This window comes from Paenisporosarcina macmurdoensis (assembly GCF_042658845.1).
GTDB classification, from domain to species: Bacteria; Bacillota; Bacilli; order Bacillales_A; family Planococcaceae; genus Paenisporosarcina; species Paenisporosarcina macmurdoensis.
On sequence record NZ_JBHSRI010000023.1, the window covers coordinates 1 to 49,875 of the forward strand.

The following is a 49,875-nucleotide window of genomic DNA, read 5'->3' on the forward strand; positions in this document are numbered from 1 at the left end:
GTTCCCATACCGAACACGGAAGTTAAGCTCTTTAGCGCCAATGGTAGTTGGGGGTCTCCCCCTGCAAGAGTAGGACGTCGCTAGGCAAATAGAAAACCGATACCTGTTAAAGGGTATCGGTTTTTTAGTGTTTGTTTTTAAATTGTACAAAAAGAAACAGGTACTGATTATATTGCGTATAATTTTCTATTGATTTGAAGGTGTGCGAGAAAGAGGAGGAACAAAGAGTTCGAGGAAACAAAGGGAAGAGACTCGGAGCGTATCATATACGCGAGACTCGAAGAACTGCGGTTGACGAAGAAATCTGCCGTTCATCGTCTTTCGCAGCCCGAACACGGAAGTTGAGCTCGTGCGCCAATGGTAGTTGGGGGTCTCCCCCTGCAAGAGTAAGACGTCGCTAGGCAAATAGAGAACCGATACCTGTTAAAGGGTGTCGGTTTTTTTGTGTCTTTTTTTATTGAATTGAAGGTATGGGAAAAAAATAAGGAACAAAGTTCGAGGAAACAATGGAATCTTTTTGATCGTTAAATCACTCATTTCTACTAATAAATCTTTAATTTGAAAGATAAATCTATCAAAATCAGTCAAATTACTTTTCTAATGTGTCGCTCACCCAACAGCAGCGTAGCGAAAACAAAACCAATCAAAATGCCCCTCCTCGAATAGACCCTCGAGGAGGTTTTTTGTGGGAAAATATGGGCGAATCCGAATAAATCACGGTTCAAGCCGATTAAACGAGTCACGAAGCCGATTAAATCTTACTTCAAGCCGAATAAACCATTAATGAAACCGAATAAATCAACCATCAAGCGGAATAAAAACTAAATTTCATTATACTTTTCATCAAAAAAGATTATGTTAGGAAAAACATGATACAATTTAATAGTCTAAAAATTATAAATTTAATTTAATAGACAATTTTTTCTGAGGAGGTAGATATTATGAAAAACAATAGCGTGAAAAAATTTAAGAGGACACCGTCTAACTAATTAAGCTGTTTAGCGATTTCCTGATTTCCTACATTTTGAAAGGGGAAATTTATTTGAATCAAACATTAGTAATCATTGATGCTCAACAAGAACTAATTGATGGGAATCAAAAAGAAAGTCCAGTTATTAATAAAGGTCAACTTATTAGGAATATCAATAAAGTGATTAAAAAAGCAAGTGAAGCAGATACTCCGGTGGTATTTGTTAGAGATTTGGATGTTGCTGAGGGAAAAGGTAAAGGTTTTCAAGTTCACAATGAAATCAATGTACCAATGGATGCAAAGATTTTTGATAAGTCAGCGACGAATTCCTTTCACGGGACAGGTCTTCTAAGTCATTTAAAAACTAAACAGATTAAACATGTTGTTATTATGGGATGTAAAACACAACATTGCATAGATAGTGCAGTCAGAACAGCTACTATCAGTGGCTTGGATGTAACATTAGTCGGTGATGGGCATTCAACAAATGACAATGATGCTTTAAGTGCAGAACAAATCATTAAACATCATAATAGTACACTGCATGGTCATTATAATGTCGAACACTTTGCAGTTGTCAGAAATTCAGAGGAAGACTTGTTTAATCCGACACATGACTCTTATAGGTAATATTTAAACCGTAAGCGGCACATTTTCAGTACGGCTTTTTTTCTAGCATGAAACGTCGGTCGTCACTAACGCAATTTCACTATTAGGTTCATAAGGGAATAGCCACTGTTACTAAATCTAGGCTAAAAGAAACCAATACCTGTTCGAGGGTATCGGTTTTTTGCAATATCTGGTTAAATAAATGAACGTGCAATCTTAAAAGATAGTCGTTTAATATCACGTGACTTCAAAAATAATTCGAATTTGAGTGAGCGTTTTTAGATAATGAAGTGGACAATCCTTAATTATAATAAAAGCCACTGTAGCGATTTTTTCGCTACAGTGGTTTATTTGATTCAATCCCTTGTATTCTAACAGATTCTCTAATAAGATTAGGGCTTGATGTTTGAGAATGAAGGGAAGAATGTAATGAGTACAGATGCACTATTGATGGTGTTAATTATATTTAGTATTAATATTGTGTACGTTTCGTTTTTTACAGTGCGTATGATTATGACGCTAAAGGGGTACCGCTATCTTGCGGCTTTGTTAAGCACAGTTGAAGTCGTTATTTATGTAGTTGGGCTTGGTTTGGTTTTAGATAACCTGAATGAGATTCAAAATCTAGTGGCTTATGCAGTGGGTTATGGAACAGGAGTCATTATCGGAACGAAAATAGAAGAGAAGATGGCACTTGGTTATATTACGGTAAATGTTATTACGACTGAAGAGAATAGATCATTGCCACGTATTTTGCGCGAAAAAGGATATGGTGTGACAGATTGGGATGCTAACGGGCTTGATGGTCTTCGAAAGGCGATGCAAATTCTGACGCCTCGTAAGTATGAATTGAAACTGTACGCAACAATCAAAGAGTTAGATCCAAAGGCTTTCATTATTGCTTATGAGCCGAAGACGATTCATGGTGGATTCTGGGTTAAAACTGTTAGGAAAGGAAAACTCTTTAAATGAAGAAAAAGACAGTGTGGTTTGAAGTGGAAGAGAATGAAACGATTGATGATTGTTTAAAACGGATGCAGAAGGAAGGCTATATGCCGACTGGGCGAAGAGAAGAACCTGTGTTTCAAGAAATAGATGGTGAAATACTTCCGATTCGTCAAATCATCCAATTTAAAGGTACGTACATCTCTGAATAACCAAAAAATGGTCTAAAAACCGAACATTAATGTTTACTTGAAAATTATTGTTCGCATTTTTCGTTGACTCTCGACATTGTTCTTGTTAAAATATGAATATAGAAACATTAAATATCCCCATATATGCTGAAGAATTGGCTTCAGCGTCTCTACCAGGTCACCGTAAATGACCGGACTATGCGGGAAAGCAACTTTTGGATGAAGCAAAGGATGTGAGTCTGTATATGTTTATATCAGTCAATCATGCCCAAGTTTCTTTAGAGTCCTCAAGTAAACTGCTTTTCATGCATAGTGAGCAGTTTATTTGGGGATTTTTATATTGTAAATGTCTAGCTGCAAGTGCTTGCAAGCACACATAGTTTTTAGCTACTCAATAGGAAACAAATTTCGATTGAGTATGTGTCTTGATGAATGAGCGCTTACGCTTTTCTAAAAAGGAGAGATTTTCAATGAATCCAAAAATTGGCGTTATCATGGGAAGCTCAAGTGATTGGGAAACAATGAAACATACATGCGACATATTAGATGAATTGCAAGTACCTTATGAGAAAAAAGTGGTGTCAGCACATAGAACACCTGACTTAATGTTTGAATATGCCGCTACTGCACGTACTAGAGGAATTCAAGTGATTGTAGCTGGTGCAGGTGGAGCAGCTCATTTACCAGGAATGGTTGCATCAAAAACGACGTTACCCGTAATAGGCGTTCCTATTCAGACGAAAGCTTTAAATGGTTTAGATTCGTTGCTATCTATCGTTCAAATGCCTGGTGGAGTTCCAGTTGCTACAGTAGCTATTGGAAAAGCAGGTGCTACGAATGCAGGGTTACTTGCTGCTCAAATGCTAGCGATGTCGGATCAAACACTCGCGCACAACCTAGATTTACGACGTGAAGCGACAAAAGTTAAGGTTTTAGAAAGCAATGGTGATTTAATATGACAAAAACCATTTATCCAGGTCAAACAATCGGGATTATTGGTGGCGGTCAATTAGGTCGAATGATGGCTTTAGCTGCTAAAGAAGCAGGATTTAAAATTGCTGTACTCGACCCAAATATGGAATCTCCATGTGGTCAAGTATCAGATATCCAAATTGTGGCCTCATATAATGATGAAACAGCGTTAGAAGAATTGGCTGAAGTAAGCGATGTGATCACGTATGAATTTGAAAACATCGACTATGAAGGTCTCAGACGTCTTACTGAAATTGCTTATGTCCCTCAAGGTGCAGAACTTGTTCGGATTACGCAAAACCGAATTACTGAAAAAGCAGAAATTCGTAAAGCAGGCGTTCCTGTTGCGAACTATGTGGTCGCTACAAGCCACATTGAACTGAATGCATCGATTAGTGAAGTTGGTTTCCCTTGTATCGTCAAGACGGCATTTGGTGGTTACGATGGCAAAGGACAAGTAAAGCTACATTCGAAAGCAGATTTGAAGCTAGCAGAACCGTTATTTGAACACGGTGCCTGCATTGCAGAAGCGTTTGTTCCGTTTACCAAAGAAATTTCAGTGATTGTCCAGCGTAATGGCAATGGCGAAACGTATTGCCTTCCTGTTGGTGAGAATATTCATAAGGACCATATTTTGCATGAAACAATCGTTCCTGCTCGAGTATCTGAAGCCGTTCTGACACAAGCTACTAAGGCAGCAGAGCAAATCGCAGATCATTTACAACTAGTTGGAACTTTGGCAGTTGAGATGTTCGTTTTACAAGATGACACGCTCGTGATTAATGAGTTAGCTCCGCGTCCTCATAATTCAGGACACTATTCAATAGAAGGAAGTACAATTTCTCAGTTTCATCAACATGTCCGTGCAATCTGTGGATGGCCACTTCGCAAACCAGCTTTGCACCAACCGACCGTGATGGTCAATGTACTTGGCGAGCATGTGGTTCCTTTATCAAACGCGATTTCAAAATACCCGGATTGGTCGATTCACTTATACGGGAAAGAAGAAGCGAAAACGAAACGTAAAATGGGACATGTAACCATTTTGACGAATGACGTAAATAAAACATTAGAAGAAATCGAGCATTCTGGCATTTGGTCAGAATAGAAGGAGAACTTTATGATAGAACGTTATACACGCCCAGAAATGGGAGCAATTTGGACAGAACAAAACAAATACCAAGCATGGTTAGAAGTTGAAATTTTAGCTTGTGAAGCTTGGGCAGAACTTGGTGATATTCCTAAAGAAGACGTAGCGAAGATTCGCGCGAATGCTTCATTTGATGTCAGTCGTATTTTAGAAATTGAAGAAGAGACACGTCACGATGTAGTTGCTTTCACACGTGCAGTATCTGAAACACTTGGCGAAGAACGCAAATGGGTTCATTACGGACTTACTTCTACTGATGTCGTTGATACGGCTCTTTCATATATCATCAAGCAAGCAAATGAAATTCTTCGCAATGACCTAAATAATTTTGTTGAGATTTTAGCAACGAAAGCAAAAGAACATAAATTCACAGTCATGATGGGTCGTACACATGGTGTGCATGCAGAGCCAACAACATTTGGTTTGAAGCTAGCATTATGGCATGAAGAAATGAAACGTAACGTAGAGCGTTTCGAAGCGGCTGCGAAATCAATTGAAACAGGCAAAATGTCTGGAGCAGTTGGAACGTATGCAAATATCGATCCTTTCGTTGAAAAATATGTATGTGATAACTTAGGAATCGCAGCATCACCGATTTCAACTCAAACACTACAACGTGATCGTCATGCGCAATATATGAGTACCCTTGCGTTAATCGCTACGTCTGTTGAGAAATTTGCAACGGAAGTTCGTGGATTACAAAAGTCAGAAACGCGTGAAGTTGAAGAATCTTTTGGAAAAGGTCAAAAAGGATCTTCAGCCATGCCTCATAAACGTAATCCGATTGGTTCGGAAAATATGGTAGGTCTTGCACGATTAATTCGTGGCTACATGTTAACAGCTTATGAAAATGTGCCATTATGGCATGAACGTGATATTTCACATTCATCTGCAGAACGTGTGATTTTACCAGACGCGACAATCGCTTTAAATTATATGTTGAACCGTTTTGGGAATATTATTAAAAACTTAACGGTGTTCCCAGAAAACATGAAACGCAACATGGATAGCACGCTTGGCTTGATTTACTCACAACGCGTTCTTCTTGGCTTAATTGACAAAGGGTTAGCTCGAGAAGAGGCGTACGATACGGTACAACCTTGCGCAATGGAAGCATGGGAAAACCAAATCGCCTTCCGAGGTGTTGTTGATAAGAACGAAAAAATTACATCTTACTTAAATAAAGAAGAATTAGATGATTGCTTTGATTATAACTATCACATCCAACATGTAGACATGATTTTTGAACGTCTCGGACTAAATTAATCGGGGGAATACACGTGGAAAAAGGTCAACTTTTGTATGAAGGTAAGGCGAAACGATTATACGCAACAGACAAAGAGGATATTCTTTTTGTGGAATATAAAGATAGTGCAACTGCGTTTAACGGTGAAAAGAAAGCTGAAATTGCTGGAAAAGGTACGTTAAATAACCGAATCACCTCTTTACTTTTCGAAAAACTGAAAGAGTCCGGCATTGAGTCACATTTCGTTGAACAATTATCGGATCATGAGCAGTTAGTGAAAAAAGTCGACATCATTCCGATCGAAGTTGTTGTTCGTCAAGTTGCAGCAGGTAGTTTGGCGAAGCGTCTCGGACTAGTTGAAGGAGTAGAGCTTGCACGTCCTATCGTTGAGTTTTACTACAAAGACGACGACCTAGGCGATCCACTAATTAATGAAGAGCATATTGAGTTGTTGAATATTGCATCAAAAGATGAAGTAAAAGCTCTTTATGAAAAAAGCCTTCATGTAAACGAAGTATTGACGAAATTCTTCAAAGAAATTGGCGTGATTTTAGTTGATTTCAAATTAGAATACGGCCGAGATGAAGCAGGAAATGTCTTGCTTGCGGATGAAATTTCACCAGATACGTGCCGCTTATGGGACGAAAAAACAAAACAAAAGTTAGACAAAGATGTGTTCCGCAGAGATTTAGGCCAATTAACAGATGCATACGAAATCATACTATCCCGTCTAGGAGGACTTACACAATGAAAAAAGTAAAAATCTATGTAACACTTCGCGAAAGCGTATTAGACCCACAAGGTTCAGCAGTCATGGGGGCTCTTCACACGATGGGCTATAACGAAGTCGCAGATGTGCGCATTGGGAAATACTTGGAACTTCAAGTGGATGACTCTGAACGAGCGTTAGACGTGATTGTTAAAGAAATGTGTGAAAAATTATTAACCAACACAGTGATTGAAGACTATCGATACGATGTCGAGGAGGCTGTCAGCAAATGAAGTTTGCAGTCCTCGTATTCCCAGGGTCGAACTGTGATTTAGATATGTATCACGCGATCAAAGACGAGCTGGGTGAAGAAGCAGAGTATGTTTGGCATGATACGAAAGATTTAAGTAGCTATGACGGTATTCTTTTACCAGGTGGATTCTCTTACGGAGATTACTTGCGTTGTGGCGCTATTGCTCAATTCTCAAATGTAATGAGTGAAGTGAAAAAAGCAGCAGATGCTGGTAAACCAGTTCTAGGCATTTGTAATGGATTCCAAATTTTAACCGAAGCGGGACTACTTCCTGGTGCTTTACTTCGCAATAAAAACTTGAAGTTTATGTGTCGTACGTCTGAATTAACTGTTGTAAATAACAACACCATGTTTACTAGTGACTATGCAAAAGATCAAGTAATTAAGGTTCCTATCGCACATGGCGAAGGAAACTATACATGTGATGAAGAAACGCTTGCTTCATTAAAAGCGAATAATCAAATTGTGTTTACTTATACGAATGATAATCCAAATGGCAGTGTGGAAGATATTGCTGGGATTGTCAACGAACGAGGGAATGTCTTAGGCATGATGCCTCATCCAGAGCGTGCCGTTCATGAATTAATTGGTGGCACGGATGGTTTAGCACTATTCAAATCTATGGTTAAACAGTGGAGGGAATCTCATGTCAGTCATGCTTGAACCAAATCCTCAGCAAATTAAAGAACAAAAACTATACGCTCAAATGGGCATGTCCGATTCAGAATTTGAAATGGTTGAAAAGATTCTGGGTCGTCAACCGAACTATACAGAGACTGGTTTGTTTTCGGTCATGTGGTCAGAACATTGTTCATATAAAAACTCGAAACCTATTTTACGTAAGTTCCCAACGACTGGTCCACGCGTATTACAAGGTCCTGGTGAAGGTGCAGGAATTGTTGATATTGGAGATGGACAAGCTGTTGTGTTCAAAATGGAATCGCATAATCATCCATCTGCTATCGAACCTTATCAAGGGGCGGCAACAGGTGTGGGTGGGATCATTCGTGACGTTTTCTCAATGGGAGCGCGTCCGATTGCTATGTTAAACTCACTTCGTTTCGGTGAATTAACGAGCCCTCGTGTTCGTTATTTATTTGAAGAAGTCGTAGCAGGAATCGCAGGATACGGTAACTGTATCGGTATTCCAACTGTAGGTGGAGAAGTTCAGTTTGATGATTGTTATGCTGGAAATCCATTAGTAAACGCTATGTGTGTGGGATTAATCAATCATGAAGATATTCAAAAAGGAATCGCTTCAGGTGTTGGCAATACAGTGATGTACGTTGGCGCAAAAACAGGACGCGATGGTATTCATGGGGCAACCTTTGCATCTGAAGAACTAAGCGAAGCATCTGAAGAAAAACGCCCAGCTGTTCAAGTTGGAGATCCATTTATGGAGAAATTGTTACTTGAAGCGTGTTTGGAACTTGTTAAATCAGACGCACTAGTTGGTATTCAAGATATGGGTGCAGCAGGATTAACTTCTTCTGCAGCTGAAATGGCTTCTAAAGCAGGCTTCGGAATTGAAATGAATTTAGATGCAGTACCACAACGCGAAACTGGTATGACAGCTTATGAAATGATGTTATCTGAATCTCAAGAACGTATGTTAATTGTGGTAACAAAAGGACGCGAAGCTGAAATCGAAGTGTTATTCGAGAAGTATGATTTAGATGCAGTGGCTGTTGGTGTTGTAACTGACGATAAAATGCTTCGTTTACTTCATAAAGGTGAAGTTGTGGCAAACGTTCCTGCAGATGCTTTGGCAGAAGAAGCTCCTGTTTATTACAAAACTTCTAGTGTTCCTGCTTATTACACACAATATCAAGCGATGGAAAACGTTGAACCACAAGTTGCTGACTATAAAGAAACATTAATTAGATTACTAAAACAACCAACCATTGCTTCAAAAGAATGGGTGTATGATCAATACGATTATCAAGTGCGTACAAGCACAGTCGTAACGCCTGGATCAGATGCGGCAGTCGTTCGTGTTCGTGGGACGAATAAAGGCTTAGCGATGACGACAGACTGTAATTCTCGCTATATCTACTTGGATCCAGAAACTGGCGGTAAAATCGCGGTGGCAGAAGCTGCACGTAATGTTGTTTGTTCAGGAGCTAAACCATTAGCAATTACAGATTGTTTAAACTTCGGGAATCCGGAAAACCCAGAGATTTTCTGGCAATTAGAAAAGTCAGCTGATGGTATGGCTGCAGCATGTCTTGCTCTTGAATCACCAGTTATTGGTGGCAACGTGTCACTTTACAATGAACGTAGCGGAGTGGCTGTATACCCAACACCAACTATTGGTTTAGTTGGATTAGTTGAAGACTTGTCACACGTAACAACACAAGATGTAAAAGAAGCCGGCGACTTTGTTTATCTTATCGGAGAAACAATGACTGAATTTGGTGGTAGTGAGTTGCAAAAAATGGTTGAAGGTCGCATTTTCGGTAAAGCACCTTCGATTAATTTAGATGTAGAAGTTAGTCGTCAAGACGCGCTTTTACTAGCTATCCAATCAGGAAAAGTTGCATCTGCGCATGATATTGCAGAAGGCGGATTTGCGGTTGCATTAGCAGAGAAAACATTTGGCGTACAAAATCTTGGTGTAGACGTGACGATTTCTGGTTCAGCGATTACCGCTTTGTTCAGTGAATCACAATCACGTTTCATCGTTACTGTAAAAGAACAACATGCAGCAGCATTTGAAGAAATCGTCAAAGACGCTGTAAAAATTGGAACGGTCACATCAGATACGTCCGTCATCATTCGTAACGAACATGGCGAAGAGTGGGTGTCAGGTTCTGTTGAGGAATTCCGATCTGCTTGGAAAGGAGCAATTCCATGCTTGCTGAACTCAGAGGGTTAAACGAAGAGTGTGGCGTTTTTGGAATTTGGGGTGACCCGAATGCAGCACAGATCACCTATTATGGATTGCATGCTTTACAACATCGCGGACAAGAAGGCGCAGGTATCGTCGTAACTGACGGTAACTCGCTTCAAGCGGTGAAAGGTGAAGGTCTTGTAAGTGAAGTATTTAGTACGGGTAAGCTTGATCATTTAAAAGGTAGTGGCGCAATTGGTCATGTGCGTTATGCGACAGCAGGCGGTAGCGGAATTGAAAATGTACAACCACTTTTGTTCCGTTCGTCTACTGGTAGTTTAGCGATTGCACATAATGGTAATTTGGTGAATGCTACTCACTTGAAAAAACATTTAGAGCGCCAAGGAAGCATATTCCAGACGTCTTCAGATACGGAAGTATTAGCTCATTTAATTAAAAAAAGTGGCTATGCCACGTTTGAACAACGCGCTAAAAATGCCTTGTCACTTTTAAAAGGTGCTTTTGCAGTCGTGATGATGACGGAAGATGAAATGACCGTTGCACTTGATCCAAACGGCTTACGACCACTGTCACTTGGGAAATTAGGAGATGCATGGGTTGTTGCATCTGAAACATGTGCATTCGATATTATTGGTGCTGAATACATTCGTTCAATTGAACCTGGAGAATTCCTTGTGATTAACGATGAAGGATTGAAAGTTGACCGTTTTGCTTTTCCTGCGAAACGTGCGATTTGTACGATGGAATATGTCTATTTCTCACGTCCCGATTCTGATATAGATGGTATTAATATTCATACGGCTCGTAAACGTTTAGGAAAAGAACTTGCGAAAGAAGTACAAATTGAAGCAGATGTGGTGACGGGTGTTCCGGACTCCAGTATTTCTGCTGCTATTGGTTTCTCTGAAGCTACAGGTATTCCATATGAATTAGGATTAATTAAGAACCGTTACGTTGGACGAACGTTTATCCAACCTTCTCAAGACTTACGTGAACGTGGAGTGAAGATGAAATTGTCTCCAGTACGTCAAGTAGTGAATGGCAAACGTGTCGTGATGGTTGATGATTCCATCGTTCGTGGGACTACGTCTAGACGTATTGTGACTTTGTTAAAAGAAGCGGGAGCGACAGAAGTACATGTCGTTATCAGTTCACCGCCTATTAAAAATCCTTGTTTTTACGGCATCGATATCAGTTCGAGTGAAGAGCTGATTGCTTCAAATAAGAGCGTCGAAGAAATGTGTGAATTAATTGGTGCTGATTCTTTAACCTTCCTATCAGTAGAAGGTATGGTCCGTGCAATCGGACGAACTGATGAAGGACCTGAAGCTGGACATTGTTTGGCTTGCTTTACAAATAATTATCCAACAGAGATTTTCACGGATACGATTTTACCGCACAAAAAAGAATTGTCACGATAGGGGGCGACATGGATGTCAAAAGCATACGAACAAGCTGGTGTAAATATTGAAGCGGGCTATGAGGCTGTAAAGAGAATGAAATCTCATGTGGATCGCACAGCACGCAAAGGCATAATGGGAGCATTCGGCGGTTTTGGTGGCATGTTTGACTTGTCGTCGCTCAATTATAAAGAACCAGTCTTAATTTCTGGTACAGACGGCGTTGGAACTAAATTAAAATTAGCATTTATGACTGATCAACACGATACAATCGGCATCGATTGCGTTGCTATGTGTGTCAATGACATCGTAGCTCAAGGAGCAGAACCACTATTTTTCCTTGACTATTTAGCAGTTGGGCAAGCTCAACCTGAAAAGATTGAGCAAATCGTTAAAGGTGTTGCAGATGGTTGTGTTCAAGCAGGTGCTGCCCTTATTGGTGGAGAAACAGCTGAAATGCCAGGTCTTTACGAAGTGGATGAATATGATGTGGCTGGTTTTGCAGTCGGTGTTGCAGAGAAGTCGAATATCGTAACAGGTGAACATATTCAAACAGGTGATGTACTAGTTGGACTTGCTTCAAGCGGTATTCACTCCAACGGTTTTTCTCTTGTGCGTAAAATCGTCTTTGCTGATCAAGGCTACGAAATTGACTCGTATGTTGCAGGCTATGAACATTTGGGTCGCATTGGAAAAGCGTTACTAGAACCAACCAAAATTTATGCGAAACCAGTATTAGCAATTCATGAAGAGCTTGACGTTCATGGCATGGCTCACGTAACTGGTGGCGGTTTTTATGAAAACTTACCTCGTATGATGCCTGCTGACTTGGGTGTCGAAATCGATCTAGGCTCATGGCCTGTGTTACCGGTGTTCTCAATGTTGAAAGAAAAAGGCTCATTAGCTGACCGTGATTTATATAGTGTCTTTAATATGGGGATTGGTTTTGTCATAGCGCTTCCTGAAGCACAAGCTAAGCAAGCAATTCAAATTGCCGTTCAAAACGGTGAAAATGCGTACGTTATTGGTCGAGTTGTGCAGGGTGAAGGTGTTCAATTCACTGGCTCTCACGACGGGAGTTTAGTCGATGAGCAATAAACCAAAGGTGGCGATTTTTGCTTCCGGCAGCGGAAGTAATTTTCAAGTCATCGCGGATGCAGCGAGAGCAGGCAATCTAGATGCCGACATCGTAGCTGTTGTAACAGATAAACCACAAGCATATGTGGTGGAACGAGCAACAGCATTAGATGTGTCGGTTATAGCGTATCGTCCGAACGACTTTGATTCCAAAGTCGCTTATGAGACAGCGATTTTGCAAGAGCTGCAAAAGCTTGAAGTGGAATGGTTAGTTTTAGCTGGATACATGAGGTTAATCGGCGATACACTACTGGCTGAATTTCCAAACAAAATCGTCAACATCCATCCTTCGCTTTTACCATCATTCCCAGGTAAAGATGCTATTGGCCAAGCGTTGGCTCATAACGTAAAAGTAACAGGTGTTACCGTACATTACGTAGACGCTGGTATGGACACTGGGAAAATTTTATCGCAACAAGCCGTTGAAGTTGTTGACGGTGACCGCGAAAAAACAGAACAACGTATTCACGCAGTTGAACATGAACTCTATACAAAAACGTTACAGCAATTATTTAGCCGGTAGAGTTACCGGCTTTTGATTTCTAAAGGAGGATTTTCCATGGAAAAACGCGCGCTTATTAGTGTGTCAGACAAATCAGGTATTCTTGAATTCGCAAAACAGTTAGAGATATTAGGATACGAAATTTTATCAACAGGTGGAACGAAAGCATATTTACAAGAAAGTGGTGTAGCAATTACCCCGGTCGATGAAGTAACAGGATTCCCAGAAATATTAGGTGGACGTGTCAAAACGTTGAACCCGATGATTCACGGTGGACTTCTAGCTAAACCCGATGATGAAAACCATCAAGCACAAATGTACGAATATGGCATCAAGCCAATTGACGTTGTTTGTGTCAACTTATATCCTTTCCGCGAAACGATTTCAAAACCAAATGTTACGGCTGAAGATGCGATTGAAAATATTGATATTGGTGGACCAGCTATGTTGCGTGCGTCTGCGAAAAACCATGCCTACGTGACGGTCATTACAGATGCTGCAGACTACCCAGCTGTTTCAGCAGAATTGCAAGCAGATGGTAAAACAACAATGGAAACTAGACGTCGTTTAGCGGCAAAAGTTTTCCGTCATACTGCTTCTTACGATGCGTATATTTCAGGTTACTTAACAGAACTAGCTGGAGAAGAATTCCCCGAGCAAGTTACATTTACATACGAATTAAAACAAGAGCTTCGCTACGGAGAAAATCCACATCAAAAAGCAGCTTTCTACAAACGTGCGCTTGGCTCTGATTTCTCCATTGCTTCTGCACAACAACTGCACGGCAAAGAACTTTCATACAACAACATACAAGATGCTAATGCAGCGATTCAAATCGTCAAAGAGTTTGAACTTCCAGCTGCGGTCGCGGTTAAACACATGAACCCATGTGGCGTTGGAATTGGTGAAACAATTGCAGAAGCATTTGCAAAAGCGTATGAAGCAGACAGCATGTCCATTTTTGGAGGCATCGTCGCTCTAAATCGTGAAGTTGATGCTCAAACAGCTGAACAACTTTCAGGCATTTTCTTGGAAATTATTTTAGCACCTTCTTTCTCAGAAGAAGCATTAGCTATTTTAACGAAGAAGAAAAACATTCGATTATTGACGATTCCATTTGAACAAAGCAAAAAAGACAAATGGAACACTGTGTCAATTGAAGGCGGCTTGTTGCTGCAACAACCGGATCAATATGGTTTTGCAGAAGCAGATGTACGCGTAGTTACTGAACGCCAACCAACCGAAGAAGAATGGGCTGCACTTAAACTTGGTTGGAGCGTTGTCAAACACGTGAAATCCAATGCAATAGTTGTTACAGATGCTCAGATGACACTAGGTGTTGGTGCTGGTCAAATGAATCGCGTAGGCGCAGCGAAGATTGCATTAGAACAAGCTGCTGAAAAAGCACAAGGAGCTTCACTTGCTTCAGACGCCTTTTTCCCAATGAATGATACGGTAGAAACGGCTGCGAAAGCGGGCATTACGGCGATTATTCAACCTGGTGGGTCAGTAAAAGATGAAGATTCAATTCAAAAAGCGAATGAATATGGAATTGCGATGGTGTTTACAGGCGTACGTCACTTTAAACACTAAGAGGTTACACTTATTATGAGGAGGTTTTCTAGGTGAAAGTACTTGTGATTGGTAGTGGCGGGCGTGAACATGCCATTGTACGTCAATTTAAAAACTCTCCATCTGTAACTGAAGTATTTGTGGCGCCTGGTAATGATGGAATGAAAAGCGATGCAACATGCGTAGCTATAGATGCGTTGGAATTTGACATGTTGGTTGCGTTTGTTCAAGAAAATGCGATCGATTTAACGTTTGTCGGACCCGAACAACCTCTAGCTGCAGGAATTGTAGATCATTTCGAAGCGGAAGGGTTACGCATTTTCGGACCTACAAAAGCGGCTGCTCAAATCGAAGGTAGTAAATCATTCGCCAAAGAGCTAATGAAAAAATACAATATCCCAACAGCTGCATATGAAACATTTACAGATGTAAATGAAGCGAAAGCCTATATTCAAAAAATGGGTGCACCCATAGTGGTTAAAGCAGACGGTCTTGCTGCGGGTAAAGGCGTTGTAGTTGCCATGACTTTGCAAGAAGCGTTCAATTCTGTGGAAGACATGATTGGCAATCAAAAGTTCGGAGATTCATCTTCACGAGTTGTCATTGAAGCTTTCCTAGATGGCGAAGAATTTTCCTATATGTCATTTGTACATAACGGACAAATTTACCCAATGGTCATTGCCCAAGATCACAAACGTGCATATGATGGGGACCGTGGCCCGAATACAGGTGGCATGGGAGCTTATTCACCAGTCCCACATATTTCAGACGAAGTCGTTCAACAAGCGTACGATACAATTGTCGTACCAACTGTTGCAGCGATGACAACTGAAGGAACACCGTTTACTGGAATCTTATATGCAGGATTGATTTTGACGAATGAAGGACCTCAAGTAATCGAATTTAATGCACGATTCGGCGATCCTGAAACCCAAGTCGTGTTGCCACGAATGACTTCTGATTTCGGTGACTTAATGAATGCAATTCTCGATGAAAAGCCATTTGAATTGGAATGGTCAAATGATGAAATTCTAGGCGTCGTAATCGCCGCAGATGGTTATCCAGAGTCAGTTGAAAAAGGCTTTAAATTGCCTGATTTTTCGAAGCTTACTGGAGACTTGCAAGTATTCCATGCAGGAACAAAAGAAGTTGATGGTCAATTTGTTGGTAATGGTGGTCGCGTGATTTTAGTAACTGCCAAATCATCTACGTTACAACAAGCACAAGACCAAGTGTATAAGGCATTATCTGGATTGAAGTGGGATGGATTCTTCTATCGCCATGACATCGGATGGCGTGCGTTGAAATAACAAAATAGACAGCCCATTACATAAGTGATGGGCTGTCTATTTTTTTGTAGTGTTTTATGTCTGAACCCGAATAAACATCATGAAAGTGGGAATAAATCAAAATGAACGGGAATAACCACAACAGATCTACTATGATTATTCCACCACCATAGCAGCGAAGCGAAAACCAAACTAATTAGCCCCCACGCACTTCGTTTGGGGGTGTTTTTGTGGAAAAAAATGGGTGAAGGGGAATAAACAATAGTTGAAAGGGAATAAAGGGAGTGTGAAGGGGAATAAAGCTATTGTGAAAGGGAATAAACATCGTGCGAAGGGGAGTAAATCCAAATGAGAGGGAATAACCACAACAGATCTACTATGATTATTTCATCACCATAGCAGCGAAGCGAAAACCAAACTAATTTGCCCCTACGCACTTCGTTTTGGGGTATTTTTGTGGGAAAAAATGGGTGAAGGGGAATAAACAATAGTTGAAAGGGAATAAAGGGAGTGTGAAGGGGAATAAAGCTATTGTGAAAGGGAATAAACATCGTGCGAAGGGGAGTAAATCAAAATGAGAGGGAATAAAAGTTTCTTAGAGCATTCAATGAATAGTCCAACAGTTATCCACTCTTTTTAAAAGATTCCCCAGAATCCGGATTGAACATCAAGATATATTCAGAGCCTTTCGATTCTATTACTCGAAATGTATAAAACAATTTGGGGGAGAGTGGATCAAAACCATCCCTCTCCATCGGTGTATTGTCTAATTGGAAGAGTGTCACATCTTCCTGGAGTGACTGGTGTATGGCAACTTCCGCTTCTGAAATAGTGTACGTTGGTATGACGAAATATATAGCTCCACCGATAATAGCAAGTGCAAGTAATCTACGATACCAAGTGACTGATTCCGTGTGTCTCAATGCAACGACAGTCCCAAAAATTAGGCTAACTGGGATGATGGTGTTCATAATGCTGTTATACACAAAGTAATCCACAACCCATATCGGAATGATCAGCATCAATGAGACTGTTATGCCAAACAAGATACTTTTGTTCTTCAAAAATCCCCACCTCCCATTTATGTTTTTTCACAAGAGAAACATCTGAATTACCAATAGGATTCCTGATTGATTAAGTAGCAGTATTAAAAAAGCCCAAAATGTTGTTACACATTTCGGGCTTGTCTATTAATGCAATTTTTTACTCGGTGTTGCACCAAATTGTTTGTATAAAGGTAATACGTCTTTTCGACCCTCATAATGATAGAAGTAATCTAATGTCGCTAGGAATAGGGCTTTCCCCATTTTCTCGCGTTCTACTTCAGATTTTAAGTAAGCCATGTCGATTGGGCTATCAATGAAACCCATCTCAACTAAAGTACTTGGCATCGTATTTTCACGATTAACATACAAGCTTTTCGTCTTCACGCCTCTGTTTCTTAAGTTCCAAGCTTCTTGCATACGATTTTGCATATACATGGATAATCCACGAGACTCCATTACATATGGATTCGTTGCTGCAGTTCTTGCATAATAGAATGTTTCTTGTCCATGTGCACCAGTACCAGAAGCATTTGTATGTAAACTAACAAATACATCCCCTTTGTTTTTTGCAGCGAAAATAGGACGAGCTTGCAATGTAATAAAGTAATCATCTGTACGTGTCATGTAAGTCTTAATAGGTGTTTTCGCAAAATATGAGTTCATATGTCTTGAAATGTTCAAGGCAAGATTTTTTTCTACATAGCCTGAACTTGAACCGCCTGGATCATGTCCACCGTGACCTGGGTCGATGATAACAACTAAATCCGACAGGGTATTTGGTGATGGTGATACCACTGGTGGTTTTGGTGTTGGAACCGGTACAGGAATTGGTGTAGGTGCAGGTGTTGGTGTAACAGGTGGTTGTGTTGCTGATGGTTTATCTAATTGAAGATACGTGTTATGTACATATCCAACTTCTTCTCCCACCTTGATGGCAGACCAATTTCCTACAGAATATGAATATTGAACTTCTTGTCCCATTTGAAGTTTTAGCATCCAAGGGTAAGTAGTATTAGGACCAGTTCGGAAATATAATTCATTTGTGTTCACGTACATGGTTTGATCAAATGTTTCCGTTTGAGTTGTACGGAACTTCGTGTTAATCCCACGTGCTAAAAATATGGCAAAATCTCCGCGTTTAATGGTAAGTTCTTGTCCGAATGTACCATCAGTCATGCCTTGAGCGATGCCTTTGTTAATTAAATTTGAACTTGCCACACTTACTGTATTTGCTCCATAATTAAATGCACGATTCATGAGAACTGCCATTTGTCCTCTTGTTAGAGTTTGATATGGACGAAAAGTTCCATTTGGAAATCCTGAAATAATTCCTTTTTCAACCATTTCTTTAATGTAACCGGATGCGAAGTTGCTTGATGAAACATCAGAGAATTTCGTATTTAAACGCTCTCCATTCATGCCTAATGCACGACCGATCATAGCAGCAGCTTCACCGCGTGTTACTTGTTTGTCTGGTACAAATTGAGAAGAAGATACTCCCCCAGCAATTCCACCTTGTACAAGATAATAAATTTCTGCCTGTGCCCTATGCGTCGTTCCAACATCTGAAAATGATGTGTTTGCTGATGCTGAGTTAATAGGTACAAAATTCGACACTAATAATATCAATGCCACCAAACTAATCCATTTTTTCACTTATTCGTCCTCCAATATCATTATTTACCAATTCCTTTATATTACTTCATAAATTTGTAAATTAATATGTTTCATTTGGGCTATATTTTGTAATATTTGCACGTTTTTTAATAGATTCACTGTTTTTATGTAAGAAAACTATCATTCTTACAAATTGTACATAAAGAACTTTTTGGAAAACATAAACTTTCTGATAGTTTAGGTTAATAATGTGTTTATGAGATAATATGGAATAAATATATATCATGTAGTTGATCTTACAAAAAGGTGGTTAATATGAAAAATAAGTTGGGAACAGATGATGCAATAAAAAGATGGGATCGGAACGCAGAAATCATAACAGAAAACTATAATGAACACGGAGATTTACATAGAGAAGTCTTACTCAACCCATCTATATTTAGCTTAGTTGGAGACGTAAAGCAAAAGGATATTTTAGATGCGGGATGTGGCGAAGGATATTTAAGTAGGATCTTTGCTAAGTCGGGAGCAACTGTAGTAGCTGTAGACTACTCTCAAAACATGCTGGAAATAGCTCGAAAGAAGACACCTAAAGAGTTAAATATTGAGTATCGATATGGAAATTGCGAGAATTTAGATTTTCTTGAAGATGAGAGTTTCGACATAATTGTTTCCAATATGGTGATTCAAGACCTTGAAAATTATAAAGCAGCAATAAATGAGATGTATCGATTGTTAGTGAATGGAGGGAGCTTTGTATTTTCAATATTACATCCTTGCTTCGTGACACCGGTTAGTGGATGGGAGAAAAAAGATGGGGAGAAGTTACATTGGAATGTAGACAATTATTTTTATGAAGGTGTCTATGAACAATCGTACCCTCAAGGACAAACAGATAAAGTGTTATTTTTCCATAGAACATTAACGAGCTATTTTAATGCCATAACAGAAGCAGGGTTTATTTTAGAAGGGTTGATTGAACCAAAACCATCGGCAGAAATGCTAGAAAAACACCCTTCGTTCGAGGAAGATTTAAGATGCAGTGATTTTATCGTGTTTAAATTGAGGAAGTAACTTAACGAGAACGACAAAAGACTGTCACCAAGTAATTTCGGGACAGTCTTTTTTGTCATTAATTGGGTGAAATCGATTAAAACGCTTGCGAAGCTGAATAAACATCAATCGAAGCGGAATAAACTACGCTTGAAGCCGAATAAACCGTAAGCGAAGCCGAATAAATTGTTTTTCGCAACCATATCCTAGCTGAATGTACCTGCCAATAGGAAGTTAAGTCGTTACCGACATGCCTTGGCCAGCGAAATCCTTCATCAACTTGGATACTTCGGGACCAGCTGTGTGGCCCATCATGCCTTGTTGTTGCATCATGGCTTTTAGTGGGCAATATTTGACGGTTCCTTCGGCTGCTTTCATGGCACCCAGTGCGACCATCATGCGGCCTTTGTTGCAGTTGGGATTGCGGGAGAGTTTAGCTGTACCGTATGCGAGCATACTAAGTCCAAGTGAAAGTCGTGCGAGTGCATTGCGTGTGCTAATGTTTTGAGTTTGTGACATTTCGGTGTTTCCTCCTATCTGAATTTTCTAAAAAGTGTTTAGGTAGTCTGTATTTTCCATGGTGTCTATGCTAATATTAGGAAAACACAGCTTGTCGCCACGATGGGGCAGGCTGATGTCTTTTCTTATACTGATTTCTGGAATTCGCATTAGAAATCAGCTAAAAAAACGTAACATTGTTCGTGAAAGGAGAATGGATGACATGCAACACCCTTTGTGGAAAATCGGGGAAATCCGCCATCAAATCAGTATGATTGATGGGAAATCGAGTCCCGACAAAATTATTGTGAATGCTACATATTTACATAGTGTTTTAAAAAAATGGGTAGAAGGCAATATTTGGATTTCTAAAGATCGCATTGTATATGCAGGTCCAGAGATGCCAACAAATATGACCGAAGCAGAAATAATTGATGCAAGTGGACAGGTAATTGTGCCAGGCTATATTGAACCTCATGTTCATCCATTTCAACTTTATCATCCCCAATCATTTGCTGATTATGCAGCTCAATTAGGTACCACTACTTTTCTATCAGATAATCTCATTCTCTTTTTATTACTAGAAAACGAGAAAGCGTTTACAATTTTAGACCAACTCAATAAATTACCATTTTCATTTTATTGGTGGGCTCGATTTGATTCTCAAACAGAGCTTGAAAATGAAGATCAATTGTTTACGACTAAGTCTATTAGTGAATGGTTGGATCGACCTGAAGTATTAATGGGCGGTGAATTAACTGGATGGCCAAGATTATTGGCAGGCGATGATCAACTGTTGTATTGGTTGCAATCGGCTAAATTGAAAGGCAAAAAAGTGGAAGGTCATTTTCCGGGTGCCTCTGAAAAAACGTTGGCACGTATGAGATTGCTTGGAACTGATGGTGATCATGAAGCGATGACCGTTGAGGAAGTGGAACGTCGTTTGTTGCATGGTTATGCCGTAACACTCAGACATTCTTCTATTCGCCCAGATTTACCACATTTATTAAAAGGCATTGTCGAAAAAGGTTTGGATGTTTTTGATCACTTAATGATGACCACAGATGGCTCTACGCCTTCGTTTCATATCGATGGAGTGATGGATAAATGTATTCAAGTAGCACTTGATGCGGGAGTAAGACCAATCGATGCATATCAAATGGCTTCCTATAATATAGCTCGATATTACAACATGACAAGTTTGCATGGTTTTATTGCTACAGGGCGAATTGCTTCTTTAAACTTCTTAGAAAATGAACGTAATCCTGTACCAGTAAGCGTCTTGTCAAAAGGTGTATGGATGAGAAGAGATGGCAAAAAGGTTCAGCAATTGCCAACCATTGATTGGTCTGTATTAGGTCAGTTAGAGTTACCATTTGATTTACATGATGGCGATTTTGAATTCTCCATGCCGTTTGGAATTGAAATGGTCAATGATGTCATTACTAAACCGTATAGTGTTTCAATTCATACGGGTGAAGCGAGTTTAAGTACAGAGCATGATGAGAGCTATTTGATGCTAGTAGACCGCAAAGGGAAGTGGCGAGTCAATACGATGATCAAAGGTTTTGCAACATCTGTGCAGGGTTTCGCCTCTTCTTACTCGAATACAGGAGATATTATCCTCATCGGTAAAAACCGTCATGATATGTTAATAGCTTTTAATGAAATGAAACGATTAAAAGGCGGCATTGTACTCGTTGAGGAAAATGAAGTTGTTGCTCATATTCCACTTAGTATTGGTGGAGGCTTGTCGGATGAAAAAGTAGAGGATTTAATAGAACAAGAACTTGCATTGAAAAAAGCTTTACACGATAGAGGGTACACACACGGTGATGCAATTTATACGTTACTGTTTTTGCAGTCAACACATTTACCGTATGTTCGTATTACACAACGAGGCATTTTCGATGTGATGAAAAAGTCTGTGTTGTTCCCTTCATTTATGAGGTCTTAGGGGGATTCTAGAAATGAAGAAATGGCTGTTTTTAATAGTCTTGCTTCTGATAGTTACCGGCTGTTCAAAAGATAAAGAGAACGCAGCTGATTCAGAAGATCCAATAATCGATGGCACACAAGATGAGAATTCACCTGATGAAGTGGTGACACTTCCTTATGCTGCACCATTTTCGGGAGAGCGTTCGGAAGAAGAATTTACCACTCGCCCAGTACTTGTTACCATTAATAACCATCCGAAAGCAAGACCTCAATCGGGCCTTGCAAGTGCGGATATTGTCTATGAAATGGTAGCTGAAGGAAATATCACGAGACTGTTAGCTTTATATCAAAGTGAATTACCAGAAAAAATCGGTCCCGTTAGAAGTGCGCGTGATTACTTTATTGATATTTCAGTAGGGCTTGACGCATTCTATGTAGCACATGGTTATAGTCCTGATGCTCAGATGATGCTAAGAACTGGTGTTGTTGATCACATCAACGGCATGCAATATGATGGGACTCTTCTTAATCGCTCAAATGACCGTGTGGCACCACACAATTCGTATACTACTGGTGAACATGTACTTGAAGGTATGAAAAAAGAGAATGCACGAACGACTATTGAGAAGATTCCAAGTCTAGCCTTTTATAACTCTGCAGATGATGTACCTCTTAGTGCTTTAGCGAGTATTATCGATGTCCGCTATGGTAGTAGTGAAGACTTTCACCATATGTATTCGTATGATACACTTACTCAACAATACAATCGTACGTCCGGCGGGACTAAAACTATAGATCACGAGTCATTAGAAGAAATTAGTTTGGCTAATGTTTTGTTTTTTGAAGTGGTTCATCAAACGATCGATAAAGCAGGACGTCAACAACTCGATTTAACATCGGGTGGAAAAGGCTACTTATTCCAAGCTGGTGTCATGAAAGAAATTGAATGGCAACAACTTGATGGTGTGCTTGTCCCCATGGAGAATGGTCAACCTGCTAAACTCGTTCCAGGGAAGTCTTGGATACATTTAGTGAAAACCAATCCTGGCCTCGACCAGATGGTTACTTTCACGCCTTAAAAACGAAGCAGGCTTGAAAAGGAGGTCAACAATTATGCAAGTAGATAAAATACGAGGTCATCAAACAGATCAATTGTTTAAAGCCTTTTTAGAATTAAAAGATATAGAAGAGGTCTATCGATTTATTGATGATCTGTGTACCATTAGCGAAATTCAATCGTTATCTCAACGATTTGAAGTTGCGCATATGTTACGTTTAAAGAAAACGTATGAAACGATAAAAAATGAGACAGGTGCTAGTACAGCAACCATCTCCCGTGTACGTCGATGTTTTGATTATGGGAACGACACATATGATGAAATGCTCGGCCGCTTATATCCCGATGAAAAACCATTTCAATTTCCAAAGTACTGAACAGAGACCAACTCTGTTCAGTTTTTTTGTTATACTAGATAGATGTAAAAGTATTACGATAGGTGGGAGCCCATGGAGTATTTACAGTGGCGTCACGTTTTTAAACTAGATCCTGCAAAAGTCATGTCTGATGAAGCGCTAAAGCGCGTGTGTGAATCTGGAACGGATGCCATTTTAGTCGGCGGAACAGATGGCGTGACACTCGATTTAGTGGTCGACTTATTAATAAGAGTAAGACAATATACAGTGCCGGTAGCCCTGGAGATTTCAACAATAGAAAGTGTGACACCTGGTTTTGATTTTTACTTCATTCCTTCTGTCTTGAATAGTACAAAAACGACGTTCGTTAAAGATTTACAAGTCGAAGCAATAAAAGAATTCGGCGATTTCATGGACTGGACGGAACTTGTACCCGAGGGTTACTGCATATTGAACCCAGATTGTAAGGCTGCACAGGTAACGGAAGCACACACCGAATTATCCGTGGATGACGTAATTGCCCATGCGAGATTAGCTGAACACTTTTTTAACATGCCCATTTTTTATTTAGAATATAGCGGTATGTATGGTGATCCTACTATGGTTCGAGCAGCAAAAAAGGTGTTAACAAAGACAAGATTGTTTTATGGTGGAGGGATTACTTCTGCACAACAAGCAGCCGAAATGGCTAAAATAGCCGACACGATTGTCGTGGGAAATCATCTTTATGACAACTTAACCGAAGCCCTTGAAACAGTGAAAGCTGTGCACGACCTGTCTCTTTGACAATTAGCTGTAGCAGTTTATAATTAAAGAACTAATGTTCGTAAAAAAGGACGGTGCACTATGGAAGTAATCGTAAAGAATTTATTAAGCGGGATGAATCCCGAACAAGAAAGAGCGGTAAAGGCCACTGAAGGACCTTTACTTATCATGGCTGGAGCGGGTTCTGGTAAAACACGCGTATTGACGCACAGAATCGCTTATTTAGTCGTTGAAAAAGAAGTTTATCCATCTAAAATTTTAGCCATTACCTTTACCAATAAAGCGGCCAAAGAAATGCGTAACCGTGTTGATGGGTTATTAGGAAACGGAACAAGCCAAAGCATGTGGGTTTCAACATTCCACTCGATGTGTGTCCGTATTTTACGACGTAATATTGATCGCATCGGCTATTCGAAAAACTTCTCTATTCTAGATACATCAGAGCAGCTAACCGTGATTAAGCGCATTATAAAAGATCAAAATATTGACTCCAAACAATTTGATGCTCGCTCGATGTTAAACATTATCAGCTCAGCAAAAAATGAGTGTATCGACGCTCAAACATTTGCCGGTCAAGCAAATCAATTCAACCCTTTTGAGAAGACAGCAGCACAAGTTTACACGGCTTATGACAAACGTCTTCGTAAAAATCAATCCCTCGACTTTGATGATTTAATCATGACAACTTTAATTCTCTTCAAACGTGTACCAGATGTCTTGGAGTATTATCAAAACAAATTTCATTATATTCATGTCGATGAGTATCAAGATACGAATAAAGCACAATACGAACTGGTGCAAATGCTAGCAGCGAAATTCAATAATTTGTGTGTAGTTGGCGACTCGGATCAATCGATTTATCGCTGGCGTGGAGCTGATATTCAAAACATCATGTCCTTTGAAAAGCATTATCCAAACGCACAAGTCATTATGTTAGAACAAAACTATCGCTCAACTAAACACATCTTAAAGGCAGCAAACGACGTCATTAAAAATAACACAGGACGTTATCCAAAAGAATTACGAACAGATAATGGTTCTGGTGCGGCAATTAACGTTTACAAAGCATATGACGAAAAACAAGAATCACAATTTGTGGTTAAAACCATTCAAGAATTAATGGAAGAAGACAACCGTACATACGACGATTTCGCTGTATTATATCGTACGAATGCACAGTCACGAGTGATGGAGGAAGTATTAGTTAAATCGAATATGTCGTACACCATTGTTGGTGGTACGAAGTTCTATGACCGCAAAGAGATTAAAGACTTACTATCGTATTTACGATTAATTGCGAACAATGAAGATGATTTAGCGCTATCACGTATTATTAACGAACCAAAACGAAATATCGGAGCGACTTCATTTGATCGTATGGCGAGATTTGCACTCGAACAAGATCGTTCGATTTTTGATGCACTTCAAGAAGTAGACTTTATGGGCTTGCCTGCTAGAGCAGCAAACGAAGCAGCGAAGTTCCACCAAATGATGGATGGATTTATTAAAATGCAAGAGTTCATATCTGTCACTGAACTAGTAGAACAAGTGTTAGATAAGACGGGCTATCGCAACATGCTCAACAATGAAAAAACCATTGAATCGGAAAGCCGATTAGAAAACATAGAAGAGTTTTTGTCCGTTACAAAAGCGTTTGAAGAACGCAGTGACGATAAAACGCTCGTGTCATTCTTAACTGACCTAGCGCTAATTTCAGATTTGGATAAGTTAGATAACGATGAAGACGTGTCTAAAGGAAAAGTAGTCCTAATGACGATGCACGCGGCTAAAGGACTTGAGTTCCCAGTCGTGTTCATTATTGGCGCAGAGGAGAACGTCTTTCCACATTCACGGTCAATCGGAGACACGGACGAAATGGAAGAAGAGCGCCGTCTCATGTACGTAGGAATTACCCGTGCTGAACAGCGTTTGTATATTACATGTGCACAAACCCGTACTTTGTTCGGTCGAAGTGGTTTCAACAATCCTTCCCGATTTATCGCGGAGATCTCAGAAGATATTTTAGAACATGTGACCTTAAAACAATCTGCAGCGACTGGCAAAAGTAGAACGACCAGCCGTGCGGTACCAAACACAACCCGTGCAGCTGTTTCCCGTCCTGCATACAATGCATCTGGCGGGGACAAGCTTGGATGGACAACCGGTGACAAAGCCATCCACAAAAAATGGGGCACTGGAATGGTCGTTAGTGTCCGAGGCGAAGGCGAAAACACAGAACTCGATATCGCATTCCCAAGCCCGACTGGTATTAAGAGACTGTTGGCTAAGTTTGCACCCGTTGAAAAAGCATAACTATAAGATGCAATTTAAAAAGGTCCGCTTAAAATAGCACGTCGAGCCTGCATGAAGTAAATATCTTTGTCTTCTGAGACGAGTAAACTCAGGAGCATATTGGCTTCTTCGCTGTTTTGCTACATATCACTTAATGTTATATATTACTGTTCATTTTAAGTGATTGTAGTGAAAGACGACGAGAAAAACTTGTGCTCCTGCGGTTACTCGTCGCAAAGTTATTGGACGAATGACAGTTCGCCCAATAACTTTCCAGCGGGATAAGCATGTCCAGGTGAGACCCCGCAGGGAGCGTAGCGAACGAGGAGGCTCACGGACTGCCCGCGGAAAGCGTCCGCCTGTTTCTGCATCGCTACGCTAGCTTCGAAACATGAAAAGACGTTGTAACGAAAATCAACAATATATTGTAAGAGAGCCTTTTATTTAAAAGAACGAGCGGAGGAACGTGTCAATGGATAAAGTACAATTAGAAGAACGTGTAAAAGAACTAAACCAACTTTTACATGACACAGGCTACGCCTATTATGTGCTGGATCAACCGCTCGTGCCAGACGCGGTTTACGACCAATATTTACAGGAACTCATCGCAATTGAAAGTGAATTTCCTGATTTAATCTACCCGGATTCTCCTACTCAACGAGTTGGGGGTACAATCCTTCAAGGATTCAATAAAGTTGCGCACACATATCCAATGCTTAGTTTATCGAATGCATTTGGTCGAGAGGATTTAGACGACTTTGATCGACGCATTCGTGCAAGCATTGGGGATGACTTTTCCTATGTGTGCGAATTGAAAATAGATGGCTTAGCCATTTCACTTACTTATGAAAATGGCGTCTTCGTTCGCGGAGCCACTCGTGGAGATGGTCGCGTAGGGGAAGACATTACCGAGAATTTAAAAACCATTCGTTCAATTCCATTGCGATTGAAAAAGCCGGTCACCATGGAACTTCGTGGAGAAGCTTATATGCCAAAGAAATCATTTATGGCATTAAATGAATCTCGAGTGGAACAAGAAGAAGAAAAGTTTGCGAACCCTCGAAATGCAGCAGCAGGTTCTCTGCGTCAACTGGATCCGAAAATTGCGGCAAGTCGTAATTTAGCGATTTTCGTTTACGGCATCGGAGGAGACGGAGAAGCTTATCAACTAGATAGTCATGCAGAAGCGCTCGATTATTTAGATGAATTAGGCTTTCAAACCAATAAAGAACGTAAAACTTGTCACTCTATTGACGAAGTGCAAGCGTATATTGAAAAGTGGACAACCAAAAGACCAGACCTGCCATATGAAATCGACGGTATTGTTATTAAAGTGAATCGTTATGTTCACCAACAAGAACTAGGATTTACAGCGAAAAGTCCACGATGGGCAACAGCTTATAAATTCCCTGCTGAAGAAGTTGTGACCACATTGCTGGATATTGAATTAACGGTAGGACGCACAGGTACATTAACGCCAACCGCTATTCTTCAACCTGTGAAAGTAGCGGGAACGACAGTGGGACGTGCTTCATTACATAATGAAGATTTGATTCGTGAAAAGGATATTCGTATTGGAGACACCGTCATCATTCGTAAAGCAGGCGACATTATACCTGAAGTCGTAGCGGTGGTCCTCGAAGCACGGAAAGAAGACTTACCTGAATATAAAATGCCAACACATTGTCCGGTTTGTGAAAGTGAACTCGTTCGAATTGAAGGGGAAGTTGCCTTGCGTTGTGTGAATCCACAATGCCCTGCTCAAATTACAGAAGGACTGATTCATTTTGTTTCGCGTAATGCGATGAATATAGATGGACTCGGTGAAAAAGTAGTTGAGCAATTGTTCCGTGAAAGTCTGATACATGACGTTTCCGATTTGTTTACGTTGACGAAAAATCAATTAATTCAACTCGATCGTATGGGTGATAAATCGGCTACGAATTTGATTGCTGCTATTGAAGCATCGAAACAAAATTCAATGGAACGGGTATTATTCGGATTAGGGATTCGTCATGTGGGCGAGAAAGCAGCCAAAATACTGTCTGAAGAACTCGGCGATATGAAAACACTTGCCCAAGCTACTCCCGAGCAACTTATCACTATTCACGAAATTGGCGATAAAATGGCGGATTCGGTTGTTCGTTATTTTGATAATGAAGAAGTACAAGAATTAATTAAGCGCCTTGAAGATCTCGGCGTTAATTTGTCTTACACGGGCAAGAAAGTAGATCTTTCGAATCTCAATCATGTATTGACTGGTAAAACGGTTGTATTAACTGGGAAATTGGAACAATTGACACGACAAGAAGCAAAAGAGAGAATAGAACTGGTAGGCGGAACCGTCGCTGGAAGTGTTAGTAAAAAAACGGACATTGTCATCGCAGGAGAAGATGCAGGTTCAAAACTTGATAAAGCTCAGACTTTAGGAATTCCAGTATGGGATGAGAATCGTCTAATTGACGAATTAAACAAGTGAAGGAGTCCTTCCTATAATGAAACGAACTAGCTGGATTCCGGCCATTATTTCTTTAGTATTAATCGCAGGTTGTGCACCAGATTTAACTAAAGATACGAAAGTTATAAATGAAGCTGAGAAAACAGAAGAAGAAACAGCAACAATTATTCCAAGCATGCAAATTTCAAAGCAATACTATCGTACACTTTTACCATATGCACCAAGTAAAAGCAGAGGATTAATTGTTTCAAATGTGTATTCGAAATATGATGTAAAAGAAGTCGAAAGTGGCTTACTGCGTTTGTCTCAGCGAACGTTTTCAGCAGATGATTACCTTTTCCAAGAAGGACAAATGTTAGATACTGAGCTACTGCGTTCTTGGTTACAACGGGAAAAGGAAGTAAAGAAAGACGATAAAGATAACAAGGATAACAAAGGGCTAAATCCGTTGTTACCTGGAGACGAAATCACAGCTGAATTAGCGAAGACAACCCCAATATATTTGTCTCATATTGTCGAACAAGATTACATGGTTAAAACGGATGACAATAAAATTAGACTTGGTGGCGTCTCCATTGGCTTAGCCATGAACTCTGTCTTTTATTACAAGGTTGGTGATTATGGCCCATATGAACAACCGATTCCACAAGCTGCTATCGAAGCAAATGGGAAAAAGATGGCCGCTGAAATCATCAAACGAATGCGTGCGATAAAAGGCCTTGAGAATGTGCCAATTACAGTAGGTCTATTTAAACAAGAAAGTCGTAACGCCATCGTACCAGGTACTTATTTTGCATACAGTGTCGCGGATGAAGGAAAAGCACTAGGCGAATGGAATAACGTAAATGAAGAATATATCATTTTCCCACAACCCGCTTCTGAAGTTAAGTACCGTGAAGTCGGTGAGTCATTTAATAACTTTAAACAAGATGTTGAGGAGTATTTCTCCAATTATACGAGTATCATAGGCACTGGTTTCTATCAGGAAGATCGCATAAAGAAATTAACGATTGACATTCCTATCCAGTTTTATGGAGCGGCAGAAATCGTTGGATTTACGCAATATATGACGGGATTAGTCATGGAACATTTCCCTGAATCTATGCAAGTCGAGGTAAGTGTCACTTCAATTAATGGACCGGAAGCAGTGGTCATTAAAAAAGCGGACGAAAAAGAACCATATGTGCATATTTACGACTAATGTTAGTCAAACTTGTATTAGCAGTGCGAGTTGATGTTAAAGACTTATAACTTGATACAAAATTGCCACAAGAATAGGGATAGCTTCACTGCTGTCCCTATTCTTTTAGTATGAAAAATGATATGATATTCCGTATGATTGTGAATTCGGAGGTGTAAAAATGGCGAATATATCAAAAGAAGAAGTAAAGCACGTTGCCCATTTAGCGCGTCTTTCTATTACAGACGAAGAAGCTGAAAAGTTTGCTGGCCAACTTGCGGCAATTACAAATTTTGCTGAGCAGTTAAATGAATTAGATACAACTAATGTTTTACCAACTACTCATGTCTTACCACTCGTAAATGTTATGCGTGAAGACAAGGCTGTCCCAGGACTTGACCGTGATAAAATGATGAAAAACGTTCGTGAGCAAGAAGACGGCCAAGTAAAAGTACCATCAATCTTAGACTGATTTTGACGTAAGGAGGGACTTCCCATGACATTATTTAACCATTCATCAAGTGAACTTCAAGCAATGATACATAACAAAGAAACGTCCATTGCTGATTTAACTGCTGAAGCATATAACCGTATAGAAGCATTAGACGGCGATGTGAAAGCCTTTTTAGCTTTGAATAAAGAACAAGCTATGAAACAAGCCGAAGAAATGGATCAAGTGCCTGTTTCTGAACGTGGACCTTTATTTGGATTGCCTATCGGCGTAAAAGACAACATTGTTACCGAGGGTTTAGAAACAACAAGTGGTTCTAAAATCTTGCAAGGATTTAACCCGATTTATGATGCAACGGTTGTTCGCAAACTTCGCGAAGCCGGGTTGATTACAATCGGTAAATTGAATATGGATGAATTCGCTATGGGTTCATCAACTGAAAACTCAGCTTACAAAATCACGCGTAACCCGTGGGATTTAGACCGCGTTCCAGGTGGATCATCAGGTGGCTCTGCAGCTTCAGTAGCAGCAGGAGAAGTACCATTTTCACTAGGATCTGATACGGGTGGATCTATTCGTCAACCTGCATCTTTCTGTGGTGTTGTTGGGATGAAACCAACTTATGGTCGTGTATCTCGTTTTGGATTGGTGGCTTTCGCGTCATCTCTTGATCAAATCGGACCGATTACACGCAATGTAAGAGACAATGCACTTCTACTTGAAGCAATTTCAGGTGTCGATGAACACGATACAACATCTGCAAACGTAGATGTACCAAGCTTTGTGGAGTCATTAACTGGAGACATTAAAGGTCTTCGCATCGGTGTTCCTAAAGAATATTTAGGAGACGGTGTTGGCGCAGCTGCTAAACAATCAGTATTAGACGCGTTAAAAGTATTAGAATCTCTTGGCGCAACATGGGAAGAAGTATCTCTTCCACACTCTAAATACGGCTTAGCAACTTACTATTTACTATCTTCTTCTGAGGCATCTTCAAACTTAGCTCGTTTTGATGGAATTCGTTATGGTTTCCGTGCAGAAAATGTGGAATCATTGATGGATTTATACAAAGAAACACGCGCTCAAGGCTTTGGAGACGAAGTAAAACGTCGCATCATGCTAGGAACATTTGCATTGAGTGCAGGTTCTTACGATGCCTACTATAAAAAAGCACAGCAAGTTCGTACATTAATAAAGCAAGATTTTGATCAAGTATTTGAAAAATACGATGTCATTATTGGACCGACAACGCCAACTCCAGCATTTAAAGTGGGCGAGAAAAACGAAGATCCATTAACGATGTATGCAAATGATATTTTAACAATCCCTGTAAACTTAGCGGGTGTACCTGGAATTTCGATTCCATGTGGATTCTCTGAAGGAATGCCACTTGGCTTACAAATTATCGGGAAACACTTTGATGAAGCAACGATTTACCGCGTAGCTCATGCATTTGAGCAAGCAACAAGCTTCCATAAAGAAACTCCTCAAATATGGGAGGGAGCAAAATCATGAACTTTGAAACAGTCATTGGTTTAGAAATTCACGTAGAGTTGAAAACAGATTCAAAAATGTTTTCACCATCACCAAACCATTTCGGTGCAGAACCAAATACAAATACACATGTAATTGACCTTGGTTACCCAGGGGTGTTACCTGTTGTTAATAAAACGGCAATAGATTTCGGGATGAAAGCTGCTATGGCATTGAACTGTGAAATTTCGACACATACGAAATTTGACCGCAAAAACTACTTCTACCCAGATAATCCAAAAGCGTACCAAATTTCTCAATTCGATCAACCAATCGGTGAACATGGTTGGGTTGAAATCGAAGTGGATGGCTACAAAAAACGCATTGGTATTACGCGTTTACACTTAGAAGAAGATGCTGGTAAATTGTCACATACGGATAAAGGCTATTCTCTTGTTGACTATAACCGTCAAGGAACACCATTAATCGAAATCGTGTCCGAACCAGATATTCGCACACCAGCTGAAGCTTATGCGTACTTGGAAAAAGTTAAATCAATTATCCAGTACACAGGTGTTTCCGATTGTAAAATGGAAGAAGGCTCACTTCGTTGTGACGCTAATATTTCATTACGTCCATACGGTCAAGAACAATTCGGTACAAAAGCAGAATTGAAAAACTTGAACTCGTTTAACTACGTACGTCGTGGCCTAGAACACGAAGAGATTCGCCAAGCTGAAGTATTGCTTGCAGGTGGAGAAATCTTACAAGAAACTCGTCGTTTTGATGAGTCGACAGGCAAGACATTGTTAATGCGCATTAAAGAAGGATCAGACGATTACCGATACTTCCCAGAACCAGACTTAGTTGATCTAGTGATTGACCAAGCATGGATGGATCGTATCCGCGAAGAAATCCCTGAACTTCCAGACGCACGTAAACAACGTTACGTTGAAGAATTAGGCTTGCCATCATATGATGCAATGGTCTTAACTTTAACGAAAGAAATGTCCGATTTCTTCGAAGCAACAATTGCTTTAGGTGCTGATACGAAACTTGCATCGAACTGGATGATGGGTGAAGTTTCTGCCTACTTAAATGTTGATCAAAAAGAATTACATGACACAAACCTAACTCCAGAAGGATTAGCAGGCATGATCAAGCTAATCAGTGATGGAACGATTTCATCGAAAATCGCGAAAAAAGTATTCAAAGAGCTTGCTGACAATGGTGGAACAGCTGAACAAGTCGTGAAAGATAAAGGCTTAGTTCAAATTTCAGACGAAGGCGCCCTTCGTGACATCGTTACAAAAACTCTTGATGCGAATCCGCAATCTATCGAAGATTTCAAAAACGGTAAAGACCGTGCAATCGGCTTCCTAGTCGGTCAAATCATGAAAGCAACAAAAGGCCAAGCAAACCCACCGCTTGTAAACAAAATTCTACTAGACGAAATGTCAAAACGATAAACTTGAAAGAAGCGACTCCATGCAGTGATGGGAGTCGCTTTTTTTGATTAGATGGAGTGAGAGAAGGATTGAGTGGTTCTTGTGAGTAGTAGTTTGTTGCAGTGAGTAGCAGTTAGAAGCAAGTGAGTGTAGTGTCTCACCTAGTTAACTTGCAATTGAACCGTGTATGAGCGATAAATCAAAAACCAGCCAGTAATCCAGTCTCACTCACAAGATAGGCGAAACAAAATCTTAAATTGCTTACTTCCATTGGGGGGACTATTTGATTATAAACTCATGTCGAAAAAGGATTTATTTCCTGGGGAATATTTGTCGAATCAACTCTCAAACTAGAAAAATAGAAAGAAAGTCACTATTTAGGTGCACGTGATTCGAGAATTTTTAAGAATGCTTGTATTTTTTCGATATATGCTCGACGAAAAAGCATCTCTAATTAATACACAAAAGCCTCTCAATAAACTCGAGAGGCTTTCCTAAATCATCCTGTAAATACTTGATCGTATGGGTAGCGATAGTTTACTTTTTTCGGTTTCATTAATAAGAAGAACAAGGTAAGTGGTCCGATTCGTCCTACGAACATGACCATACTAAGTAATACTTCGCCTAAGTCGCTTAGTTGAGCGGTAATTCCCATCGACAATCCGACTGTGCCGAATGCGGACACGACTTCGAATGCGAGAGGCAAGAATGGGATTTTTTCTGTGACGGTTAACATAAAGATAAATCCAATGACGACCAATAAACTAATGGTGGTTATGGCGAGTGAACGAATGACTGTATCGAGACGAATGGAGCGACCGAACAAATCGGGTTCTCCTCGTTGTCGCAAGAAGGCCACTGTAGCTAGAATAACAATCATAAAGGTGGTTAATTTTATTCCTGACGCAGTCGATGCACTACCTGCCCCAATAAACATAAGCAACATGGTAAACATTATTGTTGGATCTTCTAGCAGGCCAGTATTTACTGAGTTGAATCCAGCCGTACGAGGTGTGACACCTTGGAAATAGGCAGTCATAATTTTCTCGTATAAAGGCATATTACCCAAGGTGGCAGGATTTCCGTACTCTAATAAGAAAATCGTGAGAGCGGCTACGACGTTAATGATAAGTGTACCGACAATCATCATTTTCGTGTGAAGTGACCATTGTCTAAATGAATTCTTTTGATAAATGTCTATAACAACCGTGAAACCAAGGCCACCTAAAATGAAAAGTCCAGATAATACAATGTTGACGATGGGATCACCAGAGAAGCCGATTAAGTTATCGGGAAATAATGCAAACCCGGCATTATTGAAGGCAGAAATAACATGGAAGATACTTAAATATAGAGCCTCTTGTAAGCCGAATTTTGGTAACCAATGAAGCGTTAAGATAATAGCAGCAATAATTTGCACCGTTAAAACAAATGTTAAAATTAATTTCACGAGTTTTACAATTCCACCAACAGAGTTTTGATTAAAAGATTCTTGTAAGTAAATGCGGTTTTGAAGGCCAATTCTTTTGCCAAGGACAATTAATAATGCTACGGCAAATGTCATTAAGCCAATACCGCCACATTGGATAAGAAACATTAAGACAACTTCGCCAAATACGGTTAACGTAGTCCCAGGATCAAAAACACTGAGTCCTGTCACGGTCGTTGCAGAGGTAGCAACAAACAAAGCATCCGTCCAGGATATAGGTGTTGTTGTGGCGAAAGGGAGCTTTAAACAAAGAGTTCCCATGAATATTAAAAACAAAAAACTTCCTGCTATTAAAAGAGGAGGAGAAATTTTAAAGCTTTTCTTTTTGATGTTACGCATCCAGACACTTCCTAAATTTTAGAATCCAAAATAATAGCTAACTCTATGCTTCTTTAATTAAACTGTCAACAAGAAATTTGATTCCTTTGTATGAACCGAGTAAACTAATTTGAAAGGAGGAGATGACTCAATGAAAACTGAACAACAATACTTTGAGGAAGCAATTTCTCTGCAAGAATATATGGATAAAATGGAAAGTCACAAAGACAATAGCCAACTAATATATGATCAATTTCATGTCCCTCAAGACGATGAATTTATTACTTTATTGAAAGAAAAAGCACCACACATTTTAGCTATTACTGAAGATTGGTGTGGCGATGCCATGTTGAATAACTCGATTTTACGTCGTGTTGCGGAAGCGGCAGATATAGAAGTTCGGGTCGTTTACCGAGACCAGAACTTAGAATTAATGGACCGCTACTTAACTAATGGAGGGCGTTCCATACCAGTATATTTATTAATGAGTCCAGATGGTCATGTCATTTCAAGATGGGGTCCACGTGCTCCGAAATTACAAGAATATATCCTAGAACTCCGCAATGATCTACCGGCTTCAGATGACCCTACATTTACTGACAAGCGCACTGCATTTATTGAGAAAGTAACTGCGGAGTATATTTCTACTCCGGAATACTGGTTGTGGGTTTATGAAGACATTCGTAGAGAATTTACAGCGGAGCTACAAAAACAGTCATAATTGTTCTAAAGCTCGCATTCGTATATAATGAAGGAATCAAGCCGAGGCATTTGTCCGGCTTCTTTTCGTGGGTCTTAGAGTGCAGACTATGTGAGGCTTTTCTAGATGCAACTTTTTATTCGCGAATAAGTCCTATTAATAGTTGAAAATGTAAAGCGGGAAGGAAATGTGTGTATGAAACGTGCACGTATTATTTATAATCCTACATCAGGTCGTGAATTATTTAAAAAACACTTACCAGAAGTATTAGAGAAATTAGAGATTGCTGGATATGAAACATCGTGTCATGCAACAACTTGTGAAGGCGATGCGGTAGTGGCAGCTAAACATGCAGTTGAACGAGGTTTTGACCTTGTGATAGCGGCAGGTGGAGATGGTACGTTAAACGAAGTCGTGGCAGGAATCAGTACTTTTGAAAAACGTCCAAAAGTCGGACTTATTCCCATGGGAACGACGAATGACTTTGCCAGAGGATTGCGCATTCCTCGCGATATTACTAAAGCGGTGAACATAATAATAGCGGATGAAACAATTCCAGTAGACGTTGGCATAGTCAACGATCGCTATTTTATTAATATCGCGGGCGGTGGGAAGTTAACAGAATTGACGTATGACGTTCCAAGTAAGTTAAAAACCGTCCTTGGTCAACTTGCGTATTACTTAAAAGGCATCGAAATGTTGCCCTCAATTCGGGCTTCTCATGTACGAATCGAGTATGATGGTGAAGTTTTCGATGGTGAGGCAATGATGTTCCTAGTCGGGTTAACCAATTCTGTAGGTGGTTTTGAAAAACTTGCGCCAGATTCAAGCATTAACGATGGAAAATTCACGTTGTTAATCTTAAAAAAATGTAATATGGCTGAATTTATTCGTTTAGCAACACTGGCAATTGGTGGAAACCATTTAGATGACCCACTTGTGGTGTATAAAAAAGCGAGTCACATAAAAGTAACTGCTGACGCTCATGTTCAACTAAACTTAGACGGTGAATACGGCGGCAATGCACCAGCAGTATTTGAAAATTTACATCGTCATATCGAAGTGTTTGTTCCAATGAAAGACATTCGCGAACAAGATCGTCCATAAATCAATTAATGATCATTACCTTTTGGGTAGTGATCTTTTTTGATTTGTGCATAAAAATCAATGAAACCGCCGATAGTCGACAAAGATGCGCCGATAGACGATAGAGAACCGCCGATAGACAACAAAATACGCCGATAGCTAAAGGTCCAAGAGAAAAGGGTTTGACTAATTATCTATAAATTACCTCCTGGCCATTGCGAATGAAATCTTCAGAACGGAGCATTCTACACTTCAAGGAGGTGATAGATATGGCTAACAACAATTCTGGAAGTCGTAACAAACTTGAAGTTCCTGGAGCAAAACAAGCTTTAGACCAAATGAAATATGAAATTGCACAAGAATTTGGTGTTTCACTAGGAGCAGATGCTACTTCTCGCGCGAATGGTTCAGTAGGTGGAGAAATTACAAAACGTTTAGTACGACAAGCTCAACAACAAATGGGCGGTACAACAAATCGATAATTAACTTAAGTAAAAGCGCTTTGTACAGTAGTGTGTAGAAGTAGGGTGTTAATCATTCATAAATAGTGAATGTTAATTTTTAATAATAAAGAGCGTTTCCTGGAAAACCGGGAAGCGCTCTTTTAGCTATAGCAGCTTATATAAATAATATTCATTTATTGGTTCCCCATCAATCATCAACGAATGTACTTTCTCACCTTCCAATGTGAAGCCCATCTTTTTATAGAGATTAAATGCCTTGTTATTATCTTTAATGACCGTCAATTCAAGTCGGGACAGTTTGTTTTCTTTCGCCCAATCAAATAATTGATCAAATAATTTAGTTGCGATCCCATGTCCTTGATACAGATCAAGAACGCCTAAAACAAGATAAGCACAGTGTTGATTGCGTTGCAATTGGTTGCCGATTGCTGCAATGAACCCAACCAAATTGCTTTCAACCTCTGCGACGAAAAGGGTGGTGTTGTGTTTAGCTAAAATGGTTTCGATGGATTTTCTTTGCTGCTCAATCGTCGTTTGTCTCTCACCAGGTTCGTGTAACATAAAGTTCGACTCATCGAGTTTTTTGCTGAGAGATAAAAATTGTTCTGCATCACTTACTTCAATTGGTCTGATATTCAATGGATTTCCTCCTTTACAGCTACATCAATTCTAATGCTTGACCTTGTTCACCTGCTAGTTGAGGCAATGTATCAATTGGTTCGAAGCGGAATTTAAACGTCAGACCGTTGTCTAGGCCGTCACTTACAACATGGTGTTCCCAGTTTAATTGTTCACCTGCATAATTCAAGTGGAAGAAATTTCGTTCATAGGCCGTATCTTTTCCATTTGGATAGTAATTATATTTATGAACTTTTCCGATAAATGAAAGAGCATTTCGGGAGATGCCAGTTTCTTCGGCAATTTCTCGGTATAGGGCATCTATCAACATTTCATCTTCTTCAATGGTGCCAGCGGGAACCTGTAAGCCAGCCTCAGGATGGTCTTTGTGTTCAAAAACGAGCAATTCTAAATTAGGTTCTTGTCCTTTGGTAATATAAGCAAGAACTTTCCTTTTTGTTTTCATATCATTCACCTCTAATATTTTAGTATGATTAAATAGGATACAAAATAATCCGAACTTTCGCAATATTTATTTTTGATGATAGTCACATATCCTTCACAAGTGCGTGACAAAATGGATACATCCCGTTATTTTAAAGGAGTTCTAATAGGGTATTATAAGAACTAGGAAGGTGATGTCATGTATAAGAATCAAGAGAGAAAATTAATGTGGGTTGTATTTATTGTGGCAGCCATTATGACGTTGTCGATATTAGGTCGTATTTTCGGAAGTTAATAGGAGGGAAACTGAATGGGGAATGAAGAGGCAGTATTCTTTAGTCGCATTTTAACAGAATTGACCCTATCGTTTCATATTATTTATGCTACGATCGGCGTCGGTATTCCACTGATGATTATGATTGCGCAGTGGGTTGGAATTAAGAAAAATGATGAACACTATATTTTACTCGCGAGACGTTGGGCACGTGGTTTCGTTATCACTGTTGCTGTCGGTGTTGTAACAGGGACAGCCATTGGTCTCCAACTGTCTTTATTGTGGCCAAACTTTATGGAATTAGCAGGTAATGTCATTGCCTTACCGTTATTTATGGAAACGTTCGCGTTTTTCTTTGAAGCTATTTTCTTAGGGATATATTTATACACATGGGATCGTTTTGAAGATCAGAAGAAGCATTTATTAATACTTATACCAGTTGCCATTGGGGCATCTTTTTCAGCCGTATTTATTACCATCGTAAATGCCTTTATGAATGCACCACAAGGGTTTGATTTAGTAAACGGGGAGTTAATCAACATTAACCCGTTGCTTGCTATGTTTAACCCAGCCATGCCGACAAAAGTAGCGCATGTTGTGGCAACGGCTTACATGACTTCAGCTTTCGTGTTAGCGTCAATTGCTGCTTTCCGTTTATTAAAAGGCTCAAATCATGTCTATCATAAAAAGGCTTTATTCTTAACGTTAAAACTCGGCTTAATCTTCTCCATTGCGACAGCTATTATTGGAGACTTTTCTGGAAAGTATTTAGCAGAATACCAACCTGAAAAGTTAGCTGCTGCTGAATGGCATTTTGAAACAGAAGAAAATGCTTCGTTGGTTATGTATGGTATTTTGGACGACGGTGAAGTGAAGTATGCCATTAAGATTCCATATGCACTTAGTATATTGGCACATGGCAATCCCTTTGCAGAAGTTCAGGGCTTAGATCAATTCCCTGAAGATGAAGTACCACCACTTTATATTCACTACTTGTTTGATTTGATGGTGACGATTGGTATGTCTCTAACGGCGATATCCGCTTTATATGTCTTTGCTACTTGGAGAAGATGGTCATTCGTTCAGACTAAATGGTTCCGCTGGATACTGGTTGCAGGTGGACCGCTAGCAATGATTGCAATCGAAGCAGGCTGGTGGTTTGCAGAAGTGGGCCGTCAACCGTGGGTGCTGCGAGGTATCATGCGTACAGAAGACGCGGCAACTACAAGTGGTCAAGTGGATATAATGCTCGCATTATTCGCAGGTCTTTACTTAATTCTTGGAGTCGGAAGCGTTGTCGTTCTTAGACGCATGTTTAAAAAGAATCCAGTCGAGCAAGAAATTGAAGACCGACGTAAAGAACAGGGTGGTGACATCACATGACACTCGAAATAATCGGAATTTCCGTCTTATGGATGTTTTTATTCGGTTACGTAATCGTCGCATCAATCGACTTTGGTGCAGGATTTTTCAACGCGTACAACACATTAACAAGACGAGAACATATTTTAACCAATATTATAGAGCGCTATTTATCACCGGTGTGGGAAGTAACGAATGTATTTCTCGTGTTCTTCTTCGTTGGCATCATCGGGTTCTTCCCGAAAACTGCCTTTTATTACGGAACAACATTATTAGTACCCGTAAGTATTGCAATCGTCTTGCTGGCGATTCGAGGTTCTTATTACGCATTTGCCATGTATGGATCTTACGGACACAAAGGCTATACGTTCATGTATGGGATATCAGGATTGTTCATCCCAGCATCACTTTCCGTCGTATTGACGATTTCTGAAGGTGGATTTATTTCCATGATTAATGACAATCCTGTGTTAGATTACTGGGCCTTATTTACGAGTCCTTTAACGTGGAGCATTGTCGTCTTAAGTATTACCGCATTACTGTATATTTCCGCCGTATTCTTAACATGGTATGCCAATAAAGCGGGGGATTCATCAGCGACTGAACTACTCCGGAAGTATGCACTGATCTGGGCTGTGCCCACGATGATCACCGCAGGAGGCATCATTTTCGAATTACGTAGTCATAACCCTGAACACTATGCTCGCATTCTTGATTTATGGTACGTATTCGGACTGTCATTCTTGTTATTTGCCGGTACTGTTTGGCTCATTTGGAAACGCAAAAACTATGGCTTAGCATTTGGTTTATTAGTCGGTCAGTTTGCGTTAGCATTCTTCGGTTATGGGGTTTCACATGCCCCTTACCTGTTATATCCGTATTTAACGATTTACGATAGCTTCACAAACGAAGCAATGGCGATTGCATTGATTGTTGCGTTTATTGCCGGTTTAGGATTATTGCTTCCTTCGTTGTATTTATTGCTGAGACTATTCCTGTTCAATAAAGACTATGTACGTGGAGACAAGGATTATCATGCCTAAAGGAGGCCAATCACATGACTAATTTCTTAATTTTTTACGCACCATTTATCGTGTTAATTGGTGCAATTATTACAGCATTTTGGTTCGCTCCAAAAGACGGACCGGTACGAGAAGAAGAATAAGTCAAAACGCTTGGATAAGATTCATTATCCAAGCGTTTTTTTAGATATAAGAAATTATAGAGCTACAGCTTCGAACTTGGAGATTTGTGCGTGGTTATTGGTTATTGGTTATTGGTTTCCGCCCGACTAAGTAACGTTTCAGACCAACAAATATAGTTTTCCGCCCAACTGAGTAACGTTTCCGACCAACTAATATGCTTTTCCGCCCAACTATGAAACGTTTCCGATCATTCGCTTGGAGAAGGACACCATTCCTCTCGAGAAATACACCAGTTCCTATTGCCAGAGTTTGATCAGACATTTCTGGATGGAGTCGAGCTAAAAGGGGCGTTTCTGATATCCTTATTTAATCAATATGCGTATCTAGTTGACAAAATGGTGGAGGTTATAATATATTAGTAGTAATTAGTTGAATCGTAACTCCTAAAGGGGAGTAGCTTTTACAGCAAAGTCGTCATTACGGAGTTTTCATACTCCCGGCTTTGTTGGCAACGACTTCGTTGTTAGCAAGACCTTTACCAATTGGTAGAGGTCTTTTATTTTTTCAAAAACCTTTGCCGTTTCTGGTAAAGGTTTTTTTCTATTTATAGACCGGAAACGTACCAAATTGAATGGGAGCACCTCAGCTGAATAATAAACAGGAGGATGTATATGATACTGAGGAAGTACATGGCACTTTTAGGGATAGGTTCTGCAAAAATTGATTTGATTCTTGAGAAAGATACGTATGCATGGGGAGAACAAGTAAAAGGTGTATTTGTAGTCAAGGGTGGACTTATTGAACAGCAGTTGAAAAGAATCGAATGTGATTTGGTCATGTCTCATACTGAAAATCAAAAAGCAGATGAACAAGTCGTCGATTCCATCACCATTTACACGACAAAGAATATCGAATCTAATGCTGAAAATCACATCCCTTTTATATTTAGACTTCCGCAGTCGATCCATTCAGACAGTTTAGGATCATATCGATTCAAGTCACGCCTGGCTTTCAAAGAAGGAGTAGAAAGCTTGGATCATGATGTTATAAAGATTTTACAAACATAACCATAGAATTTTGAAAACAACAAAGTCACCGACAAATATCTGGAATTTGAAAGGATGAAAATAATATGGATGTAGCAATATTATTAGAATACGGATGGGTTTTACTATTATTAATTGGTCTTGAGGGCCTACTGGCAGCAGATAATGCACTTGTATTAGCAATTATGGTCAAGCATCTCCCTGAAGAGGAGAGAAGAAGGGCATTGTTCTATGGGCTGGCTGGGGCTTTCGTGTTCCGTTTTGCGTCACTGTTCATCATTTCTTTCTTAGTCGACGTGTGGCAAGTTCAGGCAATCGGTGCACTCTACCTACTATTTATTGCCATTAATCATATCGTGAGGAAATTGTACTTTAGTAATAAAGGGCAACAAACTAAAGATAAGAATAAGAAAAAATCTGGTTTCTGGGGAACCGTTTTCAAAGTGGAACTGGCAGATATCGCTTTTGCAGTTGACTCGATTTTAGCTGCAGTCGCTATGGCAATGACGCTTCCAAATACCAATCTCCCTGCAATCGGCGGTATGGATGGAGGAAAGTTCCTCGTCATTTTTGCCGGAGGATTAATCGGTTTGATAATCATGCGTTTCGCAGCAAACTACTTTGTGAAATTGCTACATTCGAAGCCAGGTCTAGAAATTGCAGCCTTTGCAATTGTCGGCTGGGTAGGTGTAAAACTGGCTGTCTTAACTTTAGGGCATCCAGACGTGGGCGTGATCTCATATGAATTTGCACATTCTACTGAGTGGAAGCTCATTTTCTATGGTGTGTTACTAGGGATTGCAGCAGCTGGGTGGTTCTTGACTAAGAATAAGAGTGAAGAACAGACCATAGAGAACAATACTTTATAGTTTAAGAAATGGACTCATTAATTTGAGTCCATTTTTTTAAATAATATAATTTTTTTACAACAATAATATGATATTATAGTAAATAAATAGCCCATAATTTGGTTTTTCTGTTTATTAACTAGAAATAATGAACGGAATAGTATCCATTGTTTCACTTATCGAGTGGTATAAAAATAAACACTAAAAAATAACTATAATAAATTCTCAATACTCTACTTGTAGATTTCTAGTGAAATTGAGGATATATAGAAGCGAAGGAATGATTAAATGAATAGCAAAATGAATGCGTTGTTAGTGGAACGAAAGAATGTTCATGTACTGTATTCGTTTAATGAAATAGAAAATTACATGAAACAGGTTTTGAATTATATCGAAGTTGGAATTGAAGCGGGAGATTATGTTATTCTCATCGAAAATGACCGTCTTTACCCTATGATTCACAAAGAACTGTGCACACGCTTATCGGAAGAACAAATGGAGTTCATCCACTTTGTAAATAGCTTCGATTTCTATTGTTCAAGTGGCAGTTATCACCCTCCTGCAATCGCTGAGTACTTTAATAAAATGGTACAGCCATACTTGGAGAATAAAGTCTCTTTCCGCTCTTGGGCACATGTGGAGTGGGCAACTATGGAAGAACCGTTGCATCTGATTGAAGATTTCGAGAAAATAGTAGATGAAGCTGTAAATGAATATTCATTTCCATTAATATGTGCGTATGAAGGAAAGAGAATGCCAGAATACCTTAAGACGATTTTAATGGAAACACATCCTTATGTTCTAATGGAAGATGATTTTATCGTCTCGGAACAATACCAGACATCGAATATAGTAAAATAGAAGAAAAAACACACTTAGGAATTCTCCTAAGTGTGTTTTCTTTTTTAGTGAGTAAATGAAATATTCCTAGCAATATTCTTTCTTAATAATAGCAACGTTTTCCTCGTGACACCCTTTTGTGAAATTCGATGGAAACGACATCTCTTTTTCCAATCCAAGAATTGCTTCTTCATCTTCTCGAGTCACCGCATCTATTAATCGTTCAAGATAATCTTGGGCGAGTACAATTCTTCGTTTCATTTCGTCTTCATCTTCAGTCATTTGTCCATGTCCAGGAACAAGCACTTTTACTGGATGCGAATCCAATATCATATACGATTTTTGAAGGGTTGCTAGATAAGCCTTCGCACTGTCGAATAAGTAGGGAAGCTCAAAATCTGATAAATAATCACCCGTAATCCAAATTCCTATAGGCTCAATGATGGTAAACAGCCCATCATGTGTATGGCCTGGGGATAAATAAAAGGTGATTGTTGTATCGCCTACTAGTAACTGCTGCCCGTCCTGTTCGATCACAATATCAATCGTAGGAAACTCAATTGCATAAGGTCGTTCCACATAATATTCATTGTCAAAAGACTGGATCAAATCGAGTTTGTATTGCTTTCTAGGGTGTTCCTGCATACCCTTACTGCCGATTACCTTGGCATCGGGAAATGCATGATAGCCGATAATATGGTCGAAATCGCCATGTGTAAATAATAAATACAGATCTTTACCATTGCGGATATGTGCCACATATTCTTGAATTTCCTGAACTTCAAGGGGTAGCCAAGTTGGATCGACAACTAAGATCAAATCATTCGTTTCAATGACTGAACTTGTAGTCTTCCATAAAGCGCTTTGAAATACGGTGAGTCCATCTTTTTGAAAGATTTTCATATCGATTCTCCATTCAAAGGAATCAAAAGAATTTTACCGGTACTTTTACGACTCTCTAAATATCGATGAGCTTCTTGTCCATCATGCAATGCAAAAGTCGTTGGCTTTGATACGCGGACTTTTCCTTCTTCCATCCAGCGGAATAAATCGCTAGATCGACTCACACGTTGTTCAAGGGAAGTGAGGACATTCCAAAGGTCGCCGCCTGTCAGGGTTTTTGAAGTATCCATTAACATACGAGGGTCAATCGAAACCGGGTCTCCGCCAGCCATACCGTAAAACACAACCGTCCCCCCAACTCGCGTTGCCGCAAAGCTATTCATCAACGTAGATCCAACTGACTCATAAACAACATCGACACCTGTACCATCTGTCTCTTCAAGGACTGCCAACTTCCAGTCATCTGAGTAAAGGAAGACACAATCTGCACCAGCTTCTTTCGCTGCCACAGCTTTTTCCTTAGAAGAGGTTAAGCCAATTACCTTACCGCCAAACAACTTGGCAATTTGTATGAGAAGCTGTCCAACACCGCCAGCTGCCGCATGCACTAGAACCACATCATGGTTCTTCACCGCGTAACTGTCCTGCGTTAAATAATGTGCCGTTAACCCTTGCAACAAAACAGATGATGCTTCTTCAAACGAAATGGTTTCCGGCAGGGGAATGGCTTTGTCCATTGGAACAGCCACCAGTTCAGCGTTGGCAAAAGGAACGTCTGCAAATGCAAGGCGGTCTCCAATTTGAATGCCTCGTATATCTGCGCCAATTCGTTCCACAATGCCTGCGCCTTCATAGCCCAGTATATAGGGAGGTTTCCCTTCCAAATGATAGTTACCTTTTCTTCTATAAACATCGGCAAAATTCAAACCGATTGCTTTCATTCGAAGTAAAACTTCATTCGGCTCGATGATAGGATCAGCTATTTCACGGTAGTCCAGTACTTCAGGTCCGCCAAATGTTTCATATACAAGTGCTTTCATAATAAAAACTCCTTTTTCATCGAACGATTTAGTGTAGAATCTTTCTTCATCATACCAAATGGTAAGAAATAAGCTTCATTAGGAGACGGAAATAGTCGAATGGTCGGAAAGTGCCTATTAGTGGTCGGAAACACCATCAAGTTGGTCGGAAAGTAAAAAAAGTTGGTCAAAAACGCAATGAGATTGGTCGGAAACCAGAGAAAGTTGGTCGAAAACAAATAATAGGATGAAATCAATAGTGATTGTAAAGAGAAGCGTAATCCAATTCCCATTATTTATCAATTTGTGAATCTTATCTTTCATGTAAAGCGTATAAATAGTAAACAATCTTAAAGGGAGTCGTTATGGATGGGTTTGTTTAGGATGTTGTTCTCTAAGCATAAGTGTTTAGTCTATTCTGCCTTTGGAAATGACGATTATTATAAAGTGGTCGGGAAGTTAAGTGGGGATGGAGTTTCATATGAAACGGTAAGCATAAGGAACTCGAATAATAACCAGTATTTTAGCAAAAATGATAAAACTCAATACGACATCTACGTAAAAGAAGAAGATAAACATAAAGCGGAGCGAGCAATTCACAGGTAATCTGATTTGTAACATAGTTGGAGAATCAAAATGGTCTCACAGGCATGAATAAATGCTTGTGAGACCTTTACTATATATTGAACTGGATTAGACTCACATCCACTCATTTATATAATAACGAAATTGTTTCCTCCACCAATCCCAGTCATGATGGGAGTCATGACCCCAAAAATCGATGCGGGCTGGAATTGATTTTTTTTCCAACAGCTTTTTTAACTCATGGGTTTCTTCAATCATATCATCTTCAAAATCACCTTGTCCGGTACAAATAACCAGTTTGCTTTGTCTATACGATTGTAAATAGTTCTCATCATTTAAATTGTTTAAGTAGGAAAGAGTTGAATGGAAATAGACGTCATCATCCATATGATTACCAAAGAAGGAAGTCGTGGAATAGACACCACTGAGCGCAAGCAATCCATCAAAAGCGAAGGGATGACGGAAGAAGAAATTCGCACTGTGGAATGCACCCATGGAACAGCCTGTTATCCATATCTTTTGCTCATCGCCATGATTGCTCAACTTACTGCTATGTAAAATAGATGGAACAAGTTCTTGGGCTATGTATTGATCATATTCCTTATGACGGCTTATTCGAGTGCGGATATCGGAATGTTGAGAGAAAAAGGTTTCTTCGTCAATGCCGTCACAAGCCCATAATTGAATGCGCCCTGCATCGATGTAGTCACTTAACTCTTCTATCATTCCAGAGTCTTCATATTGAAAAAATCTGCCGCCAGATGTAGGGAATGCCAATATCGGTTTCCCGCGATGCCCATAAACCTTGTATTCCATTTCTCTATTTAATGAATGACTCCATTCCTTATGATAAGAGATATGCATGTTAATTCCTCATTTCTGCTTGAACATAAGAAACAATTGATTGAACCTTCTCAAAGGTTTCTGCCCGAAATTGATAAGCGTAATTCCCCATGGCCTGACTAAAAACATCTTCAATGCGATTGTGGTTAACTAGGTAATCTGAAAAGATAGCCAGTATGTCTTCGTGGCTGTGGACATAGTGCTTATGATTTTTCCGGCTAGCATAAGCAGTAAAGTATTTCCCTTCATTTGGGGTGTTCACGTGGTTATGAACAACCATACTCGCCCATTCTTTATAAATATCACTATTATACGAGTAGTTAATGGCGTCTGTCATCCAAGCGCCAGGTGGCCTCATATTGACTTCAAGTGCATAGAGTTTTCCATTTTTCTTAGACTCAAATAATTCAATGTGAAAAAAGCGTTCTGTAATGTCAAAAGCACGTAAAATACTTTGGCCAGCTTGTCTTACTTTAGTCGGTACATCTTTTAGACAATAGTAATGCAAATGGTCATTCGTATTAACCACCGTCATAATGCTTTGATCAAATAAGTGGGTCGCATCAAATTGCACTACGCCGTCACGGTCAATTAAGCCATCATAGGTTAATACATTTCCTTCAATGAACTCTTCTGCAATAAAATTGACTTCGGCTGGTTTCTGTTCGAAAAATTGGTTTAATTCGGTATCATTATTTATCTTAGAGGTCATGCTCGCACCTGCACCTAAATCCGGCTTGATGACGATAGGGTATCCAACAGTCTTGATAAACTCCGCTGCTTTTGAATACGTGACTTCCTTGACACTTCGAATCATAGTAACATCGCATTTTTCAAAGAACTTTTTCATTTTGGACTTGTGAATAACATCATATACGGAATCCAACTTTGTTCCGAAGATATTGAAATCTGTTCGAATTTTTGCTTCGATCTCTAGCCAGTGATCATTAAGAGATTCAAAACGATCTATTTTTCCAAACTTGTGAGTGAAGTAGCCAACTGCTTTCAGAACCTCATCGTAGTCTTCCATATGCTTAATTTGCATGTAATCAGTTAGAGCTTCCTTGAGCTGATTGCTTAGCGCCTCATAAGGGGTATCACCAATTCCTAAGACATGTGCACCGCTACTTTTTAAGCTGCTACAAAAATAGGTACTATTTTGAGGAAAGTGTGGTGAGAAAAAAATAATGTTCACGGGAGTTCCTCCTAAAATAGTTTATCTAAATGTACTGTATGAATATTCAGTAATCAAGTAGTTTTTCACGGAAGAATCGAATCTCGAATAAAATAATTGTAGACTTCGATAGAATAAATTTCCATTATTTTTCAATTGGTGAAACCTACCTGTCATTAAAGTCGTATGAATATTACAGGAAAGAAGACATATAAGTGAGGTGGTTCTCAATACATGATACGCAAAAGGAAAAAAATGTTACTGATAACAGCATCAACTGTTGGTGGAATTCTTTTAGTATGTTGGCTAACTGGTTTAATGGGTTTATGGATAGACGGAATGCGTTATGTTGTGGGCAACACCGACAAATATAGTTATGAAGAAGGCCACATGGTTGATGGAGAGTATTCCGTTGATATAGACCTTTCAGATTTACAAAGTAATATTGGGAAAGAAGTATACAATGATGGAACTCATAATATTTACGTAAGCTGGGTTCACGTAGATAGTGTAAATAGTGGAGGATATAACATTGGTTTTAGATCTAGTGGTCACTATTCCTTAACAGGTGCTTCCTTAATATCAGGCAATCATCACACTTTTATAAATGAAAGTTCATTTTCAAGTGAAGTAACGGCAAAAATGACATCAAATTATAACGGTGAAATTTATGATAATTCCTTATATAGTTCAAGTGGAATAAATTTTAAAGACGGTGATGAATTTGGTTTTTATCTTTTCCCGAATAGTCCCTATGATACGAATGAAATTTCATTAGATGAAAAAGGTGTTGTTGAAGTAACGGTGACAAATCTTTATAAAAATATGTGGAGTAAGAAATAACTTGAGGGTAAGTCATTTTAATAACGAGAGGAGTCTACGTTCTTGATAAAGTTGGCCATCTTTGTGTTGATCGTGTTGGGTGTTAATGTGGCAGTAAAGCTGATTTTGAGGAAAGTACTTAAGATTGAAAAAGAAAAAAACTCCTTTTTTTCTTACAATCACTTAAATGATTTGCATCGGAAAATTGATTGGGGTATCAGAATTATTTCTGTTATAACAATAATAACAACCAATATACTGGTTGTTATTGAAAATTATCCAAATTACTTTTTGCTACTACCAATTTTCTTAATTGGACTCGATTATCCAGTAAGGGCTTTGGATAGTCAACACTAAATCATACAATTTTTTTAAGGGCTAAGTTTCTATAAGCTACCGGACTTAAATAGCTTAAAGAGCTATGCGAACGGCTATTGTTGTACCAATTAACGTAATCAAAAAGT

49 protein-coding genes, 1 rRNA gene and 1 riboswitch are annotated in these 49,875 nt (G+C 39.6%); of the genes, 39 read left to right on the forward strand and 11 right to left on the reverse strand.

The features are described 5' to 3' along the window. From rrf to purD, 16 genes are all read left to right on the forward strand, one after another. Positions 1–86 (forward strand): 5S ribosomal RNA (gene rrf / locus ACFPYN_RS13305); the annotation flags it as partial. A 956-nt stretch (positions 87–1,042) separates the two neighbouring features. Beyond that, the gene (locus tag ACFPYN_RS13310; protein WP_377734835.1) at positions 1,043–1,600 is read left to right on the forward strand and encodes a cysteine hydrolase family protein; all 558 of its coding nucleotides are present in this window, start codon (positions 1,043–1,045) and stop codon (positions 1,598–1,600) included. A 408-nt stretch (positions 1,601–2,008) separates the two neighbouring features. Beyond that, positions 2,009–2,551: a DUF2179 domain-containing protein gene (locus ACFPYN_RS13315; protein ID WP_377734837.1), complete on the forward strand. Its 543-nt coding sequence runs from the start codon at positions 2,009–2,011 to the stop codon at positions 2,549–2,551. Then, positions 2,548–2,736 (forward strand): NETI motif-containing protein, encoded by a 189-nt coding sequence (locus ACFPYN_RS13320; protein ID WP_377734840.1) that lies wholly within the window; start codon positions 2,548–2,550, stop codon positions 2,734–2,736. The genes ACFPYN_RS13315 and ACFPYN_RS13320 overlap by 4 nt, the downstream gene beginning before the upstream one ends. A gap of 97 nt (positions 2,737–2,833) precedes the next feature. Continuing rightward, a riboswitch (purine riboswitch) is annotated at positions 2,834–2,934 on the forward strand. A gap of 251 nt (positions 2,935–3,185) precedes the next feature. Then, positions 3,186–3,674, forward strand: coding sequence for a 5-(carboxyamino)imidazole ribonucleotide mutase (gene purE, locus ACFPYN_RS13325; RefSeq protein ID WP_377734842.1), 489 nt, complete (start codon positions 3,186–3,188; stop codon positions 3,672–3,674). Then, positions 3,671–4,795: a 5-(carboxyamino)imidazole ribonucleotide synthase gene (gene purK, locus ACFPYN_RS13330; protein ID WP_377734844.1), complete on the forward strand. Its 1,125-nt coding sequence runs from the start codon at positions 3,671–3,673 to the stop codon at positions 4,793–4,795. The genes purE and purK overlap by 4 nt, the downstream gene beginning before the upstream one ends. Positions 4,796–4,807: 12 nt before the next feature. After that, the gene (gene purB, locus ACFPYN_RS13335) at positions 4,808–6,103 is read left to right on the forward strand and encodes an adenylosuccinate lyase (protein ID WP_377734846.1); all 1,296 of its coding nucleotides are present in this window, start codon (positions 4,808–4,810) and stop codon (positions 6,101–6,103) included. Between the two features lie 14 nt (positions 6,104–6,117). Beyond that, on the forward strand, positions 6,118–6,834 hold the full coding sequence (purC, locus tag ACFPYN_RS13340; RefSeq protein WP_377734847.1) for a phosphoribosylaminoimidazolesuccinocarboxamide synthase: 717 nt from the start codon (positions 6,118–6,120) through the stop codon (positions 6,832–6,834). Beyond that, positions 6,831–7,085, forward strand: coding sequence for a phosphoribosylformylglycinamidine synthase subunit PurS (gene purS / locus ACFPYN_RS13345; protein WP_377734849.1), 255 nt, complete (start codon positions 6,831–6,833; stop codon positions 7,083–7,085). The genes purC and purS overlap by 4 nt, the downstream gene beginning before the upstream one ends. Beyond that, positions 7,082–7,768 carry a phosphoribosylformylglycinamidine synthase subunit PurQ gene (purQ, locus tag ACFPYN_RS13350; RefSeq protein ID WP_377734851.1) on the forward strand — a complete coding sequence of 229 codons (687 nt, stop codon included), beginning with the start codon at positions 7,082–7,084 and terminating at the stop codon, positions 7,766–7,768. The genes purS and purQ overlap by 4 nt, the downstream gene beginning before the upstream one ends. Continuing rightward, entirely contained in the window at positions 7,752–9,983 is a 2,232-nt protein-coding gene (purL, locus tag ACFPYN_RS13355) for a phosphoribosylformylglycinamidine synthase subunit PurL (protein WP_377734853.1), read from the forward strand. Before purQ ends, purL begins: the two co-directional genes overlap by 17 nt. Continuing rightward, on the forward strand, positions 9,959–11,380 hold the full coding sequence (gene purF, locus ACFPYN_RS13360; RefSeq protein WP_377734855.1) for an amidophosphoribosyltransferase: 1,422 nt from the start codon (positions 9,959–9,961) through the stop codon (positions 11,378–11,380). Before purL ends, purF begins: the two co-directional genes overlap by 25 nt. A gap of 12 nt (positions 11,381–11,392) precedes the next feature. Further along, a complete protein-coding gene (gene purM, locus ACFPYN_RS13365) occupies positions 11,393–12,457 on the forward strand; it encodes a phosphoribosylformylglycinamidine cyclo-ligase (RefSeq protein ID WP_377734857.1) in 1,065 nt (354 codons plus the stop codon). Then, positions 12,447–13,019, forward strand: a complete 573-nt coding sequence (gene purN, locus ACFPYN_RS13370) for a phosphoribosylglycinamide formyltransferase (RefSeq protein ID WP_377734859.1) — start codon at positions 12,447–12,449, stop codon at positions 13,017–13,019. Before purM ends, purN begins: the two co-directional genes overlap by 11 nt. Before the next feature lie 36 nt (positions 13,020–13,055). Beyond that, positions 13,056–14,591, forward strand: a complete 1,536-nt coding sequence (purH, locus tag ACFPYN_RS13375; protein ID WP_377734861.1) for a bifunctional phosphoribosylaminoimidazolecarboxamide formyltransferase/IMP cyclohydrolase — start codon at positions 13,056–13,058, stop codon at positions 14,589–14,591. Between the two features lie 32 nt (positions 14,592–14,623). Then, entirely contained in the window at positions 14,624–15,880 is a 1,257-nt protein-coding gene (purD, locus tag ACFPYN_RS13380; protein WP_377734863.1) for a phosphoribosylamine--glycine ligase, read from the forward strand. A 602-nt stretch (positions 15,881–16,482) separates the two neighbouring features. Here purD and ACFPYN_RS13385 read toward each other — a convergent pair. Then, positions 16,483–16,923, reverse strand: a complete 441-nt coding sequence (locus ACFPYN_RS13385) for a hypothetical protein (RefSeq protein WP_377734866.1) — start codon at positions 16,921–16,923, stop codon at positions 16,483–16,485. Positions 16,924–17,049: 126 nt separating this feature from the next. Beyond that, the gene (locus tag ACFPYN_RS13390; protein WP_377734868.1) at positions 17,050–18,561 is read right to left on the reverse strand and encodes an N-acetylmuramoyl-L-alanine amidase; all 1,512 of its coding nucleotides are present in this window, start codon (positions 18,559–18,561) and stop codon (positions 17,050–17,052) included. Positions 18,562–18,837: 276 nt separating this feature from the next. Between ACFPYN_RS13390 and ACFPYN_RS13395 the strand changes: the two genes are divergently transcribed. Then, a complete protein-coding gene (locus ACFPYN_RS13395) occupies positions 18,838–19,596 on the forward strand; it encodes a class I SAM-dependent methyltransferase (RefSeq protein WP_377734869.1) in 759 nt (252 codons plus the stop codon). A gap of 213 nt (positions 19,597–19,809) precedes the next feature. Here the strand turns inward: ACFPYN_RS13395 and ACFPYN_RS13400 are convergent, their stop codons facing one another. Continuing rightward, entirely contained in the window at positions 19,810–20,094 is a 285-nt protein-coding gene (locus ACFPYN_RS13400; protein WP_377734871.1) for a YgaP-like transmembrane domain, read from the reverse strand. 202 nt (positions 20,095–20,296) lie between these two features. Here ACFPYN_RS13400 and ACFPYN_RS13405 point away from each other — a divergent pair, with 202 nt between their 5' ends. The 10 genes from ACFPYN_RS13405 to gatB all read left to right on the forward strand — a co-directional run bounded on the left by ACFPYN_RS13405 (position 20,297) and on the right by gatB (position 33,512). Beyond that, the gene (locus ACFPYN_RS13405) at positions 20,297–22,030 is read left to right on the forward strand and encodes an adenine deaminase C-terminal domain-containing protein (protein ID WP_377734923.1); all 1,734 of its coding nucleotides are present in this window, start codon (positions 20,297–20,299) and stop codon (positions 22,028–22,030) included. A 13-nt stretch (positions 22,031–22,043) separates the two neighbouring features. Next, positions 22,044–23,090, forward strand: coding sequence for a DUF3048 domain-containing protein (locus tag ACFPYN_RS13410; protein WP_377734873.1), 1,047 nt, complete (start codon positions 22,044–22,046; stop codon positions 23,088–23,090). A gap of 34 nt (positions 23,091–23,124) precedes the next feature. Then, positions 23,125–23,445 (forward strand): YerC/YecD family TrpR-related protein, encoded by a 321-nt coding sequence (locus tag ACFPYN_RS13415; RefSeq protein ID WP_377734875.1) that lies wholly within the window; start codon positions 23,125–23,127, stop codon positions 23,443–23,445. A 72-nt stretch (positions 23,446–23,517) separates the two neighbouring features. Further along, positions 23,518–24,210 (forward strand): heptaprenylglyceryl phosphate synthase, encoded by a 693-nt coding sequence (locus ACFPYN_RS13420; RefSeq protein ID WP_377734878.1) that lies wholly within the window; start codon positions 23,518–23,520, stop codon positions 24,208–24,210. Between the two features lie 60 nt (positions 24,211–24,270). Continuing rightward, positions 24,271–26,502 carry a DNA helicase PcrA gene (gene pcrA / locus ACFPYN_RS13425; protein WP_377734880.1) on the forward strand — a complete coding sequence of 744 codons (2,232 nt, stop codon included), beginning with the start codon at positions 24,271–24,273 and terminating at the stop codon, positions 26,500–26,502. 451 nt (positions 26,503–26,953) lie between these two features. After that, complete coding sequence (ligA, locus tag ACFPYN_RS13430) at positions 26,954–28,960, forward strand: NAD-dependent DNA ligase LigA (protein WP_377734882.1); 2,007 nt, start codon at positions 26,954–26,956, stop codon at positions 28,958–28,960. Positions 28,961–28,976: 16 nt separating this feature from the next. After that, the gene (locus ACFPYN_RS13435; RefSeq protein ID WP_377734883.1) at positions 28,977–30,140 is read left to right on the forward strand and encodes a CamS family sex pheromone protein; all 1,164 of its coding nucleotides are present in this window, start codon (positions 28,977–28,979) and stop codon (positions 30,138–30,140) included. Positions 30,141–30,300: 160 nt separating this feature from the next. Continuing rightward, on the forward strand, positions 30,301–30,591 hold the full coding sequence (gatC, locus tag ACFPYN_RS13440) for an Asp-tRNA(Asn)/Glu-tRNA(Gln) amidotransferase subunit GatC (RefSeq protein WP_377734885.1): 291 nt from the start codon (positions 30,301–30,303) through the stop codon (positions 30,589–30,591). Between the two features lie 24 nt (positions 30,592–30,615). Next, positions 30,616–32,085 (forward strand): Asp-tRNA(Asn)/Glu-tRNA(Gln) amidotransferase subunit GatA, encoded by a 1,470-nt coding sequence (gatA, locus tag ACFPYN_RS13445; RefSeq protein WP_377734886.1) that lies wholly within the window; start codon positions 30,616–30,618, stop codon positions 32,083–32,085. After that, entirely contained in the window at positions 32,082–33,512 is a 1,431-nt protein-coding gene (gene gatB, locus ACFPYN_RS13450; RefSeq protein WP_377734888.1) for an Asp-tRNA(Asn)/Glu-tRNA(Gln) amidotransferase subunit GatB, read from the forward strand. Before gatA ends, gatB begins: the two co-directional genes overlap by 4 nt. 478 nt (positions 33,513–33,990) lie before the next feature. On the opposite strand, the gene ACFPYN_RS13455 is transcribed toward gatB, so the two are convergent. Further along, positions 33,991–35,319, reverse strand: a complete 1,329-nt coding sequence (locus ACFPYN_RS13455; RefSeq protein ID WP_377734889.1) for a TrkH family potassium uptake protein — start codon at positions 35,317–35,319, stop codon at positions 33,991–33,993. Between the two features lie 130 nt (positions 35,320–35,449). Here ACFPYN_RS13455 and ACFPYN_RS13460 point away from each other — a divergent pair, with 130 nt between their 5' ends. The 3 genes from ACFPYN_RS13460 to ACFPYN_RS13470 all read left to right on the forward strand — a co-directional run bounded on the left by ACFPYN_RS13460 (position 35,450) and on the right by ACFPYN_RS13470 (position 37,566). Further along, positions 35,450–36,019: a thioredoxin family protein gene (locus ACFPYN_RS13460; protein WP_377734891.1), complete on the forward strand. Its 570-nt coding sequence runs from the start codon at positions 35,450–35,452 to the stop codon at positions 36,017–36,019. A gap of 174 nt (positions 36,020–36,193) precedes the next feature. Continuing rightward, positions 36,194–37,105 carry a diacylglycerol kinase gene (locus ACFPYN_RS13465; RefSeq protein ID WP_377734893.1) on the forward strand — a complete coding sequence of 304 codons (912 nt, stop codon included), beginning with the start codon at positions 36,194–36,196 and terminating at the stop codon, positions 37,103–37,105. Positions 37,106–37,353: 248 nt separating this feature from the next. Further along, entirely contained in the window at positions 37,354–37,566 is a 213-nt protein-coding gene (locus ACFPYN_RS13470) for a small, acid-soluble spore protein, alpha/beta type (RefSeq protein ID WP_377734895.1), read from the forward strand. A gap of 126 nt (positions 37,567–37,692) precedes the next feature. Here the strand turns inward: ACFPYN_RS13470 and ACFPYN_RS13475 are convergent, their stop codons facing one another. Together ACFPYN_RS13475 and ACFPYN_RS13480 are read right to left on the reverse strand one after the other, a co-directional pair. After that, positions 37,693–38,187, reverse strand: coding sequence for a GNAT family N-acetyltransferase (locus ACFPYN_RS13475; protein ID WP_377734896.1), 495 nt, complete (start codon positions 38,185–38,187; stop codon positions 37,693–37,695). A 19-nt stretch (positions 38,188–38,206) separates the two neighbouring features. Beyond that, positions 38,207–38,632: an NUDIX hydrolase gene (locus ACFPYN_RS13480; RefSeq protein WP_377734898.1), complete on the reverse strand. Its 426-nt coding sequence runs from the start codon at positions 38,630–38,632 to the stop codon at positions 38,207–38,209. A 288-nt stretch (positions 38,633–38,920) separates the two neighbouring features. On the opposite strand from ACFPYN_RS13480, the gene ACFPYN_RS13485 reads away from it, so the two are divergent. The 6 genes from ACFPYN_RS13485 (at position 38,921) to ACFPYN_RS13510 (ending at position 44,146) form a co-directional block, all read left to right on the forward strand. Continuing rightward, positions 38,921–40,267 carry a cytochrome ubiquinol oxidase subunit I gene (locus ACFPYN_RS13485; RefSeq protein WP_377734899.1) on the forward strand — a complete coding sequence of 449 codons (1,347 nt, stop codon included), beginning with the start codon at positions 38,921–38,923 and terminating at the stop codon, positions 40,265–40,267. Then, positions 40,264–41,289, forward strand: coding sequence for a cytochrome d ubiquinol oxidase subunit II (locus ACFPYN_RS13490; protein ID WP_377734901.1), 1,026 nt, complete (start codon positions 40,264–40,266; stop codon positions 41,287–41,289). Before ACFPYN_RS13485 ends, ACFPYN_RS13490 begins: the two co-directional genes overlap by 4 nt. Positions 41,290–41,303: 14 nt before the next feature. Further along, the gene (gene cydS / locus ACFPYN_RS13495; protein WP_377734903.1) at positions 41,304–41,411 is read left to right on the forward strand and encodes a cytochrome bd oxidase small subunit CydS; all 108 of its coding nucleotides are present in this window, start codon (positions 41,304–41,306) and stop codon (positions 41,409–41,411) included. A gap of 651 nt (positions 41,412–42,062) precedes the next feature. After that, entirely contained in the window at positions 42,063–42,458 is a 396-nt protein-coding gene (locus ACFPYN_RS13500) for a sporulation protein (protein WP_377734905.1), read from the forward strand. Between the two features lie 65 nt (positions 42,459–42,523). After that, complete coding sequence (locus ACFPYN_RS13505; protein WP_377734906.1) at positions 42,524–43,306, forward strand: TerC family protein; 783 nt, start codon at positions 42,524–42,526, stop codon at positions 43,304–43,306. Between the two features lie 267 nt (positions 43,307–43,573). Then, positions 43,574–44,146 (forward strand): MEDS domain-containing protein, encoded by a 573-nt coding sequence (locus tag ACFPYN_RS13510; protein ID WP_377734908.1) that lies wholly within the window; start codon positions 43,574–43,576, stop codon positions 44,144–44,146. A gap of 66 nt (positions 44,147–44,212) precedes the next feature. Here ACFPYN_RS13510 and ACFPYN_RS13515 read toward each other — a convergent pair whose 3' ends face one another. Then, positions 44,213–45,028: an MBL fold metallo-hydrolase gene (locus ACFPYN_RS13515; protein ID WP_377734910.1), complete on the reverse strand. Its 816-nt coding sequence runs from the start codon at positions 45,026–45,028 to the stop codon at positions 44,213–44,215. Beyond that, positions 45,025–46,008, reverse strand: a complete 984-nt coding sequence (locus tag ACFPYN_RS13520; RefSeq protein ID WP_377734912.1) for a quinone oxidoreductase family protein — start codon at positions 46,006–46,008, stop codon at positions 45,025–45,027. Before ACFPYN_RS13520 ends, ACFPYN_RS13515 begins: the two co-directional genes overlap by 4 nt. A 348-nt stretch (positions 46,009–46,356) precedes the next feature. On the opposite strand from ACFPYN_RS13520, the gene ACFPYN_RS13525 reads away from it, so the two are divergent. Continuing rightward, positions 46,357–46,593: a hypothetical protein gene (locus tag ACFPYN_RS13525; protein WP_377734914.1), complete on the forward strand. Its 237-nt coding sequence runs from the start codon at positions 46,357–46,359 to the stop codon at positions 46,591–46,593. Positions 46,594–46,686: 93 nt separating this feature from the next. On the opposite strand, the gene ACFPYN_RS13530 is transcribed toward ACFPYN_RS13525, so the two are convergent. Both ACFPYN_RS13530 and ACFPYN_RS13535 read right to left on the reverse strand, forming a co-directional pair. Next, positions 46,687–47,436, reverse strand: a complete 750-nt coding sequence (locus ACFPYN_RS13530) for an esterase family protein (RefSeq protein ID WP_377734916.1) — start codon at positions 47,434–47,436, stop codon at positions 46,687–46,689. A gap of 1 nt (position 47,437) precedes the next feature. Continuing rightward, positions 47,438–48,610: an ATP-grasp domain-containing protein gene (locus tag ACFPYN_RS13535; protein ID WP_377734917.1), complete on the reverse strand. Its 1,173-nt coding sequence runs from the start codon at positions 48,608–48,610 to the stop codon at positions 47,438–47,440. 213 nt (positions 48,611–48,823) lie between these two features. Here ACFPYN_RS13535 and ACFPYN_RS13540 point away from each other — a divergent pair, with 213 nt between their 5' ends. Both ACFPYN_RS13540 and ACFPYN_RS13545 read left to right on the forward strand, forming a co-directional pair. Beyond that, on the forward strand, positions 48,824–49,432 hold the full coding sequence (locus ACFPYN_RS13540) for a hypothetical protein (RefSeq protein ID WP_377734919.1): 609 nt from the start codon (positions 48,824–48,826) through the stop codon (positions 49,430–49,432). A gap of 42 nt (positions 49,433–49,474) precedes the next feature. Beyond that, on the forward strand, positions 49,475–49,768 hold the full coding sequence (locus ACFPYN_RS13545; protein WP_377734921.1) for a DUF4181 domain-containing protein: 294 nt from the start codon (positions 49,475–49,477) through the stop codon (positions 49,766–49,768). 1 nt (position 49,769) lies between these two features. Here the strand turns inward: ACFPYN_RS13545 and ACFPYN_RS13550 are convergent. Next, on the reverse strand, positions 49,770–49,875 hold a 106-nt coding region (locus ACFPYN_RS13550), incomplete at its 5' end, for an IS3 family transposase (protein ID WP_377733674.1).

Bases quoted from the DNA above. Each gene is read 5' to 3' on its own strand.
- ACFPYN_RS13315 (WP_377734837.1), top strand. From the start codon at position 2,009: ATGAGTACAGATGCACTATTGATGGTGTTAATTATATTTAGTATTAAT.
- ACFPYN_RS13320 (WP_377734840.1), top strand. From the start codon at position 2,548: ATGAAGAAAAAGACAGTGTGGTTTGAAGTGGAAGAGAATGAAACGATT.
- purE (WP_377734842.1), top strand. From the start codon at position 3,186: ATGAATCCAAAAATTGGCGTTATCATGGGAAGCTCAAGTGATTGGGAA.
- purK (WP_377734844.1), top strand. From the start codon at position 3,671: ATGACAAAAACCATTTATCCAGGTCAAACAATCGGGATTATTGGTGGC.
- purB (WP_377734846.1), top strand. From the start codon at position 4,808: ATGATAGAACGTTATACACGCCCAGAAATGGGAGCAATTTGGACAGAA.
- purS (WP_377734849.1), top strand. From the start codon at position 6,831: ATGAAAAAAGTAAAAATCTATGTAACACTTCGCGAAAGCGTATTAGAC.
- purQ (WP_377734851.1), top strand. From the start codon at position 7,082: ATGAAGTTTGCAGTCCTCGTATTCCCAGGGTCGAACTGTGATTTAGAT.
- purL (WP_377734853.1), top strand. From the start codon at position 7,752: ATGTCAGTCATGCTTGAACCAAATCCTCAGCAAATTAAAGAACAAAAA.
- purF (WP_377734855.1), top strand. From the start codon at position 9,959: ATGCTTGCTGAACTCAGAGGGTTAAACGAAGAGTGTGGCGTTTTTGGA.
- purM (WP_377734857.1), top strand. From the start codon at position 11,393: ATGTCAAAAGCATACGAACAAGCTGGTGTAAATATTGAAGCGGGCTAT.
- purN (WP_377734859.1), top strand. From the start codon at position 12,447: ATGAGCAATAAACCAAAGGTGGCGATTTTTGCTTCCGGCAGCGGAAGT.
- purH (WP_377734861.1), top strand. From the start codon at position 13,056: ATGGAAAAACGCGCGCTTATTAGTGTGTCAGACAAATCAGGTATTCTT.
- ACFPYN_RS13395 (WP_377734869.1), top strand. From the start codon at position 18,838: ATGAAAAATAAGTTGGGAACAGATGATGCAATAAAAAGATGGGATCGG.
- ACFPYN_RS13400 (WP_377734871.1), bottom strand. From the start codon at position 20,094: ATGTCACAAACTCAAAACATTAGCACACGCAATGCACTCGCACGACTT.
- ACFPYN_RS13405 (WP_377734923.1), top strand. From the start codon at position 20,297: ATGCAACACCCTTTGTGGAAAATCGGGGAAATCCGCCATCAAATCAGT.
- ACFPYN_RS13410 (WP_377734873.1), top strand. From the start codon at position 22,044: ATGAAGAAATGGCTGTTTTTAATAGTCTTGCTTCTGATAGTTACCGGC.
- ACFPYN_RS13415 (WP_377734875.1), top strand. From the start codon at position 23,125: ATGCAAGTAGATAAAATACGAGGTCATCAAACAGATCAATTGTTTAAA.
- ACFPYN_RS13420 (WP_377734878.1), top strand. From the start codon at position 23,518: ATGGAGTATTTACAGTGGCGTCACGTTTTTAAACTAGATCCTGCAAAA.
- pcrA (WP_377734880.1), top strand. From the start codon at position 24,271: ATGGAAGTAATCGTAAAGAATTTATTAAGCGGGATGAATCCCGAACAA.
- ligA (WP_377734882.1), top strand. From the start codon at position 26,954: ATGGATAAAGTACAATTAGAAGAACGTGTAAAAGAACTAAACCAACTT.
- ACFPYN_RS13435 (WP_377734883.1), top strand. From the start codon at position 28,977: ATGAAACGAACTAGCTGGATTCCGGCCATTATTTCTTTAGTATTAATC.
- gatC (WP_377734885.1), top strand. From the start codon at position 30,301: ATGGCGAATATATCAAAAGAAGAAGTAAAGCACGTTGCCCATTTAGCG.
- gatA (WP_377734886.1), top strand. From the start codon at position 30,616: ATGACATTATTTAACCATTCATCAAGTGAACTTCAAGCAATGATACAT.
- gatB (WP_377734888.1), top strand. From the start codon at position 32,082: ATGAACTTTGAAACAGTCATTGGTTTAGAAATTCACGTAGAGTTGAAA.
- ACFPYN_RS13455 (WP_377734889.1), bottom strand. From the start codon at position 35,319: ATGCGTAACATCAAAAAGAAAAGCTTTAAAATTTCTCCTCCTCTTTTA.
- ACFPYN_RS13460 (WP_377734891.1), top strand. From the start codon at position 35,450: ATGAAAACTGAACAACAATACTTTGAGGAAGCAATTTCTCTGCAAGAA.
- ACFPYN_RS13465 (WP_377734893.1), top strand. From the start codon at position 36,194: ATGAAACGTGCACGTATTATTTATAATCCTACATCAGGTCGTGAATTA.
- ACFPYN_RS13470 (WP_377734895.1), top strand. From the start codon at position 37,354: ATGGCTAACAACAATTCTGGAAGTCGTAACAAACTTGAAGTTCCTGGA.
- ACFPYN_RS13480 (WP_377734898.1), bottom strand. From the start codon at position 38,632: ATGAAAACAAAAAGGAAAGTTCTTGCTTATATTACCAAAGGACAAGAA.
- ACFPYN_RS13485 (WP_377734899.1), top strand. From the start codon at position 38,921: ATGGGGAATGAAGAGGCAGTATTCTTTAGTCGCATTTTAACAGAATTG.
- ACFPYN_RS13490 (WP_377734901.1), top strand. From the start codon at position 40,264: ATGACACTCGAAATAATCGGAATTTCCGTCTTATGGATGTTTTTATTC.
- cydS (WP_377734903.1), top strand. From the start codon at position 41,304: ATGACTAATTTCTTAATTTTTTACGCACCATTTATCGTGTTAATTGGT.
- ACFPYN_RS13500 (WP_377734905.1), top strand. From the start codon at position 42,063: ATGATACTGAGGAAGTACATGGCACTTTTAGGGATAGGTTCTGCAAAA.
- ACFPYN_RS13505 (WP_377734906.1), top strand. From the start codon at position 42,524: ATGGATGTAGCAATATTATTAGAATACGGATGGGTTTTACTATTATTA.
- ACFPYN_RS13510 (WP_377734908.1), top strand. From the start codon at position 43,574: ATGAATAGCAAAATGAATGCGTTGTTAGTGGAACGAAAGAATGTTCAT.
- ACFPYN_RS13515 (WP_377734910.1), bottom strand. From the start codon at position 45,028: ATGAAAATCTTTCAAAAAGATGGACTCACCGTATTTCAAAGCGCTTTA.
- ACFPYN_RS13520 (WP_377734912.1), bottom strand. From the start codon at position 46,008: ATGAAAGCACTTGTATATGAAACATTTGGCGGACCTGAAGTACTGGAC.
- ACFPYN_RS13525 (WP_377734914.1), top strand. From the start codon at position 46,357: ATGGGTTTGTTTAGGATGTTGTTCTCTAAGCATAAGTGTTTAGTCTAT.
- ACFPYN_RS13530 (WP_377734916.1), bottom strand. From the start codon at position 47,436: ATGCATATCTCTTATCATAAGGAATGGAGTCATTCATTAAATAGAGAA.
- ACFPYN_RS13540 (WP_377734919.1), top strand. From the start codon at position 48,824: ATGATACGCAAAAGGAAAAAAATGTTACTGATAACAGCATCAACTGTT.